At 71.5% G+C, this 55940-nt stretch carries 54 protein-coding genes; 22 read left to right on the forward strand and 32 right to left on the reverse strand.

Annotated features, from left to right (window positions below; genetic code table 11):
* Positions 1 to 132: 132 nt before the first annotated feature.
* Positions 133 to 1083, reverse strand: a complete 951-nt coding sequence (locus tag NIE79_RS16405; RefSeq protein ID WP_238679429.1) for an NUDIX hydrolase — start codon at positions 1081 to 1083, stop codon at positions 133 to 135.
* Positions 1084 to 1226: 143 nt separating this feature from the next.
* On the opposite strand from NIE79_RS16405, the gene NIE79_RS16410 reads away from it, so the two are divergent.
* Positions 1227 to 1595 (forward strand): PspC domain-containing protein, encoded by a 369-nt coding sequence (locus tag NIE79_RS16410; RefSeq protein WP_238679430.1) that lies wholly within the window; start codon positions 1227 to 1229, stop codon positions 1593 to 1595.
* 7 nt (positions 1596 to 1602) lie between these two features.
* Here NIE79_RS16410 and guaA read toward each other — a convergent pair whose 3' ends face one another.
* Both guaA and NIE79_RS16420 read right to left on the reverse strand, forming a co-directional pair.
* Positions 1603 to 3159, reverse strand: a complete 1557-nt coding sequence (gene guaA, locus NIE79_RS16415) for a glutamine-hydrolyzing GMP synthase (protein WP_238679431.1) — start codon at positions 3157 to 3159, stop codon at positions 1603 to 1605.
* Positions 3160 to 3301: 142 nt separating this feature from the next.
* The gene (locus NIE79_RS16420) at positions 3302 to 4999 is read right to left on the reverse strand and encodes an FAD-dependent oxidoreductase (RefSeq protein ID WP_238679432.1); all 1698 of its coding nucleotides are present in this window, start codon (positions 4997 to 4999) and stop codon (positions 3302 to 3304) included.
* A 145-nt stretch (positions 5000 to 5144) separates the two neighbouring features.
* Between NIE79_RS16420 and NIE79_RS16425 the strand changes: the two genes are divergently transcribed.
* Entirely contained in the window at positions 5145 to 6263 is a 1119-nt protein-coding gene (locus NIE79_RS16425) for an LCP family protein (RefSeq protein WP_238679433.1), read from the forward strand.
* Positions 6264 to 6270: 7 nt separating this feature from the next.
* On the opposite strand, the gene NIE79_RS16430 is transcribed toward NIE79_RS16425, so the two are convergent.
* Both NIE79_RS16430 and NIE79_RS16435 read right to left on the reverse strand, forming a co-directional pair.
* Positions 6271 to 7728 (reverse strand): M1 family metallopeptidase, encoded by a 1458-nt coding sequence (locus NIE79_RS16430; RefSeq protein WP_238679434.1) that lies wholly within the window; start codon positions 7726 to 7728, stop codon positions 6271 to 6273.
* Between the two features lie 110 nt (positions 7729 to 7838).
* Positions 7839 to 9242 carry a M1 family metallopeptidase gene (locus NIE79_RS16435; protein ID WP_238679435.1) on the reverse strand — a complete coding sequence of 468 codons (1404 nt, stop codon included), beginning with the start codon at positions 9240 to 9242 and terminating at the stop codon, positions 7839 to 7841.
* Between the two features lie 221 nt (positions 9243 to 9463).
* Here NIE79_RS16435 and NIE79_RS16440 point away from each other — a divergent pair, with 221 nt between their 5' ends.
* Positions 9464 to 10579: a sugar phosphate isomerase/epimerase family protein gene (locus tag NIE79_RS16440; RefSeq protein WP_238679436.1), complete on the forward strand. Its 1116-nt coding sequence runs from the start codon at positions 9464 to 9466 to the stop codon at positions 10577 to 10579.
* A 72-nt stretch (positions 10580 to 10651) separates the two neighbouring features.
* Here NIE79_RS16440 and NIE79_RS16445 read toward each other — a convergent pair whose 3' ends face one another.
* Together NIE79_RS16445 and guaB are read right to left on the reverse strand one after the other, a co-directional pair.
* Positions 10652 to 11770 carry a GuaB3 family IMP dehydrogenase-related protein gene (locus NIE79_RS16445; protein ID WP_196919752.1) on the reverse strand — a complete coding sequence of 373 codons (1119 nt, stop codon included), beginning with the start codon at positions 11768 to 11770 and terminating at the stop codon, positions 10652 to 10654.
* 30 nt (positions 11771 to 11800) lie between these two features.
* Positions 11801 to 13363: an IMP dehydrogenase gene (guaB, locus tag NIE79_RS16450; protein ID WP_238679437.1), complete on the reverse strand. Its 1563-nt coding sequence runs from the start codon at positions 13361 to 13363 to the stop codon at positions 11801 to 11803.
* 185 nt (positions 13364 to 13548) lie between these two features.
* On the opposite strand from guaB, the gene NIE79_RS16455 reads away from it, so the two are divergent.
* Positions 13549 to 13968, forward strand: a complete 420-nt coding sequence (locus tag NIE79_RS16455) for a DUF5319 domain-containing protein (protein WP_030337860.1) — start codon at positions 13549 to 13551, stop codon at positions 13966 to 13968.
* A gap of 127 nt (positions 13969 to 14095) precedes the next feature.
* Here the strand turns inward: NIE79_RS16455 and NIE79_RS16460 are convergent, their stop codons facing one another.
* Entirely contained in the window at positions 14096 to 14911 is an 816-nt protein-coding gene (locus tag NIE79_RS16460) for a helix-turn-helix transcriptional regulator (RefSeq protein WP_238679438.1), read from the reverse strand.
* Between the two features lie 253 nt (positions 14912 to 15164).
* Here NIE79_RS16460 and NIE79_RS16465 point away from each other — a divergent pair, with 253 nt between their 5' ends.
* Positions 15165 to 15548 carry a WhiB family transcriptional regulator gene (locus NIE79_RS16465; RefSeq protein ID WP_091406539.1) on the forward strand — a complete coding sequence of 128 codons (384 nt, stop codon included), beginning with the start codon at positions 15165 to 15167 and terminating at the stop codon, positions 15546 to 15548.
* Positions 15549 to 16246: 698 nt separating this feature from the next.
* On the forward strand, positions 16247 to 16813 hold the full coding sequence (locus tag NIE79_RS16470) for a hypothetical protein (RefSeq protein WP_238679439.1): 567 nt from the start codon (positions 16247 to 16249) through the stop codon (positions 16811 to 16813).
* A 188-nt stretch (positions 16814 to 17001) separates the two neighbouring features.
* Here NIE79_RS16470 and NIE79_RS16475 read toward each other — a convergent pair whose 3' ends face one another.
* From NIE79_RS16475 to groES, 3 genes are all read right to left on the reverse strand, one after another.
* Positions 17002 to 18669, reverse strand: coding sequence for a molybdopterin-dependent oxidoreductase (locus NIE79_RS16475; protein ID WP_238679440.1), 1668 nt, complete (start codon positions 18667 to 18669; stop codon positions 17002 to 17004).
* A 134-nt stretch (positions 18670 to 18803) separates the two neighbouring features.
* The gene (gene groL / locus NIE79_RS16480; protein WP_238679441.1) at positions 18804 to 20444 is read right to left on the reverse strand and encodes a chaperonin GroEL; all 1641 of its coding nucleotides are present in this window, start codon (positions 20442 to 20444) and stop codon (positions 18804 to 18806) included.
* 70 nt (positions 20445 to 20514) lie between these two features.
* The gene (gene groES, locus NIE79_RS16485) at positions 20515 to 20823 is read right to left on the reverse strand and encodes a co-chaperone GroES (RefSeq protein WP_007465101.1); all 309 of its coding nucleotides are present in this window, start codon (positions 20821 to 20823) and stop codon (positions 20515 to 20517) included.
* A 265-nt stretch (positions 20824 to 21088) separates the two neighbouring features.
* Here groES and NIE79_RS16490 point away from each other — a divergent pair, with 265 nt between their 5' ends.
* From NIE79_RS16490 to NIE79_RS16525, 8 genes are all read left to right on the forward strand, one after another.
* Positions 21089 to 22285 carry a THUMP-like domain-containing protein gene (locus tag NIE79_RS16490; RefSeq protein WP_238679442.1) on the forward strand — a complete coding sequence of 399 codons (1197 nt, stop codon included), beginning with the start codon at positions 21089 to 21091 and terminating at the stop codon, positions 22283 to 22285.
* Between the two features lie 37 nt (positions 22286 to 22322).
* Entirely contained in the window at positions 22323 to 22802 is a 480-nt protein-coding gene (gene ybaK / locus NIE79_RS16495; protein ID WP_238679443.1) for a Cys-tRNA(Pro) deacylase, read from the forward strand.
* Between the two features lie 179 nt (positions 22803 to 22981).
* Positions 22982 to 24067: a sugar ABC transporter substrate-binding protein gene (locus tag NIE79_RS16500; protein ID WP_238679444.1), complete on the forward strand. Its 1086-nt coding sequence runs from the start codon at positions 22982 to 22984 to the stop codon at positions 24065 to 24067.
* A 114-nt stretch (positions 24068 to 24181) separates the two neighbouring features.
* Positions 24182 to 25000, forward strand: coding sequence for an ATP-binding cassette domain-containing protein (locus tag NIE79_RS16505; protein WP_238679445.1), 819 nt, complete (start codon positions 24182 to 24184; stop codon positions 24998 to 25000).
* Positions 24997 to 26259 (forward strand): sugar ABC transporter permease, encoded by a 1263-nt coding sequence (locus tag NIE79_RS16510; protein WP_238679446.1) that lies wholly within the window; start codon positions 24997 to 24999, stop codon positions 26257 to 26259. The genes NIE79_RS16505 and NIE79_RS16510 overlap by 4 nt, the downstream gene beginning before the upstream one ends.
* A gap of 22 nt (positions 26260 to 26281) precedes the next feature.
* Positions 26282 to 27463 carry an ROK family protein gene (locus tag NIE79_RS16515; protein WP_238679447.1) on the forward strand — a complete coding sequence of 394 codons (1182 nt, stop codon included), beginning with the start codon at positions 26282 to 26284 and terminating at the stop codon, positions 27461 to 27463.
* Positions 27464 to 27482: 19 nt separating this feature from the next.
* Positions 27483 to 27779 carry a DUF1707 SHOCT-like domain-containing protein gene (locus NIE79_RS16520; RefSeq protein WP_238679448.1) on the forward strand — a complete coding sequence of 99 codons (297 nt, stop codon included), beginning with the start codon at positions 27483 to 27485 and terminating at the stop codon, positions 27777 to 27779.
* A 125-nt stretch (positions 27780 to 27904) separates the two neighbouring features.
* Positions 27905 to 28645 (forward strand): DUF4142 domain-containing protein, encoded by a 741-nt coding sequence (locus NIE79_RS16525; protein ID WP_238679449.1) that lies wholly within the window; start codon positions 27905 to 27907, stop codon positions 28643 to 28645.
* A gap of 33 nt (positions 28646 to 28678) precedes the next feature.
* Here the strand turns inward: NIE79_RS16525 and NIE79_RS16530 are convergent, their stop codons facing one another.
* Genes NIE79_RS16530 through tsaB form a run of 4 tightly spaced genes read right to left on the reverse strand, consistent with a single transcriptional unit; the run spans position 28679 to position 31143 of the window.
* Positions 28679 to 28933 carry a hypothetical protein gene (locus NIE79_RS16530; protein WP_053660576.1) on the reverse strand — a complete coding sequence of 85 codons (255 nt, stop codon included), beginning with the start codon at positions 28931 to 28933 and terminating at the stop codon, positions 28679 to 28681.
* A 14-nt stretch (positions 28934 to 28947) separates the two neighbouring features.
* The gene (gene tsaD / locus NIE79_RS16535; protein ID WP_238679450.1) at positions 28948 to 29994 is read right to left on the reverse strand and encodes a tRNA (adenosine(37)-N6)-threonylcarbamoyltransferase complex transferase subunit TsaD; all 1047 of its coding nucleotides are present in this window, start codon (positions 29992 to 29994) and stop codon (positions 28948 to 28950) included.
* Positions 29987 to 30469: a ribosomal protein S18-alanine N-acetyltransferase gene (gene rimI / locus NIE79_RS16540; RefSeq protein ID WP_112676895.1), complete on the reverse strand. Its 483-nt coding sequence runs from the start codon at positions 30467 to 30469 to the stop codon at positions 29987 to 29989. The genes tsaD and rimI overlap by 8 nt, the downstream gene beginning before the upstream one ends.
* Positions 30466 to 31143, reverse strand: a complete 678-nt coding sequence (gene tsaB / locus NIE79_RS16545; protein WP_238679451.1) for a tRNA (adenosine(37)-N6)-threonylcarbamoyltransferase complex dimerization subunit type 1 TsaB — start codon at positions 31141 to 31143, stop codon at positions 30466 to 30468. The genes rimI and tsaB overlap by 4 nt, the downstream gene beginning before the upstream one ends.
* Before the next feature lie 329 nt (positions 31144 to 31472).
* Here tsaB and NIE79_RS16550 point away from each other — a divergent pair, with 329 nt between their 5' ends.
* Positions 31473 to 32177 carry a helix-turn-helix domain-containing protein gene (locus NIE79_RS16550; protein WP_238679452.1) on the forward strand — a complete coding sequence of 235 codons (705 nt, stop codon included), beginning with the start codon at positions 31473 to 31475 and terminating at the stop codon, positions 32175 to 32177.
* 28 nt (positions 32178 to 32205) lie between these two features.
* Here the strand turns inward: NIE79_RS16550 and ung are convergent, their stop codons facing one another.
* The 6 genes from ung to NIE79_RS16580 all read right to left on the reverse strand — a co-directional run bounded on the left by ung (position 32206) and on the right by NIE79_RS16580 (position 37712).
* Positions 32206 to 32907, reverse strand: coding sequence for a uracil-DNA glycosylase (ung, locus tag NIE79_RS16555; protein WP_238679453.1), 702 nt, complete (start codon positions 32905 to 32907; stop codon positions 32206 to 32208).
* 65 nt (positions 32908 to 32972) lie between these two features.
* The gene (gene tsaE / locus NIE79_RS16560) at positions 32973 to 33455 is read right to left on the reverse strand and encodes a tRNA (adenosine(37)-N6)-threonylcarbamoyltransferase complex ATPase subunit type 1 TsaE (RefSeq protein ID WP_238679454.1); all 483 of its coding nucleotides are present in this window, start codon (positions 33453 to 33455) and stop codon (positions 32973 to 32975) included.
* On the reverse strand, positions 33452 to 34555 hold the full coding sequence (locus NIE79_RS16565) for an alpha/beta fold hydrolase (protein ID WP_238679455.1): 1104 nt from the start codon (positions 34553 to 34555) through the stop codon (positions 33452 to 33454). The genes tsaE and NIE79_RS16565 overlap by 4 nt, the downstream gene beginning before the upstream one ends.
* Positions 34556 to 34610: 55 nt before the next feature.
* Positions 34611 to 35729, reverse strand: coding sequence for an alanine racemase (gene alr, locus NIE79_RS16570; RefSeq protein WP_238679456.1), 1119 nt, complete (start codon positions 35727 to 35729; stop codon positions 34611 to 34613).
* An 89-nt stretch (positions 35730 to 35818) separates the two neighbouring features.
* On the reverse strand, positions 35819 to 37288 hold the full coding sequence (locus tag NIE79_RS16575) for an NAD(P)H-hydrate dehydratase (RefSeq protein WP_238679457.1): 1470 nt from the start codon (positions 37286 to 37288) through the stop codon (positions 35819 to 35821).
* A 55-nt stretch (positions 37289 to 37343) separates the two neighbouring features.
* Positions 37344 to 37712 carry a holo-ACP synthase gene (locus NIE79_RS16580; RefSeq protein ID WP_238679458.1) on the reverse strand — a complete coding sequence of 123 codons (369 nt, stop codon included), beginning with the start codon at positions 37710 to 37712 and terminating at the stop codon, positions 37344 to 37346.
* 174 nt (positions 37713 to 37886) lie between these two features.
* Here NIE79_RS16580 and NIE79_RS16585 point away from each other — a divergent pair, with 174 nt between their 5' ends.
* Together NIE79_RS16585 and NIE79_RS16590 are read left to right on the forward strand one after the other, a co-directional pair.
* Positions 37887 to 38183: a hypothetical protein gene (locus NIE79_RS16585; protein WP_238679459.1), complete on the forward strand. Its 297-nt coding sequence runs from the start codon at positions 37887 to 37889 to the stop codon at positions 38181 to 38183.
* Positions 38180 to 39772, forward strand: coding sequence for an alpha/beta hydrolase (locus NIE79_RS16590; RefSeq protein ID WP_238679460.1), 1593 nt, complete (start codon positions 38180 to 38182; stop codon positions 39770 to 39772). Before NIE79_RS16585 ends, NIE79_RS16590 begins: the two co-directional genes overlap by 4 nt.
* Before the next feature lie 3 nt (positions 39773 to 39775).
* Here NIE79_RS16590 and glmS read toward each other — a convergent pair whose 3' ends face one another.
* Entirely contained in the window at positions 39776 to 41689 is a 1914-nt protein-coding gene (gene glmS, locus NIE79_RS16595) for a glutamine--fructose-6-phosphate transaminase (isomerizing) (RefSeq protein WP_238679461.1), read from the reverse strand.
* Positions 41690 to 41927: 238 nt separating this feature from the next.
* On the opposite strand from glmS, the gene NIE79_RS16600 reads away from it, so the two are divergent.
* A complete protein-coding gene (locus NIE79_RS16600) occupies positions 41928 to 42848 on the forward strand; it encodes an MmpS family transport accessory protein (RefSeq protein ID WP_238679462.1) in 921 nt (306 codons plus the stop codon).
* A gap of 89 nt (positions 42849 to 42937) precedes the next feature.
* Positions 42938 to 44095: a pyridoxal phosphate-dependent aminotransferase gene (locus tag NIE79_RS16605; protein ID WP_238679540.1), complete on the forward strand. Its 1158-nt coding sequence runs from the start codon at positions 42938 to 42940 to the stop codon at positions 44093 to 44095.
* Here NIE79_RS16605 and NIE79_RS16610 read toward each other — a convergent pair.
* Positions 44061 to 44693, reverse strand: coding sequence for a PadR family transcriptional regulator (locus tag NIE79_RS16610; protein WP_238679463.1), 633 nt, complete (start codon positions 44691 to 44693; stop codon positions 44061 to 44063). The two genes, NIE79_RS16605 and NIE79_RS16610, sit on opposite strands and share 35 nt — an antisense overlap.
* Positions 44694 to 44766: 73 nt before the next feature.
* On the opposite strand from NIE79_RS16610, the gene NIE79_RS16615 reads away from it, so the two are divergent.
* On the forward strand, positions 44767 to 47592 hold the full coding sequence (locus NIE79_RS16615) for an FtsX-like permease family protein (protein ID WP_238679464.1): 2826 nt from the start codon (positions 44767 to 44769) through the stop codon (positions 47590 to 47592).
* 6 nt (positions 47593 to 47598) lie between these two features.
* Entirely contained in the window at positions 47599 to 48345 is a 747-nt protein-coding gene (locus tag NIE79_RS16620) for an ABC transporter ATP-binding protein (protein WP_238679465.1), read from the forward strand.
* Positions 48346 to 48363: 18 nt separating this feature from the next.
* Here the strand turns inward: NIE79_RS16620 and glmM are convergent, their stop codons facing one another.
* The 9 genes from glmM to NIE79_RS16665 form a co-directional block, all read right to left on the reverse strand.
* Entirely contained in the window at positions 48364 to 49719 is a 1356-nt protein-coding gene (gene glmM / locus NIE79_RS16625; RefSeq protein WP_238679466.1) for a phosphoglucosamine mutase, read from the reverse strand.
* Between the two features lie 120 nt (positions 49720 to 49839).
* Positions 49840 to 50331 (reverse strand): 30S ribosomal protein S9, encoded by a 492-nt coding sequence (gene rpsI, locus NIE79_RS16630; RefSeq protein ID WP_238679467.1) that lies wholly within the window; start codon positions 50329 to 50331, stop codon positions 49840 to 49842.
* Positions 50332 to 50351: 20 nt separating this feature from the next.
* Positions 50352 to 50795, reverse strand: coding sequence for a 50S ribosomal protein L13 (gene rplM, locus NIE79_RS16635; RefSeq protein ID WP_238679468.1), 444 nt, complete (start codon positions 50793 to 50795; stop codon positions 50352 to 50354).
* 209 nt (positions 50796 to 51004) lie between these two features.
* A complete protein-coding gene (locus NIE79_RS16640) occupies positions 51005 to 52387 on the reverse strand; it encodes a nitrate/nitrite transporter (RefSeq protein ID WP_238679469.1) in 1383 nt (460 codons plus the stop codon).
* Between the two features lie 160 nt (positions 52388 to 52547).
* Positions 52548 to 52841 (reverse strand): hypothetical protein, encoded by a 294-nt coding sequence (locus tag NIE79_RS16645; protein WP_238679470.1) that lies wholly within the window; start codon positions 52839 to 52841, stop codon positions 52548 to 52550.
* Complete coding sequence (locus NIE79_RS16650; protein ID WP_238679471.1) at positions 52831 to 53088, reverse strand: DUF6364 family protein; 258 nt, start codon at positions 53086 to 53088, stop codon at positions 52831 to 52833. The genes NIE79_RS16645 and NIE79_RS16650 overlap by 11 nt, the downstream gene beginning before the upstream one ends.
* 90 nt (positions 53089 to 53178) lie before the next feature.
* Complete coding sequence (locus tag NIE79_RS16655) at positions 53179 to 53874, reverse strand: class I SAM-dependent methyltransferase (RefSeq protein ID WP_238679472.1); 696 nt, start codon at positions 53872 to 53874, stop codon at positions 53179 to 53181.
* Between the two features lie 268 nt (positions 53875 to 54142).
* Positions 54143 to 54340 (reverse strand): DUF397 domain-containing protein, encoded by a 198-nt coding sequence (locus NIE79_RS16660; protein WP_238679473.1) that lies wholly within the window; start codon positions 54338 to 54340, stop codon positions 54143 to 54145.
* Positions 54331 to 55098: a helix-turn-helix domain-containing protein gene (locus NIE79_RS16665; protein WP_238679474.1), complete on the reverse strand. Its 768-nt coding sequence runs from the start codon at positions 55096 to 55098 to the stop codon at positions 54331 to 54333. Before NIE79_RS16665 ends, NIE79_RS16660 begins: the two co-directional genes overlap by 10 nt.
* Before the next feature lie 338 nt (positions 55099 to 55436).
* Between NIE79_RS16665 and NIE79_RS16670 the strand changes: the two genes are divergently transcribed.
* Positions 55437 to 55697 carry a hypothetical protein gene (locus tag NIE79_RS16670; RefSeq protein WP_274524193.1) on the forward strand — a complete coding sequence of 87 codons (261 nt, stop codon included), beginning with the start codon at positions 55437 to 55439 and terminating at the stop codon, positions 55695 to 55697.
* The last annotated feature ends 243 nt before the right edge of the window (positions 55698 to 55940 follow it).

Here is a 55940-nt window from a genome sequence, read left to right on the forward strand (position 1 = left end):
AGCAGTGGGGGCAGCGCGGCGCCGGGCCGCGGGGCGCCGGACGCCGGACGCGAGGCCCGGCGCGCCGGGGACGCGAGGCCCGAGGGCACGAGGCCCGAGGCGCGCTGCCGGCTCCTCGCGGACCGGGCGGGGTCAGGTGAGTTGGGCGGCTTGGACTGCTTCGGCGGTCACCTCGGTGAGGCGGTCGGTGGGGAGGGCGCCCAGCTCCTCGCGGCCGAACCAGCGGGCCTCACAGGTGGAGCCACCCACGTCGGCAACGGTGAGCGGGTTGGGCTGGTCGACGACGACCCGGTAGAAGGCGCGTACGCCGTGCCAGTCGATCGGATAGCCCTCGGGGCCGAGGGAGGCGGCGTCGCGGTGGCTGGCGACGCCGAGAAGCTCGACGAGGCGGCCGGCCTGGCCGGTCTCCTCGACCAGCTCCCGGATGAGTGCCGCGCCGGGCTGCTCGCCGTAGTCGGTGCCGCCGCCGGGCAGGTGCCAGCAGCCGGCGCCCGGGTAACCGTCGGAGATGCGGGTGAGCAGCACTCGGCCGGCGGGGTCGGTGCAGACCGCGTACGCGGCGAAGCGTTGGGCCCGGTGCAGCCCGTCGGGGCCGGGCACCGCGTAGAAGGAGGGGAACTCGGGTGCCTCGTCGGGCACCACGTCGGCCGAGGAGGCGGGCAGCCCGAGGGCGCGTGCGGTGAACGAGCGCAGCGGCAGCTCGCGCGCCTCGTCGAGGGTGTACCACCTGGCCAGGTCGGTCGGGCGCTCGCCGACCCGGTCCGCAAGGGTGCCGCCGCGCACCGCCACCCGGTAGATCAGACGGTCGGTGTGGATGGTGATGCCGCGGTCCGGGAGTGCCCGCATGTCGGCGAGCACGTCGGCCAGGCTGGAGACGGCGACGGAGAGGCCGGTTTCGGCGGCGGTCTCGCGAACGACTGTGTGGTTCGGGTCCTCGCCGTGGTCGACCGCCCCGCCGGGCAGCGACCACGCGCCGGGGGTGCCGGAGCGCTCCGATGCGCGGACCAGCAAGACTCGGCCGCTTGAATCAGCACAAACTGCGTATGCCGCGATCCTGCGGAGCGGCTTGAGCAAGGTGGTCACGGAAGCAAATTCTCCCCGGGCCGGGTTACCGGAACGGAAAAGAGTCGGATTCCTGACTATCCGGTCCCGGTCAGGGATTGGTCAGGGTAAGGATCCGGGCGGTCACCGAGGGCGGGCCGGGCGTCAGCGCGGACGGTAGAGGTATGACATCGACCACCGCTCCCCGCGCCCCGTACAAGCAGCTTCGGCGACCCACCACCGACCGCATGGTCGCCGGGGTCGCCAGCGGCGTCGGCCGCTACTTCGCCGTCGATCCCACACTGGTCCGGGTGATCTTCGCGGTCACCGGCCTGCTCACCGGCGGGCTCGCGTTGTTCGCGTACCCGATCATGTGGTTCCTCATGCCGGAGGAGCCCACCGGCGCGCCGGCCTGGCCGCACGCCGCGGGCGTCGCGCCGCAGAACGGCCCGCCGCCCACCGCCGGGCCCGCGCCCGGCGGACCACCGCAGGGGTACGCCCCGACGCCGCCCTACCCGCCGGCGACCCCGCCCAGCATGCCGCCGGCGGCGTGAGCGGCGCTCACTCCCACTCGATGGTGCCCGGCGGCTTGCTGGTGACGTCCAGGACCACCCGGTTGACCTCGGCGACCTCGTTGGTGATCCGGGTGGAGATCCGGGCCACCACGTCGTAGGGCAGCCGGGACCAGTCGGCGGTCATCGCGTCCTCGCTGGAGACCGGGCGCAGCACCACGGGGTGCCCGTAGCTGCGCCCGTCTCCCTGCACGCCGACGCTGCGCACGTCGGCGAGCAGCACCACCGGGAACTGCCAGACACCCCGGTCGAGGCCGGCGGCGGTCAGCTCCTCGCGGGCGATCAGGTCGGCCTGGCGGAGCAGGTCGAGGCGTTCCTGGTCGACCGCGCCGATGATCCGGATGGCGAGGCCGGGGCCGGGGAACGGGTGCCGCCAGACCATCGCCTCGGGCAGGCCCAGTTGGAGGCCGAGCGCCCGGACCTCGTCCTTGAACAGGGTGCGCAGCGGCTCGACCAGCGCGAACTTCAGGTCCTCCGGGAGGCCGCCGACGTTGTGGTGGCTCTTGATGTTGGCGGTGCCGGTGCCGCCGCCGGACTCCACCACGTCGGGGTAGAGGGTGCCCTGGACGAGGAACTCGACGTCGCCGTGTGCGGCGATCTCGCGGGCTGCGGCCTCGAAGACCCGGATGAACTCCCGGCCAATGATCTTGCGCTTCTGCTCCGGGTCGATCACCCCGGCGAGCGCGCCAAGGAACCGGTCGGTGGCGTCGACCACCTTCAGCTTGATGCCGGTGGCGCTGACGTAGTCCTTCTCCACCTGCTCGGCCTCGCCGGCGCGCAGCAGACCGTGATCGACGAAGACGCAGGTCAGCTGGTCACCGACCGCCTTGTGCACGAGCGCCGCGGCGACCGCCGAGTCCACCCCGCCGGAGAGGCCGCAGATGACCTCCTTGTCGCCGATCTGGGCGCGGATCCGGGCGACCTGCTCGTCGATGATGTTCTCGGGAGTCCAGGTCGGCTCGATGCCGGCGATGTCGTAGAGGAAGCGGGTGAGCATCTCCTGGCCGTGCGCGGTGTGCCCGACCTCCGGGTGGAACTGCACGCCGGCCCGGCGACCGGCCAGGTCCTCGAAGGCGGCGACCGGCGCACCGGCCGACTCGGCGGTCACCGTGAAGCCGTCGGGCGCCTCGGTGACGGCGTCGCCGTGGCTCATCCAGACCGGCAGGTCCGCCGGCAGGTCACGCAGCAGCACGCCGGGGTCGAGGAGGCGGGGGCGCAGCGGGGTGCCGCCGTACTCACGGTTGCCGGTCCTGGTGACGGTGCCGCCGAGCGCCTGGGCCATCGCCTGGAAGCCGTAGCAGATGCCGAAGACCGGCACGTCGGCGCTGAACACACCCGCGTCGATCTGCGGCGCGTCCGGGGCGTAGACGCTGGCCGGACCACCGGAGAGGATGATCGCGGCGGGGTTCTTCGCCAGCATCTCGGCGATCGGCATCGAGTGCGGCACGATCTCGGAGTAGACCTTCGCCTCACGGACCCGGCGGGCGATGAGCTGGGCGTACTGGGCTCCGAAGTCCACCACGAGGACTGGGCGAGGCAGGCTCATGTGCACGAAGCCTACCGACAGTCACGGCCGCTCCCGGCACCGGCTCGCCGGCAATCCGCTCCTCCCGCGATCTTGCACTTTCTGTCCCGACAAAAGACACAAAAGCCACAGGACAACGACCGAAACTGCAAGATCGCCGCGGTCAGGGTCGCAGCGCGCCCGGGGCACCTGCCGGGACTGCCGGGGTTCTCGGGGGTACGGGTGCGAGGCGGCGGTACGGGGAACCGAGGGGTGGGCGGGGGTCCTGCTCGCCCTTGTTGGGCCAGAAGGACATCGCCCGTTCCGCCTGTGCGGTGATCGTCAGGGACGGGTTCACGCCCAGGTTGGCCGAGACGGCAGCGCCGTCGACCACGTGCAGTCCGGCGTGCCCGTACACCCGGTGCCAGGGGTCGATCACCCCGTCGGCCGGGGTGGCCCCGATGACCGCCCCGCCCAGGATGTGCGCGGTCATCGGGATGTCGAACGGTTCGGTGAGTGAGCCGCCGGGGGTGCCGCCGATCTCGTCGGCGAGCATTCGGGCGGCCGTGTTGCCGGCAGGGATCCAGGTCGGGCTGGGCGTGCCGTGGCCCGGGCCGGTGACCAACCTGCGGCCGAGCGGGCCACGCCGCCACCGGGTGGTCAGCGAGTTGTCCACCGACTGCATGACCAGGGCGATCACCGTCCGTTCCGACCAGCCGCGTACCGACAGCATCCGCGCCGCCAACCGGGGCTGCCGCACGATGCTGCCCAGCCAGCGGCGTACCCGGTGCGGGCCACCGTCGACAAGCAGTGACTGGAGCAGCCCCATCGCGTTGGAGCCCCGCCCGTAGCGGACCGGCTCGATGTGTGTCTGCGGGTCGGGGTGGAACGAGCTGGTGATGGCCACCCCCTCGGTGTAGTCCAACCGCTCGGACCGGGCCCGTTGGCGCGGCACCGAGGCGCCGAGGATCGCCTCCGAGTTGGTCCGGGTCAGCTCGCCGAGCCGCGGCGAGAGCCCGGGTAGCGCGCCGTCGGCCCGCATCCCGTGCAGCAACCGCTGGGTGCCGAGCGCCCCGGCGGCGAAGACCACCTGGTCGGCGTGGATGACCTGCCGACCCTTGCGCAGCCAGGCGCCGGTGCGTTCGGTGCGCACCTCGTACCCGCCGCCGTCGGCGGGCCGGACGGCGGTCACAGTGGTCAACTGACGGACCGTGACCCCGAGCCGTTCGGCGAGCCAGAGGTAGTTCTTGACCAGCGTGTTCTTCGCCCCGTGCCGGCAGCCGGTCATGCACGAGCCGCAGTGCAGGCAGCCGGTGCGTTCCGGGCCGGCACCGCCGAAGTACGGGTCGGCGATCCGCTGGCCGGGCCGGCCGATGTGCACGCCCACAGGGGTGGCGTGGAAGGTGTGCCCCACCCCCATCCGCTCGGCCACCGCGCGCATGGCGCGGTCCGCGCCGGTGTGCACCGGGTACGTGGTGACGCCGAGCATCCGTTTCGCCTGGTCGTAGTGGTGGGCCAACTCGTCGCGCCAGTCGGTGATGTCCCGCCACTGCGGGTCGCTGTAGAAGGCCGGCAGCGGTTCGTAGAGGGTGTTGGCGTAGACCAGCGAGCCGCCGCCCACCCCGGCGCCGGAGAGCACCAGCACCCCGCCGCCGGATCGCCGGTCGGCCGGGCGGAGCAGGGTGAGCCGTTGGATGCCGTAGCAGCCCAGTTTCGGTGCCCAGAGGAACCGGCGGACCCGCCAGGACGTCTGCGGGAACTCGTCGTCGGCGAAGCGGCGGCCGGCTTCCAGCACCGCGACCGAGTAGCCCTTCTCGGCCAGTCGGAGCGCGGTGACGCTGCCACCAAAGCCGGACCCGATGACGACCACGTCGTACCGCATGCACGCATCATTACTCGCGAGTAGCGCTCGCGCCAGCGGCACTTTTTGCGCGATCATGCTCCGGCCGACCGACCCGGCGCCTTCCGGCCGCAACCCGGAGCACCCGTCGGAGCGTTGTTCACCAGACGGGTGGAAGGAATCCAACATGGTTCTCGGGTCGATGGCGCCGCGCCGACGGTGGCTGCTGCTGGGGTTGGCGGCGCTCGCCGTCGTCGCGCTGATCGCGGCCGGCACCGTGGTGATCACCCGGCTGACCGGCGACAACAAGCCGGGAGGGGCTCCGGTGGCCGGTTCGCCGACCCCGTCGCCGGTCGGCACGCCGACTCCGAGCCCCAGCGGCCCACCGCCGGGCGCGGACATCACCGGCCCGCTCAACCTGCTGCTGGTCGGTGTGGACACCCGGGTCAGCGTGCCCGGGTGGGAGCCGCACTCGGACGCCGTGCTGGTGCTGCACGTACCCAAGGGGTTGGATCGGGCGTACCTCTTCTCGCTCCCCCGCGACCTGCTGGTGGACATCCCGGCGTTCCCGAAGGCCGGTTACAAGGGCGGCAAGACGAAGCTCACGCACGCGATGAGCTTCGGCAGCCGGGTGCCGGGCAAACCCAAGCAACCCAGCACGGCCCAGGGGTACGAGCTGCTGCGCAGCACTGTCAGCGGTTATACCGGGCTGCGCATCGACGCGGGCGCGGTGCTCACCTTCAACGGGTTCGACAAGCTGGTCACCGCCCTGGGTGGGGTGGACATCTACGTCGACCAGCGGGTCGAGTCGCTGCACCGCCGACCGGACGGCAAGTACCGGGAGAGCGCGCCGGGCGGGTACAAGGGGCCGCAGCAGGTCTACGAGAAGGGCGACCGGCACCTCAACGGCTGGCAGGCGCTGGACTACGCGCGGCAGCGCTACATCACCGGCGGTGACTACGCGCGGCAGCGTCACCAGCAGCAGCTGATCAAGGCGATGACCCGCAAGATCCTGGACGAGGGCCTGGCCCGGCAACCGGAGCGCGTCGACCAGGTGGTCTCCGCGCTGGGCGACACGCTTGTCTACGTGGGCGGGCGCCGGATCGTCGACATCGCGTACGCCCTCAGTGGCCTGCCGAAGAACCGCTTCACGCTGGTCGGGCTGCCCGGTTCCGGCGTCGGCAAGGGCAGCGCCTACCGGGGCGAACAGCTGACCAGCGAGGGCCGCAAGTTCCTCACCGAACTCCGCGCCGGGCGCGCCGACGCGTACCTGGCCGCCCACCCCGCCCTGGTCGTCAAGAACTGACCGCCGCTCAGAGCCGCTTGGGCAGGGCGGGCTTTTTCGTGCCGTAGAGCCAGGCGTCGAAGATCGCGTCCAGCTGCTTGCCGGAGATCCGCTCGGCCAGGGCCACGAACTCGGCAGTGGTGGCGGTGCCGTTGCGCTTCTCCGCCGCCCAGGTCTTGACGATCTCGAAGAACGCCTTGTCGCCGACGGCCACCCGAAGGGCGTGCAGGGTCATCCCGCCGCGCTGGTAGACCGACTCGCTGAACAGCTTGGCCACGCCCGGCTTACCGGGCGGTGTCTGCCACACCTGCGCGGACATGCTGGCGTACCGGTTGTCGAACGCCTCCTTGGCCGTGTACGCCTTGGTGTGCTCGGCCCAGAGCCACTCCGCGTACGTCGCGAAGCCCTCGTTGAGCCAGATGTCCTCCCACTTGGCCAACGCGACGCTGTCGCCGAACCACTGGTGGGCCAGCTCGTGGGCGACGACCTCGGTGTTCTCGCCCTGCCGGAAGAAGCTCGCCGCGTACACCGGTCGGCTCTGCGTCTCCAGGGCGTAGGAGATCCGGCTGTCGGAGACCACCACCCCGCCGTACGCGTCGAACGGGTACGGCCCGAACACACTCTCCAGGTAGTCGGCCACCGCGACGGTCTGCGCGATGGACGCGTCCGCGTTGCCCTTGGCCTCGGTGGTGGTGACAGCGCTGTAGACCGGGCGGCCCTTGTGCTCACCGGTGGTGATCCGGAACTTGCCGATCACCAGCGTGCTCAGATAGCTGGCCATCGGCGACTTCTCCGACCACTTCCAGGTGGTCCAACCGCCCGCGCTGGTCTTCCCGCCGGGAACGCCGTTGCTGATCGCGGTCAGGCCGTCCGGAACTGCGACCTCGAACTCGTAGGCCGCCTTGTCCGACGGGTGGTCGTTGACCGGGAACCAGGTGCTGGCCGACTCGGGCTGGCCCAGCGCGATGGCACCGTCGGCGGTGTGCAGGAAGCCGCCGTCACCGAGCGTCTCGTTCTTCAGCGGCTTCGGCTTGCCCGCGTAGGCGATCTCGGCGACGAACCCGTTGCCGTTGATCAGGCCGGAGGCCGGCTTGATCACCAGCTCGTTCCGCTTACGGCTGTGGGTCGCCGGTGCGCCGTCGACGGTGACCGCGCTGACGGTCAGGCCGGCCAGGTCGAGGTTGAACGTCGACAGATCGGCGGTGGCGGTGGCCCGCACCGTGGTCGTACCCGTCAACTGGTCCTTGGCCGGGTCGTAGCGCACCTTCACCGCGTACCGCGCGACGTCGTAGCCGCCGTTGCCGTAGGTCGGGAAGTAGGCGTCGCCGACCCCGTCGGCGCCAGCGGTGAACGTCCGCGCCGGCGTGGGGGACGCGCTCGGTGGTGGGGCCGTCTCCGAGCCCGCCGAGTCGCATCCGGACAGTGCGAGCGCACCGGTCACCAGCAGGCCGGCAGCCACTCGCAGTCTGTGCCGCGTCCGCCGCATCCCACACCCTTTCCGCACGGTGGTCGGTAACGGCCTCCGCCGTTCCGCGCGAACGGGCACCTACCCGCCGTTCGCAGGCGGCAGCATATCGACCGGGCAACGGGGCGGGGTCACGGCAGTGTGGGAGCCGACCCACCCACCAACCAGGCGTCGAAGAGCGGACGTAGTTGCCGTCCGGCGACCCGCTCGGCCACTGCGACGAGGTCCGCGGTGGTCGCGTTGCCGGCCGCCCGCTCGGTGGTCCAGGTACGCAGGATGCGGAAGAAGAGGTCGTCACCGACGGTCCGGCGCAGCGCGTGCACGGCCAGCGCTCCGCGCTTGTAGACGGCCGAGCCGAACATCTGCTCCCGGCCCGGCTCGACCGACGGCTGCGTCCAGTCGGTCGCCGCGTACTGGATCTCGAAGTTGCGCTGGGCGGTCCGGCCGCCGTCGTGCTCCTCCCACAGCCACTCGGCGTAGCTGGCGAAGCCCTCGTTGAGCCAGATGTCGCCCCACCTGGTCAGCGACACGCTGTCGCCGAACCACTGGTGCGCCAGCTCGTGCGCGACGACGCTCGGGTTGGGCCGGTCGTCCGCGAAGAAGCCAGGCCCGTAGACCGGCCGGGACTGGGTCTCCAGCGCGTACCCGATCCGGTCGTCGGCGATCACGATCCCCCCGTACGAGTCGAACGGGTACGGGCCGAAGCGGCTGGCCAGGAAGTCGACGATCGCGCCGGTGCGGGCCAGCGAGGCTGCCGCGCCACCGGTCGCCGGCAGGCTCGCTGCCACCGCCGTGACCATCGGCCGGCCGGCGTGCGTGCCGGTCACCACCCGGTAGTCACCGATGACGAGCGTGCTCAGGTAGCTGGCCATCGGCGCGCGCTCGGACCAGCGCCAGGTGGTCCAGCCGTCGGCGCTGCTCTTCGGTCCGGGTACGCCGTTGCTCAGCGCGGCCAGGCCGTCCGGGACGGTCACCGCCAGGTCGTAGGTGGCCTTGTCCGACGGGTGGTCGTTGACCGGGAACCAGGTGGCGGCCGAGTCGGGTTGGCCGAGCGCCACCGCACCGTCGGCGGTGTGCAGGAAACCGCCGCTGCCCAACGCCCCGTCCTCGACTGCGGTGGGGACGCCCGCGTACTCGACGGTCACTGTGAACTGCCGACCGCGCGGCAGGCCGTCGCGGGGCGTCACCACCAACTCGCCGTCGCCACGCCGGTGCTCGGCCGCCGCGTCACCCACGCTGACCGCGCGGACCTCCAGGCCGACCAGGTCCAGGTTGAACCGGGACAGGTCCTGGGTGGCGGTGGCCGTGATGACGGCCCGACCGGTCAGCAGGTCGGTCGACGGGTCGTAGCGGACGTCGAGGCCGTAGTGCCCGACGTCGTAACCGCCGTTGCCGTGCCCCGGCACGTACGGGTCGCCGACGTCGGCGGCACCGGGCCGGAAGCCGTCGCGGTCGTCGCCGGTACAACCGGTGGCGGCCAGCCCGATCGCGCAGGTCAGCGCGGCGACGCGCAGTCTCCGTCCGGTCAGGACCATGCCCACCCCTCCTGCGGCACCCGGCCTCCTGCGCCGTTGCGGCCCTTCTGTGGCGTCCCGGTCAGGACGAGCGTAGTCAGCATCACGGGCCGTGCGGTTGGTATCGACGATCATCAGTGACTTTCGTCGGATCAAACAAAAGCTGCCGTCGATCGAACCTTTCTTTCGACTTAGACCGACGTTAGTGTCTGTCTCCGACCACCGTCGCGAAAGGTGGAACCATGCCAGACCACACCGCCCCCGGCGCCACCCCCACCGGCCGACTCAGCCGCCGATCCCTGCTCGCCGCGTCCGCCGGCGCCGCCGCCGCGATCGGCGCGGCAGGCCTACCAGTCCTCGCCACCGGCACCCCCGCGCTCGCCAACCCCGGCAACGCGAGCAAGCTGCGGGTGGAGCCACTGATCCCGGCCAGGAACCGCGGCATCATTCTCTACAGCGTCCGTGACCGGATCACCGCCGCGCCCGACGACAGCGGGGTGCCGTACGGCTTCGAGCGCGTCCTCGCCCGACTCGCCGAGATCGGCTACAAGGAGATCGAGTTCGCCGGCTACACCCAGAGCACCGAGATCCTGGGCCGGCAGATCACCCCCGCCGAGATCCGCAAGATCCTCGACGACAACGGCCTGGTGGCCAACGGCACCCACGCCTCGATCCAGCCGGCCACCTTCCAGCAACAACTGGACATCGCCGAGGAACTCGGCATGAAGAACATCGGCACCGGCAGCGACCCGACCAGCAGCGCGTACAAGGCCGAGTGGGACGCCGCCGCGGACATCTGGAACGAGCTGGGCCGGCAGGCCAAGGCCCGAGGCATGCGGCTCTACACGCACAACCACGACGCCGCGTACAACTTCCTCATCGACCGGGGCCCGCGCGACGCGCAGGGCCGGCAGACCCGGTCCTCCGGCATCCGCCGGCTGGAGTACTTCTTCGAGATCACCGACCCGCGGTACGTCTTCTTCGAGCTCGACATCTACTGGGCCTACGTGGCCCGCTACAAGCACCAGAAGTACGTCAACCCGGCCGGTCAGGAGGTGACCGACCTGTTCGACCCGATCCTCACAGTGGCCGACCGGACCACCCGGTTCCCGCTCTTCCACGCCAAGGACGGCGACCGGGACACCAGCGTGCCCAACGGCTACCAGATGACCCCGCTGGGCGACGGCGACCTCAACTTCCAGCAGTTCTTCCAGACCATCGGCGAGCGCAACTTCCACCACGCCAACTGGGAGATGGACACCGCCCCCGGCGGTGCGGACAACAAGGGCCAGTCGCTCGACTTCGCGGCGACCAGCTACCGCAACATGTCCGACCTGACCATCTACGTGGAGAAGTGACTCTGCGCTGAAATGCGACGAAGGCCGGCCCCGCAGCACGCGGGGCCGGCCTTCCGGCGTCTGACGGATCGGTCAGCGGTCGAGGACCAGACCGACCTTCTGGAACTCCTTCAGGTCGCGGTAACCGCACTTGGCCATCGCCCGACGCAGCCCACCGAACAGGTTGAGCTGGCCGTCGGCCTCGTCCGCCGGCCCGAAGAGCAGCTGCTCCATCGACCCGAGCGGCTCACCGGAAACCTCGAACGCACCCCGGGGCAGCGACGGGTGGCTCGCCGCCGAGTGCCACCAGGCACCACCGGCGGGGGCCTCCTCGCAGAGCGACAGCGGCTCACCGAGCATCACCGCGTCCGCGCCGCAGCCGAGCGCCTTGGCGATGTCACCCGAGGTCTGGATGTCACCGTCGGCGATCAGGTGCACGTACCGGCCGCCGGTCTCGTCCAGGTAGTCACGGCGGGCCGCCGCGGCGTCGGCGATCGCGGTGGCCATCGGCACCCGGATGCCCAGAACCGACTCGGTGGTCGACCACTCGTCGCCACCGATGCCCACGATCACGCCGGCCGCGCCGGTACGCATCAGGTGCAGCGCCGTCTTGTAGTCAGTGCAGCCACCGACGATCACCGGCAGGTCGAGGTCGGCGATGAACTCCTTGAGGTTCAGCGGCTCATCGGTGGTCGACACATGCTCGGCCGAGACGATGGTGCCCTGGATGACCAGGATGTCCACCCCGGCGTCCAGGATCACCGGCGCCAGCGCGAGGGTGTGCTGCGGAGAGACCCGCACCGCCACCGTGCCGCCACCGGCGCGCAGCTCGCGGACCCGCTCCGCGATCAGGTCGGGGCGGATCGGCTCGGCGTACACCTCCTGGAGCCGCTTGGTGGCGCGGGCCTCCTCGTCGAGGCCGGCCAGCTCGTCCAGCACCTTCGTCGGGTTCTCGTAGCGGGTCCACAGCCCTTCGACGTTGAGCACGCCGAGGCCGCCGAGCTGACCGAGACGCACCGCCGAGGACGGGCTCATTGTGGCGTCGGAGGGGTGGCCGACGCACGGAATGCCGAACGGGTACGCGTCGAGCTGCCAGGACGTCGAGACGTCATCGACGTCCCGGGTGCGGCGGCTCGGCACGATGGCGATGTCGTCCAGGTGGTAGCCGCGCTGCGCGGTCTTGCCCAGCCCGATCTCGACCACGTCACGCATGGGGGACTCCAGGTGGTTGGGGGTGGTGGGTCAGCGGGTGTGGTAGTTGGGCGCCTCGACGGTCATCTGGATGTCGTGCGGGTGGCTCTCCTTCAGGCCAGCCGCGGTGATCCGGATGAGCTGGCCCCGGCGGTGCAGATCGGGGATGTTCTCCGCACCGGCGTATCCCATGGCCAGTCGCAGACCGCCGACCAGCTGGTGGGCCACCCGGGAGAGCGGCCCCCGGTAGGGCACCTGACCCTCCACGCCCTCGGGGACCAGCTTGTCGTCGCTGAGCACGTCCTGCTGGAAGTAGCGGTCCTTGCTGTACGACTTGGCCTGACCCCGGGACTGCATCGCGCCGAGCGACCCCATCCCGCGGTACGTCTTGAACTGCTTGCCGTTGACGAAGATCAGCTCGCCGGGGCTCTCCTCGCAGCCGGCCAGCAGGCTGCCGAGCATCACCGTGTCGGCGCCGGCCACCAGGGCCTTGGCGATGTCGCCGGAATATTGGATGCCGCCGTCGCCGATCACCGGCACGCCGGCCGGGCGGGCGGCCCGGGCCGCCTCCATGATCGCGGTCACCTGCGGCACGCCGACCCCGGCGACGATCCGGGTGGTGCAGATCGCGCCCGGCCCCACGCCCACCTTGACGCCGTCGGCGCCGGCCTCGACCAGCGCCTTCGCGCCGGCGTACGTGGCCACGTTGCCGCCCATGATGTCGACAGTCACGTCTGCCTTGAGCCGGCGGACCATGTCCAGCACGGCCCGCTGGTGACCGTGCGCGGTGTCCACGATCAGCACGTCGACACCCGCGTCGACCAGGGCACGAGCCCGCTTGTACGCGTCCTCGCCCACACCGATCGCGGCCGCGACCCGCAGCCGGCCGGCGTCGTCCTTGCTGGCGTCCGGGTACTGCTCGCTCTTCGTGAAGTCCTTGACGGTGATCAGGCCACGCAGCCGGCCCGAGTCGTCGATGATCGGCAGCTTCTCGACCTTGTGCTGACGCAGCAGCGCCAGGGCGTCGTCCTTGCTCACCCCGACCTGCGCGGTGACCAGCGGGGTGTGGGTCATGATCTCGCGGACCGGAGTGTTCGGCTCGGAGACGAAACGCATGTCCCGGTTGGTGACGATGCCGACCAGCTGGCCGTCGCCGTCCACCACCGGTACGCCGGAGATGCGGTAACGCCCGCACAGCTCGTCGACCTCGCGCAGCGTGTCGTCAGGGCTGGCGGTCACCGGGTTGGTGATCATGCCGGACTCGGAGCGCTTCACCAGGTCGACCTGGAGCGCCTGGTCCTCCAGGGACAGGTTGCGGTGCAAGACGCCGATGCCGCCCTGGCGGGCCATGGCGATCGCCATCCGGGCTTCGGTCACCGTGTCCATCGCGCTGGACAGCAGCGGAATCGACAACTCGATGTTGCGGGTGAGCTTCGTCCGGGTGTTGACCCGGCTGGGCACCACGTCCGACTCGCCCGGCTGAAGCAGCACGTCGTCGAAGGTGAGGCCGAGCGGAACCACCCGGGCAGAGCCGGCCGGCAGCTCGGGCAGGTGGCCGCCCAGGTCGGCGTGCTCGACGCCGGCCGGAAGATCGGTGCTGGGCGAATTTTCCACGATTGCTCCCCTGAGCTGCTCGGATGGGCTTCAGCGAGGTGGCGCGGGCGGGCACCGGAGCGCGCCACGATGCCGGCACGTCGCCTCATCGTACCCAGTGAGCTGGGCGACCCGTCCGTGGCAGGCCGGCCGGCGCGGAGGCCGGGGGGCGGACGTTCGCGCCGCGTTGGGTCTACGGTGAGGGGGTGCACGACGAGCCCATCGACCCGTTCAATGGCGACCCGGCCGATCCGACCGCGGGTCTGGATGACCCGGGCGATGACGCGACGCCGGATCCGCTGACCGACGTCGAGCGGCAGGATGTGCTGGAAGACCTCGCTGACCTGGAGATCTACCAGGCTCTGCTGGCCCCGATCGGGGTCCGCGGGTTGGTGATCGAATGCGAGGACTGTCGCGAGCCCCACTACTTCGACTGGGACCTGCTCCGCGGCAACCTGCGGCACCTGCTCAACTCGGGCCGCCCGCGGGTGCACGAGCCCGCCTACGACCCCGACCCGGACCACTACGTGACCTGGGACTACGCCCGGGGTTACGCGGATGGGGTGCACGACACCCTGTCCGAGGGCACCGAGGACGAGCCGGGCGCCCCGACCGCCACCAAGTGACGCCGCCGGCGGCGGGTGTCCCCGCTGCCACTGAGCGTGTCCCGCTGCCACGCCGCCCCCTGCTGCCGCGCGTCCCGGGCGCCCTGCTGCCGCGCGGCGGGCCCGGCTGCCGCGCGGCGGGCGTATGTCAGGCGACCAGACCGGCGCGGAAGCCTGCCGCCACCGCGTGCGCACGGTCCCGGGCGCCAAGCTTGCGGAACAACCGGCGGGCGTGCGTCTTGACGGTGTCCTCCGAGACGAACAGCTCCCGGCCGATCTCCGCGTTGCTCTTGCCCTCGGCCATCCCGAGCAGCACCTGAAGCTCACGCTCGGTGAGGCCGATCGACGCCCGACTGGGTCGGGCGTTCGGGGCGGGACGGCCCGGGTCGGTCTGCCCCGCCGACTCGCCGGTCCCCGCCTCCGCCTCGTCGTCGCCCCGCTGCACCGGCACCGACGCCACCCCGGCAGGTCCGTCGGCGGCAGTGGCCGCCCAGCCGGGCTCACCGGATCCGCGCGGCGACGGCCCGGAGCGGCCGGAACCACCCACCGCCGCCGCATCCCGAGCGGGATCGGTGATCCGCTGCCGGGAGGCTCGACCGGGCGCGGTGAGCAGCAGTAGCGCCTTCGCCACCGCGCTGGTCAGGTCATGGTCGACGTTTTGGATGAGCCCCCGGGCGCCGGCGCTGATGGTGGCCGCCGCGGCCTCGGACTCCTCGGTGCCGAGCAGCAGCACGGCCGCCTGCGGCGCACGCGCCAACACCCGGCGGACGAAGCCGGCGCTGTCCGGCCGGGTGAGTGCCGTGTCGGCCAGGACCACGTCGGCCGGCCGCTCGGCCAGCCGCAGCATCACCTCGGGATCAGAGACGGCGGTACGAACGATCGCGGACAACCCCAGCCGCGCGGCAGCAGAAGTAAGGTGCTGGGCCGCGAGTGGTGTCCGAACGCACACAAGAACGGTACGCACTGTGGTCTCCTCTCCGCCAACGAGCAGACCATGACGCGGTCGGCTGGGGAGGGGGTTCCGGGCAATCCTTCGAACTTTTCCGACAGATGGGGCAAAAGCCGCAATTTCCCGGACGTTTTCGATCACAGACGTGTGAGTTGACGACAGCCCGGGTACCGGGAGATCCAGGCCGGGAACGGTGCGCCTGCGCGGCCCGCCGCCCGGATGCCGGCCATAAGGATTCTCGCGGAGCCGCGCGGGAGGAGGGGTGCTGATGTCGAACGTACGTAGACTGCCCGGACCCATCGTCGATCTCTGGGACTGGCAGCGACTCGGTGCCTGCCGAGGGCGCGACAGCGCCCAGTTCTTCCACCCCGACGGTGAGCGTGGTTCGTCCCGGCTGCGTCGTGAGTCCGCCGCCAAGTCGGTCTGCCGCGCCTGCCCGGTTCGCGCCGAGTGCGCCGCCCACGCCCTGTCCGTACGCGAGCCGTACGGCGTGTGGGGCGGCTTCAGCGAGTCGGAGCGCCTGCGACTGCTCGCCGTCGGCTGGGAGGACTTGGCAGACCGCCGGCACGCTCGGGTCGACGTCGCGCGGCTGGAGGCCCGCCTGGGCCGCCCGCACAAGTCGACAGTTCCGGCCCAACGCAACGTCGCCTGACCCGAGGCGTCCCCAAGCATCCGCGAAGCCGCGCCCCCGCCCAGGGGGTGCGGTTTCGTGCCGTTCATGCGGTTCGGTCGCGGCGAAACCTCCGGCGTCGCCGATTACCGCGATGATCGACTCGGGTTCCTTGATATCGGGGCATCCCGTCGGCCCGGACACCCCGACTTCAATGACCCCGAGTCGATCAAGTCGAACGTGCGGTCGATCCCTGGGCGTTTGTCCGGTCTGGGGCACTCCGGCCGTGCGGAGGGCTTAGGCTGCTGCGAGTTACGCGGCCTTTGTCCAGTGATCGGATCCACCCGTCGGCCGGAATCCTGGCCGGGCCGAGGTCGTTACATACCCTGACGATCGCAGCACCACCGACCCGCCGCCCGAGCGCTGGGGGCTGGTCGCGCAGGTGGGAATGCCAGCCCACACCCGGTCGTTACCGTCCCCACGAACGACCGACAGGCACCGCCTCGACGAGGGTGCCGGCGGATGGGCCACCCCCGGAATGACCCCGGCCCCCCGGTCGTTACATCTGGACCCGGCGCCACGAGCCCCCGCTCGCAGGCCGCCGACCCCGGACGCCCGACACGGCGTCACCTCCCAAGACTTTTCCCCTTGTATGTGCAGCGCCGGACGAGGTGCTCACACCCGTGACTGCCGCCCCCCTTGGCGGTTCGGGTGTCCTACCCCCGAAGGAGCTACCCCTCATGAACACGATCTTCCGTAAGAGCATGCTGTCTGTTGCTGGTCTCGCGTTCGCCGGTGGCGTGTTCGCCGGCCCGATCGCCGCCCACGCCGCCACCCCGGTCGTGGACGCCAAGCCCGTCGCCGCCGCCGTGCAGTCGGCAGCGCCGAAGCCGCAGGGCGACCAGTCCCACATCACCCTCACCGACGAGCAGACCGGCAACGTGAAGGCGATCATCGCCGCCACGAAGAAGGCCGGCCTCCCGGAGCGGGCCGCGGTCATCTCGATCGCGACCAGCCTGCAGGAGTCGAAGCTGGAGAACCTCGGCCACCTGGGCGACGCCAACGACCACGACTCGCTGGGCCTGTTCCAACAGCGCCCAACCAGTGGTTGGGGTACGCCGGAGCAGATCACCAACCCCGAGTACTCCACCACCGCGTTCCTCAAGGGCCTCAAGCAGGTCGACGGCTGGCAGGACATGCCCCTGACCCAGGCCGCGCAGACGGTGCAGGTGTCGGCCTACCCGGACGCCTACGCCCAGTGGGAGCAGCAGGCCACCGACCTGGTCGGCCAGCACTGGAACAGCTGACCCCGGCAAGACCGCAGCACCACACCGACCGCTGGCCGGCACCCCAACTCGGGGTGCCGGCCAGTTCTGCTCTCTGAATCCGCAGATCTTGGACACTTTCCGTTCCGCGCGAACGGAAACTGTCCAAGATCTGCGTGCACGGCCGGGGGTAGCGGACCAGCCCGGGCGGCGAGACGCCGTGCCGATGGTCAGCGGACGGTGACGGTGATCGTGTGCCAGCCGGTGGCGCCGTCGGGGACGACGTCCTGCGTACGTTCGGTCTGGGTCTCACCTGTCGCGTCGGTCGCGCGGACCTGGAGCCGGTGTTCGCCCGGTGTGGCGTCCCAGCGCCAGGACCACTGCACCCAGGTGTCCACCGACACGGTCGGGGCAAGCGCGGCTTCCTGCCACTGGCCGTCGTCGACGCGTACCTCGACTCGGCGGATGCCCCGGTGCTGCGCCCAGGCAACTCCGGCGACAGTCACCGGTCCGGTGGTCAGCCGGTTGCGCCCCCGGGGCGTGTCGATCCGCGACTGGGTCTTGATCGGCCCCTGGGGGGACCAGCCGCGCGGCACCCAGTACGCGTCGAAGTCGGCGAACCGGGTCAGCTCCAGTTCGGTCACCCACTTGCAGGCCGACACGTAGCCGTAGAGGCCCGGCACCACCACCCGGACCGGGAAGCCGTGCTCGACCGGCAGCGGCTCGCCGTTCATTCCGACGGCCAGCAGGGCGTCCCGTCCGTCGCGCAGCGCGGCGGTGGGGGTGCCGCAGGTCCAGCCGTCGACCGACCGGCCGACGACCTGGTCGGCGTCGTCGTCCGGCTCGACCTCGTCCAGCAGTTCCCGCAGGGGTACGCCGAGCCACAGGGCATTGCCGATCAGGTCCCCGCCCACCTCGTTGGAGACGCAGGCCAGCGTGACGTACCGCTCGACCAACGGTCGGGCCAGCAGATCCGCATAGCTGTAGGTGCGCTCCCTGCCGACCCGTCCGTGGATCCGCAGTCGCCAGGTGTCCGGGTCGACCTGGGGCACCACCAGCGCCGTGTCGATCCGGTAGAACCCAAAGTTCGGGGTGACGTACGGCGCGAGCTGGGTCAGCGAGAGGTCAGCGCCCGCCGGCACGGCCGGTGCGGGGGCGACCGGCGCGGGCAGGCGGATCGCTTCGCGGGCTGCGGACACGCCTCGCCGCCCCGCCAGCCACCGTCCACCGAGTCCGGCCGCCACGGCCGTGCCGAGCAGCACTCCGCTGCCGGTGAGGAACCGCCGCCGCGACTCCGGGTCCACTTCGGCGGGCCCGACCGGTTCGGCGGCCGCCGTCGGCCCGGCGGGAGTCACGGGCACCGGCCCTGCCGGAGACACCGGCGCCGACTCGCCGGGCGACACAGGACCCGCCGGCGACACCGGACCAACCGGTGGCGTGGGTGGTGACCAGGACCAGGGGTCCAGCTCGAACGGTCCGCCGATGAACAGCCAGAGCACCAGGGCGCCGAGACCGGCGCCGACCACTGACGGCAGCGCGTCGGCGAGGTCTGCGCCGGAGCGGGTCAACGCGGCGGCCACGCCGATAACGCCGAACGCGGCGATGCCGGCCAGGCCGAGTGCCAGTCGGCGGACCGCCAGTACGCCGAAGAGGGCGGCGAAGCCTCCCAGCAACACGGCAGTGCCGACCAGCAGCGCGATCTTGTCGGCGGTGCCGAAGAGGTCGATGGCGAGTTGCTTCAGCGACTCGGGGACGGCGTCGACGATGACCCCGCCGACCGCGACCAGGGGCGACGACCGGGGGCCGGTCAACACCGCGACCGGTTCGGCGATCCCGATCGCGACGGCGGCGGCGGTGATTCCGGCCAACGCGGCGTACCGCCGTGACGTGGTGCTCATCGGCCCAGTGTGCGCGATCATCTCGCCCGGTCGCCAACAACGTCAGCGTTCGGTAATGACCTGGCGGCCCGCAAGAACGAGCCGGGGCGCACCGCCATACGGCGGTGCGCCCCGGAACGGGTGTCGCTACCGGATCAGAAGCCCGGGCCGTGCTGGTGGCCGTGACCGTGGCCGTGGCCGCCGGCGGCGGCCGGTTCGGCCTGCTCCGGCTTCTCCACCACGAGGCTCTCCGTGGTGAGCAGCAGACCGGCGATCGAGGCGGCGTTGGTGACCGCGTTGCGGGTCACCTTCACCGGGTCGATGATGCCGGCCTTGACCAGGTCGACGTACTCACCCTTGGCGGCGTCGAGGCCGTTGCCCCACTTGAGGTCGGCGACCTTCTGCGTCACGACGTAGCCGTCGTGACCGGCGTTCTGGGCGATCCAGCGCAGCGGCTCGACAAGCGCCTTGCGCACGACCGAGACACCGACCTTCTCGTCACCGGTGAAGCCCAGGTCGTCGTCGAGCACCGAGAGGATCTGCACCAGGGCGGCGCCGCCGCCGGGCACAGTGCCCTCCTCGACCGCAGCCTTGGTCGCCGCGATGGCGTCCTCGATGCGGTGCTTGCGCTCCTTCATCTCGACCTCGGTCGCAGCGCCAGCCTTGATGACGGCGATGCCACCGGAGAGCTTCGCCAGCCGCTCGGCCAGCTTCTCCCGGTCCCAGTCGGAGTCGGAAGCCTCGATCTCCTTGCGGATCTGGGACACCCGGTCGGCGACGTCGGCCTTCTGGCCACCGCCGTCGACGATCGTGGTGTTCTCCTTGTCGACCACGACGCGCCGGGCGGTGCCGAGCACCTCCAGGCCGACCTGGTCGATCTTGTAGCCCAGCTCCGGGGCGACCAGCTCGGCGCCCGTGGAGATCGCGATGTCCTGGAGCATCGCCTTGCGCCGGTCACCGAAGCCCGGGGCCTTGACCGCGCAGACCTTGAGGGTCTTGCGCAGCGAGTTGACCACCAGGGTGGAGAGCGCCTGGCCGTCCACGTCCTCGGCGATGATCAGCAGGGGCTTGCTGTTCTGCAGGACCTTCTCCAGCAGCGGCAGCAGCTCCTCGATCGCCGAGATCTTCTGGGTGGTGACCAGGATGTACGCGTCCTCAAGGACGGACTCCTGACCCTCCAGGTCGGTGACGAAGTTCGGCGAGATGAAGCCCTTGTCGAACTGGAGACCCTCGGTCACGTCCAGTTCGGTGGTGAGCATCGAGCCTTCCTCGACGGTGATGACACCGTCGCGGCCGACGCGCTCCATCGCCTCGGCGATCAGATCGCCGATCGTGGAGTCCTGCGCGGAGATCGTCGCCACGTTCGCGATCGACTCCTTGCTGGTGACCTCGGCGGCACGGCCGAGCAGCGCCTCGGAGACCTTCATGGCCGCCGCGTCGATGCCCCGCTTGAGGCCGGCCGGGTTGGTCCCGGCGGTCACGTTGCGCAGACCCTCGCGAACCATCGCCTGGGCCAGCACGGTCGCGGTGGTGGTCCCGTCGCCGGCGACGTCGTTGGTCTTGGTCGCCACCTCCTTGACCAGCTGCGCGCCAAGGTTCTCGTACGGGTTGGTGAGCTCGATCTCCTTGGCGATGGTCACACCATCGTTGGTGATCGTCGGCGCACCGAATTTCTTGTCCAGGACGACGTTGCGCCCGCGCGGGCCGAGGGTGACCTTGACCGTGTCCGCGAGGGCGTTGACACCGTGCTCCAGCAGGTGCCGGGCGTCGTCCGAGAAGCTCAGGATCTTCGCCATTAATGTCCCTTCGAAGCGCCATTGCCCCGGCCCGGCGAGCCGGACCGGGGCAGTGGCACTGATCGGTTGCTTACTTCTCGATGACCGCGAGGACGTCGCGGGCGGAGAGCACCAGGTACTCCTCGCCGGCGTACTTGACCTCGGTGCCGCCGTACTTCGAGTAGAGGACGGTGTCGCCGACCTGCACGTCAACCGGAACCCGGTTGCCGTTGTCGTCGACGCGCCCCGGGCCCACAGCGAGGACGGTGCCCTCCTGCGGCTTCTCCTTGGCGGTGTCGGGGATCACGATGCCCGACGCCGTGGTGGTCTCAGCCTCATTCGCCTGGACCACGATGCGGTCCTCGAGCGGCTTGATCGCAACCTTGGTCGCGGTAGTCACGGGCATACCCTCCTGGGGTACTGGTTTCGTTGCTGGCCAGCGGGGCTGACCAGCGTCAATCTGCCTCATGCCACCGGGCGGTGCCGTCGTCGCGGGTGCCGGTCCGCCTGGCGTGCGCACCCGGGTCGCGAGACCCGGAAGCTGGCACCCTCAGGGTGAGAGTGCTAATCGCAGGTTATTCCGTGGCTAGCACTCCGTCAAGGAGAGTGCCAGCGCGTCGCGCCCCGCCAGCGAGGATTTCCGGGTCGGCCGGGACAATGGCCGGGTGGATCTCGATCAGCTGGCCGCGCTGCGTACCCCTGAGGGGTCGGCCGCGCTCACGGCGGCGGCCGACCTGGCCGGCGGTGATCCACTGGTCGCGGCGTCGGCGCTGCGCGCGACAGGGGTGCCGCCGACGTTGGCCGCGGCCGCCCTCACCCAGGCCGAGCTGCGTCACCGGGCGGTGGGCAAGTTCGGCAGGGCCGCCGCTGGGATGTTCCTCACCCGTCCCGGCCTGGAGCAGGCCACCCGCCGGGTGGTCGCCGACCGTCGCGCCGCCCGGCTGTACGCGGCCGGAGTGCGCACACTGGCCGACCTCGGGTGCGGGCTCGGGGCCGACGCGCTGGCCGCCGCCCGCGCCGGCATCCGGGTGTACGGGGTGGAGGCCGACCCGGTGACCGCGGCGATGGCCGCCGCCAACGCCGAGGCGGCCGGGCTGGCCGAGCTGTTCACTGTCGAGTGCGGCGACGCGACCGGGTTCGACGTGTCACGGGTCGACGGGGTCTTCTGCGATCCGGCCCGGCGTACCACCGGCACCGGAAGACGGATCTTCGACCCGCGCGCCTACTCGCCACCGTGGGACTTCGTCACCGGGCTGGCCGAGCGGGTGCCACGCACAGTGGTGAAGGTCGCCCCGGGCCTGGACCACGCGCTCATTCCGGCCGGCGCGGAGGCCGAGTGGGTCGGCGTGGACGGCGACCTGGTCGAGGCCGCGCTCTGGTGCGGCGAGCTTGCGGAGGTGCCCCGCCGCGCCACCCTCTACCGCCAGCGGGGCGCCGAGGCTCACCTCCACCAGCTCACCGGCTCGGGTGCCGCCGAGGCGCCGGTCGGGCCGCCGCGCCGCTACCTGTACGACCCGGACCCGGCGGTGGTCCGCGCGCACCTCGTGGCCGAACTGGCCACCGAACTGGACGCCACCCTGGGCGATCCGAGCATCGCCTACCTCTACGCCGACCAGCCGATCCACACCCCGTTCGCGCGCTGCCTGGAGATCACCGACGTGCTGCCGTTCTCACTCAAGCGCCTGCGGGCGCTGCTGCGCGACCGGCGGGTGGGCCGGGTGGAGATCCTCAAGCGGGGTTCGGCGCTCACCCCGGAACAGCTTCGGCGGGACCTGCGGCTGGCCGGGGACGCGGCGGCGAGTCTGGTGCTCACCCGGGTCGGCGGCGCACCGACGGTGCTCGTCGGCCAGCCGGTCGCCTAGCGTCGCCTCGGCCGGCCGGTCGACTAGCCTCGTCGCTGTGGCGGGACAGGGCACGCCGGCAACGGCACTGGTGGTCAAGCGCGGGATCGCGCATCGCACCCATCCGTACCGGGTGGCGCCGGACGCCCCGAACTACGGCGCGTTGGTGGCGGTGGCCCTCGGCGTGGCACCGGAGCGCGTGTTCAAGTCGCTGGTGACCGAGGTAGACGGTGCCCTCACAGTGGCGGTCGTCCCGGTCACCGGCGAGCTGGATCTCAAGGCGCTCGCGGCGGCGGTCGGCGGCAAGCGGGCGGAGTTGGCCGACCGGGCGGTCGCCGAGCGGGCCACCGGTTACGTACGCGGTGGGATCAGCCCGCTCGGGCAGCGTCGACGGTTGCCCACAGTGCTGGACGAATCCGCGCTCGATCTCCCGACGATCTACGTATCGGCTGGTCGGCGCGGTCTGCAACTCGAACTGGCAGCGGCGGATCTGGTGGCGCTGACCGACGCCCGCACCGCGCCGTTGCAGACCCACTGACGACGGTCGTTACGTCGACTCCCCCGTGGGATACCCGGGGAGTAACAGTCGCGTTGCTGAATTGTTATCGCTCCCAACAAACTATGCACCTGCGCGGTCTTGTGGAGCCGGTGTGACGCGAAATACGTTGCCGGACACAACAAAACAACACCTCCCCCACCTCCGAAAGGACCCTGCACATGCGTAAGGGGATCCTCACCATCGCCGCCGTGGGCCTGCTCACGACCGGCGGCTTGACCGCCTGTGGCGACGACTCCGGCGACAAGGCCGCCTCCGCCAAGACCCCCAAGATCGGCGTGATCCTCCCGGACAGCAAGTCCTCGGCCCGCTGGGAGACGGCGGACCGTCGGTTCCTGGAGGAGGCGTTCAAGGCCGCCGGCGTCAAGTACGACATCCAGAACGCCCAGAACGACAAGACCGCCTTCCAGACCATCGCCGACCAGATGATCACCGGCGGCGTGACCGCCCTGATGATCGTCAACCTGGACTCCGGCACCGGCAAGGCCGTGCTCGACAAGGCCAAGTCGCAGGGCGTCGCCACCATCGACTACGACCGGCTCACCCTCGGCGGCTCCGCCCAGTACTACGTCAGCTTCGACAACGAGACCGTCGGCAAGCTCCAGGGCGAAGGTCTGTCGAAGTGCCTGACCGAGAAGGGCGCCAAGAACCCCGTCGTGGCGTACCTGAACGGCTCCCCCACCGACAACAACGCCACCCTCTTCAAGGCCGGCTACGACTCGGTGCTCAAGCCGAAGTTCGACGCCAAGGAGTACGTCAAGGGCCCTGAGGACGCGGTGCCCGCGTGGGACAACGCGCAGGCCGCGACGATCTTCGAGCAGCAGCTCACCAAGGCCAACGGCAAGATCGACGGCGTGCTGGCCGCCAACGACGGCCTCGGCAACGCGGCCATCTCGATCCTGAAGAAGAACAAGCTCAACGGCAAGGTGCCGGTGACCGGTCAGGACGCCAGCACCGAGGGCCTGCAGAACATCCTCGCCGGTGACCAGTGCATGACCGTCTACAAGGCGGTCCGGGAAGAGGCCAAGGCCGCTTCCGACCTGGCCATCGCGCTCGCCAAGGGTGAGAAGAAGGACACCGGTCAGACGGTCAAGGACGGCGACCGGGACGTTCCCTCGGTGCTGCTCACCCCGAAGGCCATCACCAAGGAGAGCGTCAAGGACGTCATCGCCGACGGTTACGTGACCAAGGAAGAGGTCTGCACCGCGGCGTACACCAAGTTCTGCGCCGAAGCCGGCATCAGCTGACCGACGCCGCAGTACCCGCCGGAACGACCATCGCCGCCCGGCACGGGAGAACCCTCCCGTGCCGGGCGGCGCCCGCCGGACGGGCCCCGACCCTCCCTTAAGAAGGAGACCCCCGTGTCCGCGACCCCCCTGCTGGAACTCCGCGGGATCGACAAGAGCTTCGGTCCCGTCCAGGTGCTCCGCGACGTCGCCCTGACCGTCCACCCGGGCGAAGTGACCGCACTGGTCGGCGACAACGGCGCCGGCAAGTCGACCCTGGTGAAGTGCATCAGCGGCATCCACCCCACCGACGCCGGAGAGTTCCTGTTCAACGGTGAACCGGTGCACATCGGCAGCCCCCGCGACGCCGCCACGCTCGGCATCGAGGTCGTCTACCAGGACCTCGCGCTCTGCGACAACCTGGACATCGTGCAGAACATGTTCCTGGGCAGGGAGAAGCGCAGCGGCATCGTCCTCGACGAGCCGACCATGGAACAACTCGCCGCCGAAACCCTGGCGGGGCTCTCCATCCGCACCGTCACCTCACTTCGCCAGCACGTGTCCAGCCTCTCCGGCGGCCAACGCCAGACCGTGGCCATCGCCAAGGCGGTGCTGTGGAACAGCAAGCTCGTCATCCTGGACGAGCCGACCGCGGCGCTGGGCGTGGCACAGACCGCCCAGGTGCTCGAACTGGTCCGCCGCCTCGCCGACAACGGCCTGGCCGTGGTGCTCATCTCGCACAACATGAACGACGTCTTCGCCGTCTCCGACCGGATCGCCGCGCTGTACCTCGGGCAGATGGTCGCCCAGGTGAAGACCACCGACATCACCCACGCCCAGGTGGTCGAGCTGATCACCGCCGGGCGCTCGGGCGGGCTCGGCCTCGCCACCGACCCGGGCAGCAACGGCGACGGCCCGCAGGCGGCCGACTCGATCTCAGGAGGCGTCCGATGACCACCACCGCCGTGCGGAAGGACGGCCCGGCCGCCGTCACACCGACGCCGACCGTCGGAGGCCACTTCCGCAACTACCTGAGTCGGGTACGCGGTGGCGACGTCGGCGCGCTACCAGCCGTGCTGGGCCTGATCGTGCTCTGCACCGTCTTCGCGATCATGCGGCCGTCGTCGTTCCTGTCGGCCGGTAACTTCGCCAACCTCTTCACCCAGGGCGCGGCGGTAACGCTGATCGCGATGGGCCTGGTCTTCGTGCTGCTGCTCGGCGAGATCGACCTCTCCGCCGGCTTCGCCAGCGGCGTCTGCGCGGCGGTGCTGGCCAATGTGGTCACCGTTCTCGGCTACCCCTGGTGGGTCGCCGTGCTCGCCGCCGTCGCCACCGGTGTGGTCATCGGCACCACGCTCGGCATGCTCGTCGCGAAGATCGGTATTCCGTCCTTTGTGGTCACCCTCGCCGGCTTCCTCGCCTTCCAGGGCGTCGTGCTGCTGCTCGTCAAGGAGGGCACCAACATCGCCGTCCGCGACGAGGTGCTGATCGCCATCGCCAACCGCAACCTCGCCCCCCTGCTGGGCTGGAGCCTGACCGCCCTCGCGGTCATCGGTTACGCGGCGGTGCAACTGCTGCGCCACCGCAACCGGGTGGCCCGCGGTCTGATCACCGACCCGCTCGCGGTGGTGGCGCTGCGGATCGGCGGGCTCGCCGTCATCCTCGGCACCGCTGTGTACGTGCTCAACCTGGAGCGCAGCCGCAACGTCCTCATCGTCTCGCTCAAGGGTGTGCCGATCGTGGTGCCGATCATCGCGGTGCTGCTGGTCATCTGGACCTTCGTGCTCCAACGCACCAGCTACGGCCGGCACATCTACGCCGTGGGCGGCAACCGCGAAGCGGCCCGCCGGGCCGGCATCGGCGTCGACCGGATCCGGATCTCCGTCTTCGTGATCTGCTCCTCGATGGCCGCCATCGGTGGCATCGTGGCGGCCAGCCGGGCCAACTCGGTCGACCCGAACACCGGGGGCAGTAACGTACTGCTCTACGCGGTCGGCGCAGCGGTGATCGGCGGCACCAGCCTCTTCGGTGGCAAGGGCCGCGTCCTCGACGCCGTACTCGGCGGCGCGGTGGTCGCGGTCATCGAGAACGGAATGGGCCTGATGGGGTACAGCGCGGGAGTCAAGTACGTGGTCACGGGCGTCGTGCTGCTGCTCGCCGCCAGCGTCGACGCGCTCTCCCGCCGCCGCGCGGCAGCCACCGGCACCCGCTGACCGCGCGGGAGGTAGCACCAGCATGCGCCCAGGACCGAGCCAGGATGACGTCCGACGGCAGAACCTCGGGGCCCTGCTGCGGCACGTGCACGTCCATGGGGCGACCACGCGTGCCGAACTGACCACCACGCTGGGCCTCAACCGCAGCACCATCGGCGCGCTCACCGCCGACCTGTCCGCAGTGGGGCTGGTCAGCGAAGGGGCACCGAAGGAGACCGGCCGGGCCGGACGACCGTCACTGGTCGTCCGGCCCGAGTCGGCCCGGGTCTACGCGTACGCGTACTCGGTGGAGGTGGACCGACTGCGCGCGGCCCGGATCGGGCTGGGTGGCGCGGTCCTGGACCGCCGGGATCTGGACCGGCCGCGCGGGTTGCTGGCCGCGGAGGCCGCGCCGCTGCTGGCCGGCGCGGTCAAGGAGATGCAGCAACTGGTGCCGGCCGACGCGATCTGCGTCGGTGCCGGCGTCGCGGTCTGCGGCATGGTCCGCCGGGACGACGGCCTGGTCCGACTCGGCCCCACCACCGGTTGGGTGGACGAGCCGATCGGCGCGGCCCTGGCCGACGAGTTGGGCATCGACGTACCGATCACAGTGGGCAACGTGGCCGACGTCGCCGCGTTCGCCGAGCACGCACGAGGTGTGGCGGCGGGTTGCGACAACGTCCTCTACCTGTACGGCGACGTCGGCGTGGGTGCCGGCATCATCGCCGGCGGGCGCAGGCTGACCGGGCACGGTGGCTACGGCGGCGAGGTCGGCCACATGAAGGTGGTCCGCGACGGCAGGCCCTGTGAGTGTGGCTCCCGGGGCTGCTGGGAGACCGAGATCGGCGAGTACGGCCTCCTGCGCGCCGCTGGACGCTTCGACGCTCGGGGCCGTGACGCGCTGCTGGAGGTCTTCGACGCGGCCGACCGCGGTGACGCCCGGGCTCAGACCGCGGTCCGCCAGGCCGGCGACTGGCTCGGCTTCGGGGTGGCCAACCTGGTGAACGTCTTCAACCCCGAGATGGTCATCTTCGGCGGGACCATGCGTGACCTCTACCTCGCGGCGGCGGCCCAGATCCGCAGCCGGCTCAACTCCAACGCGCTTGGCGCCTGCCTGGAACACGTCCGGCTGCGCACGCCGAAACTGGGTACGGACGCGCCCCTGATCGGTGCCGCCGAACTGGCTTTCGAACGGCTCCTCGCCGACCCCCTCGACGTGGGCTGATCCGCGTACGCTGTCCGGCGTGGATGTCGAGCTGCGCGCCTCCGACGACGACCGCAACCGGGTGGTCGCCGCGCTGCACCAGCACACCGCGGCGGGCCGGCTGACGCTCGACGAGTTCTCCGATCGGGCCGGTGCGGTGTGGACGGCCCGTACCCTCGGTGACCTGGCCGCGCTGACCCGCGACCTGCCGGCCCTGCCCAACTCGGTCGTCGACGCCGACCCGGTCGGGCGCGGGCGTCAGGAGTTGCTGATGGTCTTCGCCGCGGCGGCGCTCACCCTGCTGCTGCTCGGCGGCCTGCTCGCCGTCACCCGCTGATCCGTCTCGCTCCGCGGTGAACTGATCGCGCGATCAGTCCGTACCAGTGTGCGGACGGGCAACCGGCAGGGTACGGCTGCCCGGTCCAGACGCGTTCCGGTCCGGACCGAGGAGGCACCACAGACATGGCACCGCTCAGATCCGCCCATCGCCGACTGGGCACCCGGACCCACCGAGCGGCGATGCTGCTCATCGCGGTCATCGCGGGGGTCGGTGTCCTGCCCGGCGTGGCCGTCGCCGCGCCCGCCGGTGGCCAGCAGCTCAACGCCGCCGACATGACACTGCTCAACGGGGTGCGGCTGGCCGGGCTGTGGGAGATGCCAGCCGGCCAGATGGCCGCCGAGAAGGGACAGTCGGCGAAGGTCCGGGAGATCGGCGCCGGCATCGCCAGCGAGCACCAGAAGCTCGACCAGCTCACGGTCGACGCGGCCAACAAGTTGGGCGCGTCGATTCCCAGCGAGCCGACCGCCGAGCAGAAGGGCTGGCTGGCCGAGATGCAGAAGGCGTCCGGCGCCCGGTTCGACCAGATCTTCGTCACCCGGCTCCGGGTCGCCCACGGCAAGATCTTCCCAGTGATCGGCGCGGTCCGGGCCAGCACCCGGGACGCCACCGTCCGCAAGCTCTGCGAGGACGCCAACGCGTTCGTCCAGCACCACATGCAGATGCTGGAGAGCACCGGCCTGGTCCGTTGGCCGGAGCTGCCTCCGGCCGCGCTGCCCGCCCCGGGTGAGGACGGGCTGCTGGCCGCCGCCTCCGCCAACTCCGGCCCGCAGGTCGGAGTCAGCAGCACCGTCGTCTGGCTGGTCTTCCTCGCCGCGCTGGGTACAGGCGGAATCGCCACCTACCGGATGTTGCGCCGCAGCTGACCGGTCAGCCAGCGGCCTGGATGGTGGCTCGCGTCAACGGTCTACCTGGGTGAAGTCCCAGGAGTGTGGGGCGCGGGCCACCAGCAGGGCTGGCGGGTCCGGCAGCGGGCGGGGGTTGCTGCGCCACTTGGAGATCACCACCACCCGGTGGTCGGTGGAGGAGAAGACCTCGCTGGAGACGTGGAGCGGGTCGTGCTCCAACTCGGGCAGGGCGGTGTCGCACACCCAGGTGATCAGGTCGGCGACTCCGTACGCCTCGGCGCGCGCCTCCCACATCCGCACGATCATGTCCGCCGCCCCCGTCACACGCTGACCGTGGTCAACGGCAGTGCCGAGTCGGCTGGCAGGTCCAGTCGGCTCGGAGCGACCCCGGCGGCGACCAGGTGCGAACCGAGCGCGGCCACCATCGCGCCGTTGTCGGTGCACAGCTTCGGCCGGGGTACCCGGACCCGGATGCCGTACTTCTCGGCTCGCTGCTCGGCCATCGCCCGCAGCCGCGAGTTCGCCGCCACTCCCCCGCCGATGACCAGGGTCTCGATGCCCTGAGCGCGGCAGGCGGCGAGCGCCTTGCTGGTCAGGACGTCACAGACCGCTTCCTGGAAGGACGCGGCCACGTCGGCCACCGGCACCGTCTCACCGGCACGCTGGCGGGCCTCGACCCACCGGGCAACCGCCGTCTTCAGGCCGGAGAACGAGAAGTCGTACCGGTGGGCGGCGAGATCCTTCGCCGCGGTCAGACCACGGGGGAAGGCGATCGAGGCGGCATCGCCGGCCCGGGCCTCCCGGTCGATGGGCGGACCACCCGGGAACGGCAGTCCGAGCAGCCGGGCGACCTTGTCGAACGCTTCCCCGGCCGCGTCGTCGATGGTGGCGCCCAGCGGGGTGACGCCCCGGGCCAGGTTGTCGACGAGCAGGAGGGACGAGTGGCCGCCGGACACCAGGAGCGCGATGGCGGGTTCGGGCAGTGGGCCGTGCTCGAGGGTGTCCACAGCGACGTGGGCGGCGAGGTGGTTGACGCCGTAGATGGGTTTCTCGGCGGCGACCGCGTACCCCTTGGCGGCGGCGACGCCGACCAGCAGCGCGCCGGCCAACCCCGGCCCGGAGGTGACGGCGATAGCGTCGATGTCGGCCAGCGTCACGCCGGCCTCGGTCAGTGCCCGGTCCATGGTCGGCACGATGGCCTCCAGGTGTGCCCGGCTGGCCACCTCCGGCACCACACCCCCGAACCGGGCGTGTTCCTCGACGCTGGAGGCGAGCGCGTCGGCCAGCAGGGTGTGCCCCCGCACGATGCCGACGCCGGTCTCGTCGCAGGAGGTCTCGATACCCAGGATCAGTGGTTCGTCAGCCATGGTCGTGTGGTCCGTCCCCGGTCGGCTCGGCGTCGCGCCGCATGACCAGCGCGTCGGTGTTGCTCGGTTGGTAGTAGCCCCGCCGCACCCCGATCGGCTCGAAACCGTACGTCGCGTAGAGCCGCTGGGCTGCGGCGTTGTCCACGGCGACCTCCAGCAGGGTGCTGCGGGCGTCGCGCCGGACCGCCTCGGCGAGCAACTCCTCCAGCAGGGTCCGACCCACGCCGCGCCGCTGGGCGTCCCGGCGGACGGCGATGTTCTGCACCCACACCTCGTCGGGAGGAACGCCGGCGAGCCCGGCGTAGCCGAGCACCGAACCGTCCGCGTCGACGGCGACCCGGTAGTGGTGCCCGTTGGCGAGTTCGCTCCAGAACATGGCGGGCGACCATTTCTCAGCGCCGAAGAGGTCCGCCTCGATTGGCAGCACGTCGTCGATGTGCCACCAGCGGAACGGTTCGAGCCGTACCGCCGTCATGGCAGGACCGGTTTGCGGCCGGTCGCCGCCACCGCGTCGGGGCGGCGCAGGTAGAGCGGGGTGAGCCGCTCACTGGGCGCGCCAGCCCGGATCCGCTCGGCGGCGAGCAGAGCCAGCACTGTCGCGTCCGGGTAGCGCGGTTCGACCCGGACGGGCAGGTCCAGGACCTCGGCGTACCGGTGCGCCCCGTCACCGACCGCGATCGTCGCACCCAGTTCGCGGGCGCGCGCGGCGGCGACCGCCGGCGCGGACACCTCTGGCCCGACGATCCGCTGGCCGGCGCCGTCGTAGACGGCCCAGTAGAGCTCCTTGCGCCGGGCGTCGCTGGCGGCCAGGACCGGCGCGCCGGACGCCGCCGGGTAACCGATGGCGTCGAGCGAACAGACGCCGTACGTGGGGATGCCGAGCACCTGGCCCATGGTCGCGGCGGTGACCAGGCCGACCCGCAGCCCGGTGAACGGCCCCGGGCCGAGCCCGGCGACGATGGCGGCGAGGTCACGCGGGCGCGCGTCAGCGTCGGCGAGGACCGCATCCACCTGGGGCGCGAGCAGCTCACCGTGCGCGCGGGCGTCGACGGTGCACCGGTGCGCCCGCGATGCCACGCCGTCTGCCGAGACCTCCACCAGCGCCGCGGTGACCGCGGGGGTCGAGCTGTCCACCACGAGTACGAGCACGGTAAGCCAGCCTAGCCGCCCCGCCTCCCGCCCCGGTCACGCCCCGCCCCGCCGCAGCCCCTCCGTGCGGCCGGGCCAACCGCCTAGCCCAGAACGAGCGGTGGAGCCACATCCCCGAATGAGCACGATGTCTCTGAGTCATCACGATGATCCCCAGACATCACGCTCATTGACGTAAGGCCCGCCAACGGCTGGGACCCCGCCATCCGGGTCACCGGCGTCCGCCGCCGGATCACGGACCGGGCGATTCTCGCGGCCGGATCGACGGCAAGCCGCCGATCTGCCGCAACGGGATCGCGGACGTCTCGCCCTTGGTACACCGTGCCGGGATGTCATCCACTCGCCTTGTCACCCTCCTCGGCGCTGCCGTACGGCAGCAACGACATCTGCGCCACCTGAGTCAACGTCAGTTGGCCGCGCTGGCCGAGGTCGACCAGGCAGGGGTGGCCCGGTTCGAACGCGGTGAGCGAGCGCCGACCATCGCCGTGCTGGAGCGGTTGCTTGCCGCGATGGATGTGCAGTTGGTCGTCGGGGTTGAGCCGTTGGACGCGCACCTCGACGCCCGGATCGACGACCTGGCCGCCCGGCCGATCGCCGAGCGGATCGACGGGCTGGGGTTGGATCGGCTGCTGGATCGGCTCACCGACTTCCCGCAGGTGATCACCGGATGCGCCGCGGCGCTGCTACAGGGCGCACCGGTGCCGGTCGACGCGCTGGAGATCGCCCTGCGCTGGCAGGACTCCAAACCGTTCACCCGCTGGCTGGAGACCAATTACGGGCAGCGGTGGAACGCCCGCTGGGGTGAGTTCGGCGGGGTGTGGTTGGAGCCCGAGGAGCCGGGCGAACACCTGTGGTCGACCCGGTACGGGGAGATCAGGGCCACGATGTGCGACGAGCTGCCCGAGACGATCGAGGTGCGCCACGGTGGGCGGAGTTACCAGGTGGTGCCGCTTGTCGAGCTGGAACTGAGCGAGCCACGCGCCGCCGCACTGTTGCGCCGCTACCGGGACCGGCAGCCGGCCAGCGACGGCTGAGCCAACTGCCGGCCCCCGAGGTGCCGGCTCAGCCGGCGGTGCGCTCCCAGTCGATGGTGGGCAGGCCGGCGTCGGCGAGCGCCTTGTTGGCGGCGCTGAACGGGCGGCTACCGAGGAAGCCGCGCGGGTTCATCGGGCTGGGGTGACCCGCCTCCAGCACCACGTGCTGCGGATTGGTGACCAGCGACGCCTTCTTGCGGGCGTAGCCACCCCAGAGCAGGAAGACCACCCGCTCCGGTGCCGCGTCCAGTGCCCGGATGGTCGCGTCGGTGAACTCCTCCCAGCCGGCGTTGGCGTGCGAGCCGGGAGTGGCCTGCCGGACGGTCAGCACCGCGTTGAGCAGCAGCACCCCCTGGGCGGCCCATCCGTCGAGGTTGCCGTTGCGCGGCTTGGGGACGCCCACGTCCTCGCCCAACTCCTTGAAGACGTTGCGCAACGACGGCGGCACCGTCACACCGTCGCGGACGCTGAAGCTCAACCCGTGAGCCTGCCCGGCCCGGTGGTAGGGATCCTGCCCGAGGATGAGCACCCGCGTGCCCTGCGGCGGGCAGAGCCGGTATGCCGAGAACAGATCCTCCAGCGGCGGGAAGACCGTCTGCGTCGCGAATTCCCGTGCGACGAACTCGCCCAGTGCGGCAGTGCGTGCCGGGTCGAGGTGCGGGGTGAGCGCGGTTTGCCACTGCTCCGGCAGCAGGGCCAGCAGATCCAGGGCGGGGGCGTCGTCGGGCATCGGGAACCTCTCACAGCGCGGGTCGGTCTCCCGCACTCTAGGCATCGGGTACGACAGCCGCCGACCTAGCCCAGGTCGGCGAGCCGCCGGGCCCAGTCGCCGCCGATCGGGTCCAGCTCGACGATGCGGGTGTCGTCGTCGCGGCGGTCGATGCGCACCCGCAGGTGCGCGTCCACCAACTGCTCCACCAGGCCCTCACCCCACTCCACAACTGTCACCGAGTCGTCCACCGACGCGTCGAGATCCAGGTCGTCGATCTCGGCGCGCGGGTCGGTGGCGTCACCCAACCGGTACGCGTCGGCGTGCACCAGCGCCACCCGGCCGCCCCGGGCCGGATCGGGGCGGTGCACCCGGGCGATCACGAAGGTCGGCGAGGTGATGTCCCCGAGGACGCCCAGCCCGGCACCGATGCCCTGGGTGAGCGCTGTCTTGCCGGCGCCCAACGGGCCGGTCAACAGCACCAGGTCGCCGGCGCGCAGCAGCCCGGCCAGCCGCCGGCCGAAGTCCCGAGTGTCCTCGACGGTCGACAGCTTGACGACGTGACTCACCGTTCCTCCACGCTCTGCAATGACTCCAGGAACCGCGCCAGGGCGGCGTTGACCTCGTCCGCGTGCTCCAACATCACCACGTGACCGCTGTCCTTGATCTTCACGAACTCGGCGTGCGGCAACCGGCGGACGATCTCCTCGGAGTGGGTCACCGGCGTGATCATGTCCTTGTCGCCGACCACCACCAGCACCGGAGTCGCCGCCAGCGCCGCCAGCGCTGGAAAGCGCGAGTGGGTGGCCAGGGTGCGCAGGTAGCGGGTCACCGTGTCGGCCGACGTCCGGGAGTTCATCGTCTCCACGTAGGACACCAGCGACGGGCTGGGCTTGCGGGTGCCGAAGCCGTACTTGCGGGTCAGCAGCCAGGCCACGTTCGACGTCGACTTGCGGGCTTTGTCGATCACCGGCCCGCCGTACCGGGTGGCGTTGCTGACCATGTAGAGCACCGGGCCACCGACCCGGCCGAGCAGCGCGGGCGCGACCAGCTTGGTCTCCGCGATGAGCCCGCCCGACGTGGCCATCAGAACGGTGCCCACCACCCGGTCGCCGAACAGCTCCGGGAACAACTCGGCGAACGCCATGATGGTCATGCCGCCCATCGAGTGGCCGACCAGCACCAGCGGCCCGTCCGGGGCGGTTCGGTCGATCACCTGGCGCAGCGTGCGGCCGAGCACGGCGAGGTCGTACTCCCCGGTCTCCAACCGGCCGGACCGGCCGTGGCCGGGCTGGTCGTACGACACGATCCGGTAGTCACCGCGGGCGGCGAGCATCTGGCGCTGGAAGTGGAACGTCCCCATGTCCAGGCAGAAGCCGTGCACCAGCACCACCGTCGGGCGCCCCGGCACCGGTCGGGTCGGCTCGACCACCTCGACGTGGATGTCCGTGCCGTCCGGCAGTTCCAGGCGGAACGCCTCGTCGTACCGCTGCTGGTCGAACGTCTCGTGCGCGTAGCGGTCGGCCGGGTCCGCCTTGAGCCGGCGGACCAGGGTCCGCTCGGTCGCGACGCCGGCCGCCAGACCCGCAGCGGCCACCCCCACCGCCGCGCCGACGATCCCCGCGACCCGGCCCGCGGCCGTCCGCGGACGCGGAATGCGGTAACTCACGGCGCCACCTTGATTCGCGACTGCGGGGCTCGCAACCCCGGCTCACTCCTCACGCTCATGGCTTCTCGCCGTCGTAGACCCGGGGCACCCGCGTGCCGCCGAACCGGGTGACGATCTCGTAGTTGATCGTGCCGACCGCCTCGGCCCAGTCGTCCGCTGTCGGCTCGCCGTCGGCACCGCTGCCGAAGAGCGTCGCCACGTCGCCGTCGGCCACCGGGTCGTCGCCGCAGTCGAGCACGAACTGGTCCATGCAGACCCGCCCCGAGATCGTCCGGCGTACGCCGCCGAGCTGCACCGGACCGGTGTTGGACGCGTGCCGGGGAACCCCGTCGGCGTAGCCGAGTGGCACCACGGCCAGGTTCGCGTCGGCTTCCGTCGTGTAGGCGTGCCCGTAGGAGATACCGGTGCCGGCGGGCACCCGCTTGGTGAGCATCACCCGGGCTCGGGCGGTCATCGCCGGACGCAACCCGTACGTCTCGCCGGCCACCGGGGAGAGCCCGTAGATGGCCAGACCGGGGCGGACCAGGTCGAAGTGGGTGTCCGGGCGGGTGAGGGTGGCCGCCGAGTTGGCGAGGTGCCGCCAGCGCGGTCGCAGCCCGGCCCGCTCGGCCATGGCCAGCCCTTCGTGGAAGACGGCCAGTTGACGGTCGGTGGTGGGGTGGCCGGGCGAGTCCGCGTACACGAAGTGGCTCCACACGCCGACCACCTCGACCAGACCGTCGGCCTGCGCCTTCGCGGCGGCGTCCAGCAACGCGGGCCAGTCGGCGACTGTCGCTCCGCCCCGGGACAACCCCGTATCGATCTTGAGGTGCAGGCGGGCGGGACGCCCGGCGAGGCGACTCGCCTCGATCATCTCGTCCAGTTGCGCCAGGCTGGCCGCGCCCAGGTCCACCCCGGCGGTGACCCCCTCGTGCAGCGGCAACCCGGGGGCGAGCAGCCAGGCCAGCACCGGCACCGTCACCCCGGCACGCCGCAGGGTGAGCGCCTCGTCGAGGGTGCAGACGCCGAGCCAGTCGGCGCCGGCGTCGAGCGCCGCGCGGGCAGCCGGAAGCATGCCGTGGCCGTACCCGTCGGCCTTCACCACCGCCATCAACTCGGCGGTGGTGCCGGAGCGGAGCCTGCTCACGTTCTCGCGGATGGCGTCAAGATCGACGCGTACCTCGGCCTGCCACATGCGCCCAGCCTACTTTCCGCCGTGATCACCACGGGCGGCGACGCACGTCCCGACGCGGCGATCCGGTCATCGCACCCGAAGCGCCCCGTTCAGCCCAGCCGGGCCAGCACCGGACGCAGGGCGGTCGCCACGTCTGGCGCGGTCACCGGCCCACCCCGGGCCGCCTCCCGTCCGGCGAGCCCGTGCAGGTACGCGGCCGAGGCGGCGGCCCGGTCGGCGGGCACCCCGGCCGCCAGCAGCGAGCCGAGCAGCCCGGACAACACGTCGCCGGTGCCGCCGGTGGCCAGCGCCGGGGTACCGGTCGGGTTGACGTACGCCCGACCGTCCGGCGTGCCGATCACCGTGCGGTCGCCCTTGAGCAGCACCACAGCGTTCATCCAGGCGGCCAGCCGCAGCGCGGCGCCGACCCGGTCGGCACCCGGCTCCTCCCCGCAGAGACGGGTGAACTCCCGGTCGTGCGGGGTCACCACGATGGGCGCGTCCCGACCCCGCAGCCGGTCGGCGAGCGAGCCGTCCACCAGCAGGGTCAGCGCGTCGGCGTCGAGCACCACCGGCACCGGGGCGGCCAGTACGGCACGCAGCTCGGCCGCCGCGTCGGCACCGGTGCCCAGCCCGGAGCCGCAGACCCAGGCCTGCACCCGGCCCGCGTCGGCGACCCGCCCACTGGCGATCACCGACGGGTGCTGGTGCAGCACCTCGGCGCGGGCGCTGCCGGCGTAGCGGACCAGGCCGGTCGGCCCGGCCAGCGCGCCGCCCACGGAGAGCACCGCCGCGCCGGGGTAGGTCGCCGAGCCGGTCGCCACCCCCACCACGCCCCGGGTGTACTTCTCCGATGCCGGGCCCAGCTGGGGCCACCAGTCGACCAGGTCGGACCACTCGGTGACCCGCAGCGCCGGGGTGCCGCGCAGCCACGGCCGCAGCCCGATGTCGACCAGCTCGACCTGCCCGGCCAGCGCGGCGGCCGGCCCGACGACCAGGGCGGGCTTCAGCGCGCCGAAGGCCACAGTCACGTCGGCGCGGACCGCTGTGGGCCGACCGGAAGCGGACAGCGGCACGTTGCCGGTGTCGACAGCGACCCCGCTGGGCACGTCGACGGCCAGCACCGTGGCCCGTTGCCCGTCGCGTCCGCGCAGTTCGCCGAGGCGCTGGACCACCTCGTCCGCGTTCGCCCGCAGCCCGCCGGTGCCGCCGATTCCGACGATGCCGTCGAGGACCAGGTCGACCGGGCCGGTCGGATCCGGCACCAGCCGGCCGCCAGCGGCTCGCAGCGCGGCCAGGCCGGCGGCGTGCGCCCGCCCGGGGGTGAGCAGCAGGGCGGACACCTGGACACCTCGGCGGGCCAACCGCTCCCCCGCGTACAGCGCGTCGCCGCCGTTGTCACCGGAGCCGACCAGCAGCAGCACCCGGCCCCCGTAGACGCCGCCCCGCTCGGCGAGTAGGAGCGCGGCGCGGCGGGCCAGGCCGGCGGCGGCCCGCTGCATCAGCGTCCCCTCCGGCAACGTGCCCATCAGCCCCGCCTCGGCCGCCCGTACGTCGGCCACCCGCCACACCGATCTCATGCCACCGTGTCCCATTCCGTTAGCGGGCGGACCTGACCGGCCCTCCCGGCCGACGTCATCGTTCCGCGACCACCATCGCCGACGCGATCCCACCGTCGTGCGACAACGAGAGATGCCAGTGGTTGACCCCCCGTGCGTCGGCCACCGCCGCGACAGTGCCGGAGACGGCCAGCCAGGGGCGGCCATCGGCGTCGGGCACGATCTCGCAGTCGTGCCAGTTGAGCCCCGCCGGAGCGCCGAGCGCCTTGGCCACCGCCTCCTTTGCGGCGAACCGGGCGGCGAGCGACTCGGGCGAGCGCGGGCTGCCGGAGCGGGTGTGCCGCTCGGCCTCGGTGAACAGCCGGTCGGCGAGCAGCGGCGTCCGTGCCAGGGCCCGGGCGAACCGGTCGACCAGGACGACGTCGATGCCGACAGCGACGATCACCACACCACCCTACCGGCGGTCGAGGCCGCAGATTAGCCGTCGGGCTCGCGCTGGGCAACGCCTGTGGACACCCCGGGGTACGCCTCGACGTCGGCTGTCCACAGGGCACCGCGCGACCTCCGGTACCCGCCTAGCGTCAGCGCGTCGATGCCGATCGTCCACGGGGGTGTGGTCATGACCGACGAGCCGTTCGCCGTCCAACCGGAGGAGTTGCGGGCCGTCGCCGTCCTGCTCGACGACGAGGCGCGCCGGTTGGCGTCGGGCCTCGCCGGGCTGCCCGGGCTGGTGGTGGCGGCGCCCGAATGGCGGGCGGGCGTGGCCCTGGCCGGGTTGGAGGCCGCCGGGCACGCCTGGTTCTGCGGGCTGGGTTCCCGGGTCGCGGCGACCTCCGGCGGGGTCCGGGCGGCGGCCGAGGCGTACGAGACGGTGGACGACCGGGCCGCCGGCCGGTTCGTCGCCCTGCCCCGGTGAGCAGCGTCGGCTACCGGCAGCTGTGGGCTGCCGATCCGGACGGGTGGCGGGCCGCCGGGGCGGCGTGGGCGGGGTTGGCCGGGCCGCTCGATCGTCGCGTGGGCGGGCTGCGCGCGGCCGGCGGGCGGTTGCGGGGCGGTTGGTCGGGTGCGGCAGCCACAGCGGCGGACACGCGCCTCACCGGTCTGCGTGACGAGCTGGCCTCGATCGCACCCGCGCTGATCGAGGTCGACCAGGTGCTGGCCGAGTTGGCCGGTGGGTTGGCGGTGGCGAAGGCGCGGCTCTCCCAGGCGGTCACCCAGGCGGAGGCGGCCGGCCTGCTGGTGGACCGTTCGGGCGGGGTGCGGGTCGATCCCGCCCGGGTTCGGCCCGCCGAGCGGGCCGGGGTGGCGGCGGCTGGGGTCACCGCGGCCCTGCGGGCCGCGCTCGACGGGGCAGCCGCCGCGGACCGGGTCGCCGCCGACCGGTTGGATGACCTGGCGAGGGCCGCCGGCGCCGGCTGGGCGTCCCCGCCCCCGCCGGGCCGCCCGGCTCTCGGTGCCGCGCCCGCGCTGGTCAGCTCCTGGTGGTCCGGGTTGACCCCGGCGCAGCGTCGGTGGCTGGTCGGGCACGAGCCGGCACTGGTCGGCCGGTTGGACGGGCTGCCGGTGGCCGCCCGCGACCAGGCAAACCGGTTACGGTTCGCCGCTTGGCGTGCGGAGCTGCTGGCCGAGCGGCGACGGCTGCTGTCGCGGGTGCCGCCGGGGCCGCTCGCGTCGATCCGGTTACGCGGGGTGGCCGGACGGTTGGCCGGCCTGGACGCGCTGGTCGGGCGGCTGACGGCCGGCGGGGCGCCGCGGGCGTACCTGCTCGGGTTGGATCCGGCCGGTGAGGGTCGGGCGGTGGTGGCGCTCGGCGACCCGGACCACGCCGACCGGGTGCTGACCTACGTGCCGGGGATGACCGCCGGCCTGGACGACGCCCCCGGCGAGCTGGGCAGAGCGGCCCGGGTGCTGGAGCGGTGCGCCGCGCTCGCCCCGGGTGAGCGCAGCGCGGCGGTGCTCTGGTTGGACTATGACGCTCCGGATCTGCTGACCGAGGCCGCCTCGGCGGGTCAGGCCCGCGACGCCGGCCCGGCGTTGCACCGCTTCCAGGAGGGGCTGCGCGTCAGCCACGACGGGCTGCCGGCCCGGCAGACGGTGCTCGGGCACAGCTACGGGTCGCTGGTGGTGGGGGTGGCCGCCCGGGAACACGGCCTGGCCGCCGACGCGCTGGTCTTCGTCGGCTCCCCCGGTGTCGGTGCGTCGCACGCCGCCGAGCTGGGCGTGCCACCCGGGGAGGTCTGGGCGAGCAGTGCCCCCGACGACGTGATCCGCGCAGCCCGACCGGCGGACGAGCTGGGTCGACGCGCCCTGCTCGGCGCGGCGCCACTGGCCGCCGTGCTGGGCTGGCCCGACCGCACCGGGCACGAGCTGTGGTTCGGGCACGACCCGTCAGACCCGGGGTTCGGCGGTCGGGTCTTCGGCAGTGGACGAGGCGGGCACACCGGTTACTGGGACCCGGGCAATCCCGCGCTGGACGGGATGGCCCGGGTCGTGCTGGGCCGCTGAGGCTTACTCGACGGTGACCGACTTGGCCAGGTTGCGGGGCTGGTCCACGTCGTGCCCCCGGGCGGCGGCGATCTCGGCGGCGAGCACCTGCAACGGCACAGTGGTGACGAGCGGGGCCAGCAGGGTGGGCGTACGCGGCACGTAGATCAGGTGGTCGGCGTACCGGACGACCGCCTCGTCACCCTCTTCCGCGATCACGATGGTCCGCGCGCCCCGCGCCCGGACCTCCTGGATGTTGGAGACGACCTTGTCGTGCAGCATGCCCCTGCCCACGGGCGAGGGCACCACGCAGATGACCGGGGTGCCCTTGTCGATCAGGGCGATCGGGCCGTGCTTCAGCTCACCGGCGGCGAAGCCCTCGGCGTGCATGTACGCCAACTCCTTGAGCTTCAGCGCACCCTCCAGGGCCACCGGGTAGCCGACGTGCCGGCCGATGAACAGCACTGTCGGCTCGGACTTCAGCTCCCGGGCCAGCTCACGGACGGGCTCGATCCGGTCGAGCAGCTCACGCAGCTTGCCGGGAATCTCCTGCAACTGCGCGACCACCGCGCCCACCTCGTCGGCGAACTTGATCCCACGCACCTGGGCCAGGTGCAGGCCGATCAGGTAGCAGGCGACGACCTGGGTGAGGAACGCCTTGGTGGAGGCGACGGCGATCTCCGGCCCGCCGTGGGTGTAGAGCACGGCGTCGGACTCGCGGGGAATCGTCGAGCCGTTGGTGTTGCAGATCGCCAGCACCCGGGCCTTCTGCTCCTTGGCGTGGCGCAGCGCCATCAGGGTGTCCATGGTTTCGCCGGACTGCGAGATGACCACGATCAGCGTGGACCGGTCGAGCACCGGGTCGCGGTAGCGGAACTCGCTGGCCAGCTCCACCTCGCACGGGATCCGGGTCCAGTGCTCGATGGCGTACTTGGCGACCATGCCGGCGTGGTACGCCGTGCCGCAGGCCACGATGAAGATCTTGTCGACGTCGCGCAGATCCTGGTCGCTGAGGCGGACCTCGTCGAGGGCGATCTCGCCGCTCTCGGTGAGCCGGCCCAGCAGCGTGTCGGCGATGGCCTGCGGCTGCTCCTCGATCTCCTTGAGCATGAACCAGTCGTAGCCGCCCTTCTCCGCGGCCGAGGAGTCCCAGTCGATGTGGAAGTCCTTACCGGCGGCGGGCTGGCCGTCGAAGTCGGTGATCTCGATGCTGTCACCGGTGATCAGCACGATCTGGTCCTGGCCCAGCTCGACCGCTTCCCGGGTGTGCTCGATGAACGCGGCCACGTCGCTGGCCAGGTAGTTCTCCCCGTCGCCGCGGCCAACCACCAGCGGCGAGTTGCGCCGGGCGCCGACGACCGCACCGGGAACGGCGGCGTCCACAGCGAGCAGGGTGAACGCGCCCTCCAGCCGCTGGCAGACAACGCGCATGCCGGCGGCGAGCAGCTGCGGGCTGTCCGGCTGGCCTGCGGCGCGCAGGTCGGCCAGCGCGGCGGCGAGCAGGTGCGCGGCGCACTCGGTGTCGGTGTCGCTGGTGAACTGGACGCCGTCGGCCTCCAGCTCGGCGCGGAGCTTGGCGAAGTTCTCGATGATGCCGTTGTGAATCACCGCGACCCGCCCGTCGGGGGCGACGTGTGGGTGGGCGTTGCGGTCGGTCGGGCCGCCGTGGGTGGCCCACCGGGTGTGCCCGATGCCGGTGGTGCCGTCACCGATGCCGATCGGGCTGGCCGCGCAGGAGGTCGGGTCGTCGGCGGCCCGCTCGGACAGCACCTTCTCCAGGTTGGCCAGCTTGCCGGCCTTCTTCTCGGTCAGCAGCTGGTCGGCGCAGACGATCGCGACGCCTGCCGAGTCGTAGCCGCGGTATTCCAGCCGCCGCAGCCCGTCGAGGACGATGCCGAGTGCGGGGCGCGCGCCCGCGTATCCCACGATTCCACACATGGCCCGCAGCCTAACCCAGTTTCACTCATGATGGGTGCTCGAAAGTCGGGTTATCAATCACGGAATCTGAGCGATCGGTGGTTGGGAGGTCGCAACCGGGACGAGCTTCGCGGCCCGCTCCTGGTCCGTCCGGAACGACGGGGTTGCGGCACGCCCTCGGGTACGACAGTCTCTCGGCGGGTTCGGCGCGCCCGTCCTCGGCTCGTTCGTCCCATACCCACTCCCGCCCGGAGCAGCCATGTCCGACGCGTCCCCGCCCGATCCGTCCCCCTCCACCTCACCGGACCCGTCAGCTGGCGGCGCGTCGGGGTCGCCGGCCGAGCCGTACTCGCCGGGTGTGGGCGCTCCGCCGCCGGATCCGGCGGCACCGCCCTCGGCTGCGTTCCCGGCCCCCGACCCGCTGGCCCCGGGCCAGCCCTGGGCACCGCCGGCACCGTGGGCGCCGGCACCGCCAGCCGCGCCGTGGGCTCCTCCCCCGCCCGCGACCCAGTGGACGCCGCAACCACCCGCGACGCCGTGGACGCCAGGCTCGCCGACAGCCCCGTGGACGCCGCCGCCCGGCTATCCGCCGCCGTACGCGTACCCCGGCTATCCGCAGCCCGGGGGCGGCCCGGCCACGCACAGCGGCCGGGCCGTGGGGATCGTCATCGCCGTCCTGGTGGCGCTGGTGCTGACCGTCTGCGGCTGCCTCTGCGCGGCCGGCCTGGTGCTCGACGGGAACGACCCCGACCCGTTCGCCGAGCAACCCTTCGACACTCCGGACGACGACGACTGGATGGAGCCGAGCGCCGGGCCGCTCATTCCCGAGCGACCCACCGCGCCGCCGCCCCCCGCGTCTCCCACTCCGAGCAAGAAGCCTGTCACTCGACCGACGTCAGGGCCGGCACCCGTGACGGTGGTCTACGAGGTCACCGGCTCGGGTACGGCGGACATCGCGTACTACGACGCCGAGAGCGATCTCATGCACGTCGACAACGCGAAGTTGCCCTGGCGGACCACCATCCGGACCAACGGCAAGAGCAGAGTGATGGTGGAGGCCACCTGGCCCGACATCGATCACCCGAAGCCACTCGACTGCACTGTCACTGTCACCGGCGCCGGCAAACCGATCGTCGACAAGACGCAGGGGTACTGGCGGACCACCTGCCGGGTCGACTGAGGCGCAACGGCGCTGGGGTTCGGGCGGCGGGTGGCCGTAGGCTGGCGCAGGTGACGACGAGCACCGATGTCGACCCGCTGGTGGCCCGGATGCGGCCGTTCGGCACGACGATCTTCGCCGAGATGTCCGCCCTCGCCGTACGCACCGGCGCGGTCAACCTCGGCCAGGGCTTTCCCGACACCGACGGGCCACCGGAGATGCTGGCCGCCGCCGGCGAGGCGCTGCGCAACGGGCAGAACCAGTACCCACCCGGCCCGGGGATCCCCGCCCTGCGCGCGGCCGTCGCGGCGCATCAGCGGCGGTTCTACGACCTGGCGTACGACCCGGACGGCGAGATCGTGATCACGGCGGGCGCGACCGAGGCGGTGGCGGCGAGCATCCTCGCTCTCTGCGAGCCGGGCGACGAGGTGGTCTGCTTCGAGCCGTACTACGACTCGTACGCCGCCTCGATCGCGCTGGCCGGCGCGGTCCGCCGGCCGGTGACGTTGCGTCCCGCGGCCGACGGCCGGTACGCCTTCGACCCGGCGGCGTTGCGGGCGGCGTTCGGCCCGCGCACCCGGCTGGTGCTGCTGAACTCACCGCACAACCCGACCGGGAAGGTCTTCACCCCGGCCGAGTTGGCGCAGGTCGCCGAGTTGTGCCAGGAGTTCGGCGCGTACGCGGTCACCGACGAGGTGTACGAGCACCTGGTCTTCACTGACGCATCGGGTCCGCACGTGCCGCTGGCCAGCCTGCCCGGGATGCGGGAGCGGACGCTGCGCATCTCGTCGGCCGGCAAGACGTTCTCCTGCACGGGGTGGAAGGTCGGTTGGGCGAGCGGTCCGGCGGCGCTGGTCTCGGCGGTGCTCCGGGTGAAGCAGTTCCTCACCTATGTCAACGCCGCGCCGCTGCAACCGGCGGTGGCAGTGGCGCTGGCCCTGCCTGACGACTACTACACCGGCTTCCGGGACGGTCTGCAACAGCGGCGTGACCAGCTCGTCGGCGGTTTGACCGACGCCGGGTTCGAGGTGCTCGACTCGGAGGGGACGTACTTCGTCACCGCCGACATCACCGCCCTCGGCGGCCGGGACGGGGTGGAGTTCTGCCGCTCGTTGCCGGAGCGCTGCGGTGTGGTGGCGGTGCCCACCCAGGTCTTCTACGACGACGTCGACGCGGGCCGACGGCTGGTCAGGTTCGCCTTCTGCAAGCGCCCGGAGGTGCTGACCGAGGCGGTCAGCCGGCTGCACGCTCTGGGCCCGAGGCGCTGACCGGCCCGGAGCCGGTCGATCCCGGGTCGGTCGCCGACTGATCCGCTGTCGACGTCGCAAGTCGGGTGAGCAGTTGGCCCTCGTCACCGAGCAGCACCGACTCGGCGTCGTCCACGAACGACAGGTCCGCGGTGACGTGCCGGCTGGCGGCGGTGAGCAGCAATCCGACCACCGGGTCGTCGGCGGCCCGCCGTAGGCCGTCCAGATTGCGCAGCTCGCGCAGCAGGTGCCCACGCTGGTTGCTCAGCACCGCGCGAACCGTGGCAGCGGAGCCGGACCGGGCGGCGGCGGTGACCTTGAGGAAGAAGTCGTCCCGGAATCCGCCGCTGCGCGGGCTCGGCTCGGCCAGCCACCGCGCCAACTCCGCGCGGCCGGCCGGGGTGATCTCGTAGACCACCCGGTCCGGCTTGATCGGCTGTGGTTGCCGTTCGGCGACGACCAGTTCGTCCCGGGAGAGCCGGTCGAGGATCTGGTAGAGGTGGCCGATGTTCAGCGGCCCCCACTGAGGGCCGACGGCGGCTTCGAACGCGCCCTTGAGCTGGTAGCCGTGGCTGGGGCCACCAGCGAGCAGGGCGAGGACAGCGTGCTGGATCGCCATGTCACCTCCGGTACGGGTCTTGCATTGTCACAATGTATCGCGCAGAGTGGGAGACAGCACACGGGGAGGCGCGATGCTCGGCTTCATCTGGAGACAGCTGCGCGGCCGTGCGGGACGGTCGGTGGCGCTGCTGGTCGGCGTGCTGGTGGCCACCACCGGCTTCGTGGTCCTGACCGGCGCCACCACCACCTCTCGTCTGGACGTCACAGGCACCGTCGAGCGCAACACCCAGGTCGCCTACGAGATCCTGGTCCGTCCGAAGGGGACCCGCACCCCGCTGGAAACCGAACGTGGGCTGGTCCGCCCCAACTATCTCTCCGGGCTCTTCGGCGGCATCACCACTCAGCAGTACGAGCAGGTGAAGGCAGTCCCCGGCATCGAGGTGGCGGCCCCGATCGCGATGCTCGGCTATTCCACCACGCTGCTGCCCACGCCGATCGACCTCACCGGCGCCGTCGACCGCTCGCTGGACCAGCAGGTCATCCGGGTCGACCCGACCTTCCACGCCGAACGCGGTCTCTCCAGCGCGCCGGGCAAACCCCGGTACGTGTACGTGACCAAGAAGCCGTTGATCTACCCCCGGATCGACTGGGAGACCGACAGTGACGCCGTTCCGTACTCCGACGGGCGGTCCTACTCCTGGTCGGACACCTGCGGGCCGACCCCCCGAGAGGTGCAGGCGGACGGGCGCAGCCTTCCCATCTGCAATCCGCGATACGCGCTGCTGGGCAACCCGGGCACCTACTCCGAGCGCGAGGACTGGTCCCTGCACGCCGTCCAACTGCTGCCCGACGGCCGGTTCCAAGCCGACTCCTACATCCTCGCGACCGACCGGGACGGCTCCGCGACACCCACCGACCGGCTGGTGATGGCGTACGACCTGACCGTGCCATTCCTCCTGGCCGCCGTGGAGCCGGCGGCCGAGGAACAACTCGTCGGACTCGACGATGCAGTCGTCACCGGTCGAGCCGTCCGCACTGACGACACGGTCGCCGTCAACCGCCGGGGCTCAGCGGACAATCACGAGGTCCCGGTCCTCGTCACCAACCGACCCTTCATCGACGAGTCGCTGGCGGCCAGGTTCACCCGGCTCTCGATCAGCCCCGCCGGGGTGGAGGCGATCGACCTGGAGAAGACGTTGAGCCGCCCCGGAGGGACTCCCGCCGGGTCCGGTCGGTACGACCTCACCGCCGGGCACCAGGCGATGCTCACCGAGGAGCTTTCCCTGGCCGGGTGCTGCCACGGCCAACTTCAGACGGTCGTGCAATCGGCCGAGGTGCAGTACGACCGGCTACCCGACGGCAGCCTGCGGGCTCGTCAGCAACCACCCGGCGACCCCGAGGTGTACGGCAAGAAGGAGGCGTTCAACCCGCTGCCCCGACCCTGGCTCGCCGACGACACCGGTTCCCGGTCGATACGGGCGCTGCCGCTGCCCGTTGGCGGAAACACCGCCAATCGGTTCTGGCGGGCCGTCGGTGTCTTCGACCCGGGCCGGCTGGCCGGGTTCAGTGACCTCGGCCAACTGCCGCTGGAGACCTACCAGGCGCCGACGGCACAGGGTGCCGACGACCGCAGCCGGGCAGCGTTGGGCGGCCAACCGCTGGCGCCCAGCGGCAATCCCGCCGGCTACCTCTCCGCGCCACCACTGCTCCTCACCAACCTCGGCAGCGTGCCGAAGATCCTGGAGGGTGGCGGCGGGCCACAGGCCAAGGCCCCGATCAGCGCGATCCGGGTACGGGTGGCCGACGTGGGCGGCTACAACGAGCGGTCGGCCGAGCGGGTCCGACTGGTCGCCGAGCAGATAGCTGCACGCACCGGGCTGGACGTCGACATCACCCTCGGCTCGTCGGGCGCGCCGCAGACCGTGGAACTGCCCGCCGGTTCCTTCGGTCGGCCGATGCTGCGGCTGACCGAGAACTGGTCGGCACTCGGCGTGGCCTCGATCATCACCCAGGCGGTGGACCGCAAGAGCCTGGTGCTCTTCGTGCTGGTGCTGGTGGTCTGCGTGCTCTTCCTCGGCAACGCGGTAAGCGCCGCCGTCCGGGACCGACGCTCCGAACTGGCGGTGCTCTCCTGTCTCGGCTGGCCGGTCCGCCGCATCGCGGCGCTGATCCTGGGCGAGGTCGCCCTGCTCGGGCTCATCGCCGGTCTACTCTCGCTGGCCCTCGCGGTGCCGCTCGGAATCGCGCTCGGTATCGACGTCGACTGGCGGCGGTCAGCCCTGGCCGTACCCATCGCCCTGCTGCTCGCGCTGGCCGCGGGCCTGGTGCCGGCGCTGCGGGCCGCGCGCGCCCACCCGGCCGCCGCCCTCCGCCCGATCGTCGCTCCCGCCGGCTGGGTACGCCGGCCACGCACCCTCTTCGGGTTGGCGCTGGTGAATCTGGCCCGCACCCCCGGGCGCACACTCCTCGGCGCCGGCGCGCTGGCCATCGGGGTGGCCGCGCTGACGCTGGTCACCGCCGCCGCGTGGGCGTTCCGGGGGGCGATCGTCGGCAGTCTGCTCGGCGACGTGGTCTCGCTGAGCGTGCGCGGCGCGGACACCGTGGCCGCTGCGGCCACAGTGTTGCTCGGTGCCGCCGCGGTCGCGGACGTGCTCTACCTGAACATCCGCGACCGGGCCGCCGAGCTGGCCACCCTGCGGGCCATCGGCTGGACCGACGCCGAACTCGGCCGGCTGGTCGGCTACGAGGGGTTGGCGCTGGGGCTCGTCGGTTCGACGACCGGCGCGGTGGTCGGCCTGGCCAGTGCGGGTTGGCTGATCGGCGCCCTCCCCGGCGCACTGCTCCTGGTGGCCGTACTGGTCGCGCTGGCGGGCGCGCTGGTCAGCGCCGTCGCCGCGCTGGTGCCCGCCGCCCTGTTGCCGCGCCTACGACCCGCCCGACTTCTGGCAGAGGAGTAGCAGCTCATGAGCGAGCACATCGGCAGCGCGATCTCGGTCGACCACCTCACACGACGATTCGGCACCGGCGAGGACCGACTGACGGCCGTCGACGACGTGTCCCTGACCATCGCGGCCGGAGCGGTGGTGGCGCTGACCGGGCCGAGCGGGTCGGGCAAGTCGACGCTGCTGCACCTCATCGGCGCCATCGAGCAGCCCGACGAGGGCAGCGTGACAGTCGACGACGTGGTGGTCAGCGACCTGCGCCGAGCCGCGCTGGCCCGCTACCGCCAGCGGGTCGGGTTCGTGTTCCAGCGCTACCACCTGCTGCCCGCACTCACCGTGCTGGACAACGTGATCGCGCCGGTCCTCCCCCGCCGGGGCCGGGCCGATCACGCGACCCGGGCCCGTGAGCTGCTGGACGCGGTCGGCCTGGCCGGTCGGGAGCGTGCCCTGCCCGCGCAGCTCTCCGGTGGCCAGCAGCAACGGGTCGCCATCGCGCGCGCCCTGATGGGGGCACCGGGCCTGCTGCTGGCCGACGAGCCCACCGGCAACCTCGACTCCACCACCGGCGGGCAGATCCTCGACCTGCTGCTCGACCTCCGTGACCGGCACGGCATGACCATCCTGCTCGCCACCCACGAACAGGCCATCGCTGCCCGCTGTGACCGACTCGTCCGGCTGACCGACGGACACGTCACCGAGGACCTCGACCTCACCGACGGCGAGGACCCCGCCGACACGTACGAGCGGGCGGCCCGACTGCGGTTGTGAGGCCGTCCCGAGGTGGTCTCAGGCGACCGGGCTCGCGGTGCGGACCAGCTCGGCGATCCGCTCGGCGACCTCACGGGCGGTCGCCTCGGTGGCCGCCTCGACCATGACCCGGACCAGCGGCTCGGTGCCCGACGGGCGCAGCAGCACCCGGCCGGTCTCCCCCAGCTCCGCCTCGGCCCGCTCGACCTCGGCGCGTACGGCTGGGGCGGCGGCCCCGATGGTCCGGTCACCGACCGGCACGTTGATCAGCACCTGGGGCAGCTTGGTGACCACCGAGGCCAGCTCGGCGAGGGACTGACCGGTGGCGGCCATCCGCGCCATCAGGTGCAGGCCGGTGAGCACTCCGTCGCCGGTGGTGGCGTGTGCGGGCATGACGATGTGGCCGCTCTGCTCACCGCCGAGCGCCAGCCCGGAGGCGCGCAGCTCCTCCAGCACGTACCGGTCGCCGACCTTGGTCTCGATCAGGCGGATGCCCTGGGCGGACATCGCGAGCCGCAGCCCGAGGTTGCTCATAACGGTGGCCACCAGGGTGTCCTGGGTGAGCGTGCCGGCGTCCCGCATGGCGAGCGCGAGGATCGCCATGACCTGGTCGCCGTCCACCTCGTCGCCGTCGGCGGTGACCGCCAGGCAACGGTCGGCGTCGCCGTCGTGGGCGATGCCCAGGTGGGCGCCGTGCTCGACCACTGCGGCGCGCAGCGCCTCGATGTGGTTGGAGCCACAGTCGTCGTTGATGTTCAGCCCGTCGGGCTCCGCGTGGATGGCGATGACCTCCGCGCCGGCCTCCCGGTAGGCGACGGGGGCGACCTCGGCGGCGGCGCCGTTGGCGCAGTCGACCACGACCTTGATCCCGTCGAGCGGGTGCGGAACGGTGCCCACCAGGTGCTGGACGTAGTGGTCGGCACCGTCGAGCAGGTCGTGCACGCGGCCGACACCGGCACCGATCGGCCGGTCCCAGGCGGTGGTGGCGTTCGTCTCGACCGCCGCCTCGATCTGCATCTCGATCTCGTCGGGCAACTTGTGCCCACCGGCGGCGAAGAGCTTGATGCCGTTGTCCGGCATCGGGTTGTGCGACGCGGAGAGCATCACACCCAGGTCGGCCTTGGCCTCGGCGGTGAGGAACGCCACCGCGGGGGTGGGCAGCACGCCGACCCGCACCACGTTGGCACCGGCGCTGGTCAGCCCGGCGACCACTGCGGCCTCCAGCATCTCGCCGCTGGCGCGGGTGTCCCGGCCGACGACGGCGAGCGGCGGATGACTGCGGTCCGTCTCGGCGAGTGTGTGCGCGGCGGCCACCGCGAGCGCGAGCGCCAACTCCGGGGTGAGATCCGCGTTTGCCCGCCCGCGTACGCCGTCCGTGCCGAACAACCGACCCATACCCGCCAACCTCCGATAGAGCACTGCCAGTGAGGAGAAAGCGGAACGGCCGACCCACCTCCCCCCGACGAGGGGGAGGCGGACCGGCCGTCCGTCAGAAGTACAACGCGCTGGGAAAGATCAGCGCTTCGAGTACTGGGGAGCCTTACGGGCCTTCTTGAGACCGTACTTCTTGCTCTCCTTGACGCGAGCGTCACGGGTGAGGAAGCCGGCCTTCTTCAGGGCCGGGCGGTCGTCCGGCTCGTTGATGATCAGCGCGCGGGCGATGCCCAGCCGGAGCGCACCGGCCTGGCCGGTGGTGCCGCCGCCACGCAGGTTGGCGATGACGTCGAACTGCTCGGGCTTCTCGGCGGTGACCAGCGGGTCCTTGATGAGCTGCTGGTGCACCTTGCTCGGGAAGTAGGCCTCGAGGTCCTGGCCGTTGCAGGTGATCTTGCCGGTGCCCGGGACGAGGCGGACCCGGACGATGGCCTCCTTGCGGCGGCCCACGGTCTGGATCGGCCGGTCACCACGAGGCGCGCGGGCAACGGGCGCCGGCGCCTCGGTGACCTCGGGGGCCTCAGGGGCTTCCGTGGCTTCCGGGGCGACCTCGGTCTCGATGATGTCGGTCATGCTGCTTCCTTCGCCCGCGCTCACTGCGCGATCTGCTTGATCTCGAACGGCACCGGCTGCTGCGCGAGGTGCGGGTGCTCGGCACCGGCGTAGACCTTCAGCTTCTTGATCAGCTGACGGCCGAGCTTGTTGTGCGGGAGCATCCCCTTCACGGCCAGCTCGATGGCCCGCTCGGGACGCTTGGTCAGCAGCTCGTCGTAGCCGATCTGCTTCAGACCACCCGGGTAACCCGAGTGGCGGTAAGCGACCTTGGTGTGGCGCTTGTTGCCGGTCAACGCAACCTTGCCCGCGTTCACGATGACGACAAAGTCGCCCGTGTCGACGTGCGGCGCGAAAGTCGGCTTGTGCTTACCACGCAGCAACGTGGCGGCGTGGGTGGCCAGGCGGCCCAGCACGACATCAGAGGCGTCGATGACGTGCCACTGACGCTCGATCTCACCCGGCTTCGGGCTGTACGTACGCACAGGTCTACCTTGTCTCGTCGTCGGTCTGGGGTCGCGCGCCGAGGTGACCAGATCTAGCAGGCCGGACCAGCGCGCACGAACGACCAAGCGTACCTGAAGGGGCACGCCTCTGGATGTCGTACAACAGCAGGCAACGATACCCGGCGCCCCGTCCGCAGGTCAAAACGGGGGTGCGGTCCAGCGCGGCGACGCGCCGAGAGTGTCTCAGCTCACACGTTGGCGAGTCGACCGGCCCTCGGACGGCGGTAGACCACCCAGGTGACCGCGAAGCACAACGCGTACCAGCCGATGAAGGCCAGGTAGGCGGCGTCGGCATTGCCCGAGCTGAGGAACGACTGGCGGAACGCGATGTTGACCAGCACTCCGCCGAAGGCGCCGATCGCACCCGCGATACCGATCAACGCGCCGGTCATCCGCCGCGCCCAGCGCGCGGCGGCCTCCGGATCACGCTGACCGGTTGCCACCGCGTCCGCCGACCGGGCCCGGAAGATCGCCGGGATCATCTTGTACGTGGAGCCGTTGCCGACGCCGGAGAAGACGAAGAGGGCGAGGAACCCGGCGAGGTAGAGCCCGAACGAACGCTCCCGCGCCGCGTACAGCACCGTGCTCGCCCCGGCCGCCATCGCCACGAAGTTCCAGAAGGTCACCCGGGCCCCGCCCAACCGGTCGGCGAGGTGCCCGCCCAGCGGCCGGACCAGCGAGCCGACCAGCGGACCCAGGAAGGTCAGCCAGGCGGCGTCGACAGGGGTGGGGAACCGCTCGGCGAACTGGAGCTGGAGCACCTGACCGAAGGCGAACCCGAAGCCGATGAACGAGCCGAAGGTGCCGATGTAGAGCAGCGACATCACCCAGGTGTGCGGGTCGCGGGCCGCCTCCCGCAACGCGCCGGGCTCGTTGCGCGCCCCGGGCACGGTGTCCAACCAGCGGGCCGCGGCCAGCGCGGCCAGCACGATCAGCGGCAGGTAGACCGCCGGCACCAACCGGGGGTACGCGGCGCCCGCCGTGGCGAGGACCGCCAGGCCGACCAACTGCACGGCGGGTACGCCCAGGTTGCCGCCACCGGCGTTGAGCCCGAGCGCCCGCCCCTTGAGGCGCTGCGGGTAGAACAGGTTGATGTTCGCCATCGAGGAGGCGAAGTTGCCGCCGCCGACCCCGGTGAGGCAGGCGAGCACCATCAGGGTGGTGTAGGACACCCCCGGCTCCAGCAGCACGGTCATCGGCACCGCTGGCACCAGCAACAACAGCGCGCTGATGATCGTCCAGCGCCGCCCGCCGAAGCGGGCCACCGCCAGCGTGTACGGCAGCCGCAGCACCGCGCCCAGCGCGGCCGGCACGGCGGTGAGCAGGAACTTCCCGGCCGGATCGATGCCGTACGCGGGGCCGAGGAAGAGCACTGTGACCGACCAGAGACTCCACACCGAGAAGCCGACGTGCTCCGCGAAGATCGAGACCCAGAGGTTGCGTCGGGCGATCGGCGCGCCGGTGGCCTGCCAGAAGTCCGGGTCCTCGGGGCGCCAGTCGTGCAGCGGTTGCCGGCGACCGGCGACGGCAGGCGGCTCGGCGGTGACTACGGTGCTGGTGAGCGTGCTCACGGCGGCTCCTCCTCGTCGATGTGACGAGGGGAAACGCTAGGAACGCCGGGTTACCTGGCAGTGCCCGTCGCGGGTCGGGCCGGAAACGGCTATCGCACCATGGGCCGGCGGCGATGGTGAGCACGCCACCGGGGACGCGGGGCCAGATCCGCCGCCACGGTCAGAGCTGCTGGAGGATCCGCAGCGCGCGGCCGATCCGGAGCATGGTGTCGGTGTCGGCGACGTCCACGCACGAGGTGAACCACTTCTTCATGGGCGAGGAGATCCGGTCGGGCATCACCACGTACCGGCCCATCGACACGGCGAGCGGCGAGTCCCGCAGGAGTGACTCCTCGACCACCTCGACCACGATCACGATGGGCACGTCTGTGGAGTTGTAGACGTCCGAGCTGATCACGAGACCGAGGCGTTCCCGGGCGCCCTCGATGCGCCAGATCTCACCCCTACGCAGCACGCGGCCGTCCGCCGGAGAACAGGTCGTTGACCATGCCCACCTCGCGGGCGTCGGCGAGCGCGGCAGACTCCAGATCCAGGTTGGCGCGGCCCACGGCAGCGGCGTGGGCGGTGAAGACCTCGCGTAGCGCCTTCTCCCGGGCGGCCTGGTCCATCCACGCGGAGAGCGACAGCCCTTCGCGCTTGGCGAACCGCCGCGCCTCCTCGATCGTCTCGTCCGTGAACGAGAGAGTCACCTTGGCAGTCATGCCGAGCAGATTACCCACCGGTGTGACCAACAGTCATCCCTGCACTTGCCCCCCTCGCACCGGGACGGCGAAACGCACATTCCGCCGGTTCTACCCGGCCCGGCCGCCGAACACCGCGAAGCGCCATTCCTTGAAGTAGCAGTCGACGTCGACCAGGCCGGCCTCGGCGAGCCACCGGCACTGGTCGGCCACCGTCGCCGGGCGGTCGTGGCGCATCCGCTCCTGGGAAGCCGCGATCTCGTCGGGGGACGCACCCAGCTCGGTGATCCGCTCCAGCCACACCTCGTCGTAGCGCCGATCCAGTTCCGGGGTCGGGCCGGCGACCTGCTCGGCGTTGACGAACACCCCGCCCGGCGCCAGCGCGGCGGCGGCCCGCCGGTAGAGCGCGCGCTTGCCGGCGTCGTCCAGGTGGTGGATGGCCAGCGCGCTGACCACCGCGTCGTACCGGCCGGGCGGCAGCTCCTCGGCCAGGTCGGCGTGGACCGTGCGGTGTGGCACGGACCGCGCGTCCAACTGGTCGGTGGCGCGGGCGAGCATCGCCGGCGCTCCGTCCACCAGGGTCAGCCGGACTCCGGGCACCGCGGCGGACAGCAGCAGGGAGAGCAGGCCGGTGCCCGCGCCCAGATCCAACACCTCGGGGGTACGCCCGGCAGCGAGCGCGGCGCGCAGCGGCGGCGCTGCCACCTGGACGGCGGTGCCGTAGAAGGCGTCGAAGCACGGGATCAGCCGCCTGCGGGCCTCGTCGTACGTGCCGGCCAATGCGTCGAAGACGTCCGTCACGCTCATCGAGGACTCCCAACCATTGAGACAGTTTTCCCACATTATAGGCCGATGAACGCCGTTGATGTCGTCAGCGATTCAGCTCCAAAGGGTCCGGCTTGCACCTGCCATCGCAGCGAACAGCGCATTCCACCCGGCGGCCGTCGCGAACGGTGCCGTGCGGTCGATCTGACCACGCTTGCGCTGCCCGGCGGGTGGTTGATCCCGGACATACGAAAGCCCCCCGGCGCTCTCCTTGGGTCTTAGGAGCCGGGGGGCCTGCGGGTCGCGCTGGTCAGGCCGGGTCGTGCGCCTTCGCCATACCGACGAACGCCCGCCAGGCCGCTGCCCCGAAGACCAACGCCGCCCCTGCCGGGTCCTTCGAGTCCCGCACGCCGACGATGCCAGGCAGGTTGTCCGCAACCTCGACGCAGTCACCGCCATTGCCGCTGCTGCGGGTGCTCTTACGCCACTGCGCGCCGGTCAGTTCCATGTCTTCGCCATCTCCGTAAGTAGATCGACGGATTGCCAGTGGGACAGCGCCTCGCCGCGTACGTTCTCCCACGCGGCCAGCATCGCCGCTATGTCCTCGGCACCGGTAAGGACTTGTCCCTGAAGCTGATTGTCGAGATAGCCGGCAATTCGATGCTCGGGGCCCACTGCGATCACGAAGGGACCGTTCAGGCCAGCGTACGCGCCGACGGTTGAGGGGACGATGTGCACGCGGACGTGCGGAGCCGCGCACGCGGTGATGAGGGCCTGCACCTGCTCACGCATGGTGGCTCGTCCGCCGACTGGCCGCCGCAGCACAGCTTCGTCAACAACGGCGGTGAAGTGTGGCGGGTCTTCACGGGTCAGGATGCTTTGCCGGGCCAGTCGTGAGGCCAGGTGCCGCTCGACGTCGCTGCGGGCGATGACGTCAGCTCCGGCGAGCACGGCTCGAGCGTATGCCTCGGTCTGGAGCAGACCGGGGAGGACGGTCGACTGAAACGACCGCAGCGAGATCGCCTCGCGCTCGATCTCTTGCCATGGTCGGAACCAAATTGGCTCACGGCGTCTTGAAGTGTCCGGCCAGATGTCCCCTATGGGCCGTCGGAGCGCGCTCGCCGCCGCCTCCCGGTGTCGGGGATGGGGAATGTGGTCGTGGTTCAGCCACCGCGCGACCGTCTTGCGATCAACCCCGACCATCCCTGCCAGGGATTCGATCGAGTGCCCGGTCTCGGCTAGCGCGGCCCGTAGCGCATCGTTCACGAGTCCCCCCATCGGATGCGCGGAATGTCTTGCGACCATATCGCTACGGGCTGTTTTTGTCTCATCACCGCCCGCAAGGTGGGCTCAGACGGCGCGGCCGGTAGGTACCACCGAACCCCGGCGGACGCGTTCGTACCGGGGCCGCCTTCGACCTGCCGAGATCTTGGACAGTTTCCGTTACGTCAGAACGGAAACTGTCCAAGATCTCCACGGGCGAGCGCTGACGGGGTGGCCCCTTCCCAAGTGACGACCAGGGGAGAGCCACCGTGCCGGACGAGCCGACCGATCGGACACCCAAGCCGAAGCCCACACCGCGGAAGCCGCACACGGGTGAGGTCTTGCACTTGACCCGCGCCGCGAGTGTGCAGTTCCTGCGCCCGATCTTCGTCCGTGTGATTCGGGTTCTCGACTGGCCGACGTACGACGGGTGGCTGTGGATCGACGGCTACGAGCTGGCCGCGAACAGCGACGCGGTCGCCCGCCGGTCTCTGTTCGTGATGCCGGCGGGCCTGATCTGGCCGGACCCGCCCGCCCCGGCGGCCCGTCATCGTCCGACCACCCGCACGCCCGTCAAGCGGGGTTCGGTGAGGGTCGGATGACCCGCCGCCCTCGTCCGCACCATCCGATGCGCCCGGCGTGGCTCTGCCGTAACTGCGCTGCTCCCTGGCCATGTACGCCGGCTCAACTTCACCTCTCGACCGAGTTCTACGGCCATTCGATCGCCCTGGCGTTCTATTTGGCAGCGCACATGCAAGACGCGGTTGACGACCTGTACTCCCTGGGCGTTCGCCCTGACCCGCGAGCACTTCACGCCCGGTTCCTGGGCTGGTTGTCCCTCACCC

It is taken from the genome of Micromonospora trifolii (assembly GCF_022229005.1).
Taxonomy (GTDB): domain Bacteria; phylum Actinomycetota; class Actinomycetes; order Mycobacteriales; family Micromonosporaceae; genus Micromonospora; species Micromonospora trifolii.

Bases quoted from the DNA above. Each gene is read 5' to 3' on its own strand.
- NIE79_RS16550 (WP_238679452.1), top strand. From the start codon at position 31,473: ATGTCATCCACTCGCCTTGTCACCCTCCTCGGCGCTGCCGTACGGCAG.
- NIE79_RS16575 (WP_238679457.1), bottom strand. From the start codon at position 37,288: ATGAGATCGGTGTGGCGGGTGGCCGACGTACGGGCGGCCGAGGCGGGG.
- groL (WP_238679441.1), bottom strand. From the start codon at position 20,444: ATGGCGAAGATCCTGAGCTTCTCGGACGACGCCCGGCACCTGCTGGAG.
- glmS (WP_238679461.1), bottom strand. From the start codon at position 41,689: ATGTGTGGAATCGTGGGATACGCGGGCGCGCGCCCCGCACTCGGCATC.
- tsaD (WP_238679450.1), bottom strand. From the start codon at position 29,994: ATGGCTGACGAACCACTGATCCTGGGTATCGAGACCTCCTGCGACGAG.
- rimI (WP_112676895.1), bottom strand. From the start codon at position 30,469: ATGACGGCGGTACGGCTCGAACCGTTCCGCTGGTGGCACATCGACGAC.
- NIE79_RS16600 (WP_238679462.1), top strand. From the start codon at position 41,928: ATGTCCGACGCGTCCCCGCCCGATCCGTCCCCCTCCACCTCACCGGAC.
- NIE79_RS16525 (WP_238679449.1), top strand. From the start codon at position 27,905: ATGGCACCGCTCAGATCCGCCCATCGCCGACTGGGCACCCGGACCCAC.
- NIE79_RS16410 (WP_238679430.1), top strand. From the start codon at position 1,227: ATGACATCGACCACCGCTCCCCGCGCCCCGTACAAGCAGCTTCGGCGA.
- NIE79_RS16440 (WP_238679436.1), top strand. From the start codon at position 9,464: ATGCCAGACCACACCGCCCCCGGCGCCACCCCCACCGGCCGACTCAGC.
- NIE79_RS16430 (WP_238679434.1), bottom strand. From the start codon at position 7,728: ATGCGGCGGACGCGGCACAGACTGCGAGTGGCTGCCGGCCTGCTGGTG.
- NIE79_RS16425 (WP_238679433.1), top strand. From the start codon at position 5,145: ATGGTTCTCGGGTCGATGGCGCCGCGCCGACGGTGGCTGCTGCTGGGG.
- guaA (WP_238679431.1), bottom strand. From the start codon at position 3,159: ATGAGCCTGCCTCGCCCAGTCCTCGTGGTGGACTTCGGAGCCCAGTAC.
- NIE79_RS16420 (WP_238679432.1), bottom strand. From the start codon at position 4,999: ATGCGGTACGACGTGGTCGTCATCGGGTCCGGCTTTGGTGGCAGCGTC.
- NIE79_RS16605 (WP_238679540.1), top strand. From the start codon at position 42,938: ATGCGGCCGTTCGGCACGACGATCTTCGCCGAGATGTCCGCCCTCGCC.
- NIE79_RS16445 (WP_196919752.1), bottom strand. From the start codon at position 11,770: ATGCGTGACGTGGTCGAGATCGGGCTGGGCAAGACCGCGCAGCGCGGC.
- NIE79_RS16475 (WP_238679440.1), bottom strand. From the start codon at position 18,669: ATGAGCACCACGTCACGGCGGTACGCCGCGTTGGCCGGAATCACCGCC.
- ung (WP_238679453.1), bottom strand. From the start codon at position 32,907: ATGCCCGACGACGCCCCCGCCCTGGATCTGCTGGCCCTGCTGCCGGAG.
- NIE79_RS16530 (WP_053660576.1), bottom strand. From the start codon at position 28,933: ATGATCGTGCGGATGTGGGAGGCGCGCGCCGAGGCGTACGGAGTCGCC.
- NIE79_RS16510 (WP_238679446.1), top strand. From the start codon at position 24,997: ATGACCACCACCGCCGTGCGGAAGGACGGCCCGGCCGCCGTCACACCG.
- NIE79_RS16660 (WP_238679473.1), bottom strand. From the start codon at position 54,340: ATGGAACTGACCGGCGCGCAGTGGCGTAAGAGCACCCGCAGCAGCGGC.
- glmM (WP_238679466.1), bottom strand. From the start codon at position 49,719: ATGGGTCGGTTGTTCGGCACGGACGGCGTACGCGGGCGGGCAAACGCG.
- NIE79_RS16470 (WP_238679439.1), top strand. From the start codon at position 16,247: ATGAACACGATCTTCCGTAAGAGCATGCTGTCTGTTGCTGGTCTCGCG.
- rpsI (WP_238679467.1), bottom strand. From the start codon at position 50,331: ATGACCGACATCATCGAGACCGAGGTCGCCCCGGAAGCCACGGAAGCC.
- NIE79_RS16615 (WP_238679464.1), top strand. From the start codon at position 44,767: ATGCTCGGCTTCATCTGGAGACAGCTGCGCGGCCGTGCGGGACGGTCG.
- NIE79_RS16435 (WP_238679435.1), bottom strand. From the start codon at position 9,242: ATGGTCCTGACCGGACGGAGACTGCGCGTCGCCGCGCTGACCTGCGCG.
- NIE79_RS16500 (WP_238679444.1), top strand. From the start codon at position 22,982: ATGCGTAAGGGGATCCTCACCATCGCCGCCGTGGGCCTGCTCACGACC.
- NIE79_RS16650 (WP_238679471.1), bottom strand. From the start codon at position 53,088: ATGACTGCCAAGGTGACTCTCTCGTTCACGGACGAGACGATCGAGGAG.
- alr (WP_238679456.1), bottom strand. From the start codon at position 35,729: ATGTGGCAGGCCGAGGTACGCGTCGATCTTGACGCCATCCGCGAGAAC.
- NIE79_RS16610 (WP_238679463.1), bottom strand. From the start codon at position 44,693: ATGGCGATCCAGCACGCTGTCCTCGCCCTGCTCGCTGGTGGCCCCAGC.
- NIE79_RS16465 (WP_091406539.1), top strand. From the start codon at position 15,165: ATGTCGAACGTACGTAGACTGCCCGGACCCATCGTCGATCTCTGGGAC.
- NIE79_RS16515 (WP_238679447.1), top strand. From the start codon at position 26,282: ATGCGCCCAGGACCGAGCCAGGATGACGTCCGACGGCAGAACCTCGGG.
- NIE79_RS16655 (WP_238679472.1), bottom strand. From the start codon at position 53,874: ATGAGCGTGACGGACGTCTTCGACGCATTGGCCGGCACGTACGACGAG.
- NIE79_RS16620 (WP_238679465.1), top strand. From the start codon at position 47,599: ATGAGCGAGCACATCGGCAGCGCGATCTCGGTCGACCACCTCACACGA.
- NIE79_RS16585 (WP_238679459.1), top strand. From the start codon at position 37,887: ATGACCGACGAGCCGTTCGCCGTCCAACCGGAGGAGTTGCGGGCCGTC.